General features: G+C 55.5%; 45 protein-coding genes and 1 tRNA gene (2 of these 46 only partly in view). 23 read left to right on the top strand and 23 right to left on the bottom strand.

The genetic code is table 11. From position 1 onward, the window contains the following. The 3 genes from QN062_RS05420 to QN062_RS05430 form a co-directional block, all read left to right on the top strand. On the top strand, positions 1–785 hold the 3' portion of the coding sequence (locus QN062_RS05420; RefSeq protein WP_369340829.1) for an ABC transporter permease. The gene continues 676 nt to the left of window position 1, outside the view; 785 of the gene's 1461 nt are visible here — the last part of the coding sequence; its start codon lies off the left edge, out of view; it ends in the stop codon at positions 783–785. After that, positions 782–2056, top strand: a complete 1275-nt coding sequence (locus QN062_RS05425) for an ATP-binding cassette domain-containing protein (RefSeq protein ID WP_369340830.1) — start codon at positions 782–784, stop codon at positions 2054–2056. Before QN062_RS05420 ends, QN062_RS05425 begins: the two co-directional genes overlap by 4 nt. A 285-nt stretch (positions 2057–2341) precedes the next feature. Then, positions 2342–3229, top strand: coding sequence for a putative RNA methyltransferase (locus QN062_RS05430; protein ID WP_369340831.1), 888 nt, complete (start codon positions 2342–2344; stop codon positions 3227–3229). A gap of 137 nt (positions 3230–3366) precedes the next feature. On the opposite strand, the gene QN062_RS05435 is transcribed toward QN062_RS05430, so the two are convergent. Continuing rightward, positions 3367–4065, bottom strand: coding sequence for a metal-dependent transcriptional regulator (locus QN062_RS05435; RefSeq protein ID WP_369340832.1), 699 nt, complete (start codon positions 4063–4065; stop codon positions 3367–3369). 315 nt (positions 4066–4380) lie between these two features. Between QN062_RS05435 and QN062_RS05440 the strand changes: the two genes are divergently transcribed. Beyond that, positions 4381–5835: an Nramp family divalent metal transporter gene (locus tag QN062_RS05440; RefSeq protein WP_369340833.1), complete on the top strand. Its 1455-nt coding sequence runs from the start codon at positions 4381–4383 to the stop codon at positions 5833–5835. Positions 5836–5955: 120 nt separating this feature from the next. On the opposite strand, the gene QN062_RS05445 is transcribed toward QN062_RS05440, so the two are convergent. The 3 genes from QN062_RS05445 to QN062_RS05455 form a co-directional block, all read right to left on the bottom strand. Then, positions 5956–6714 (bottom strand): CE1759 family FMN reductase, encoded by a 759-nt coding sequence (locus tag QN062_RS05445; RefSeq protein WP_369340834.1) that lies wholly within the window; start codon positions 6712–6714, stop codon positions 5956–5958. A 30-nt stretch (positions 6715–6744) separates the two neighbouring features. Then, the gene (locus tag QN062_RS05450) at positions 6745–8004 is read right to left on the bottom strand and encodes a CE1758 family FMN-dependent luciferase-like monooxygenase (RefSeq protein ID WP_369340835.1); all 1260 of its coding nucleotides are present in this window, start codon (positions 8002–8004) and stop codon (positions 6745–6747) included. A gap of 234 nt (positions 8005–8238) precedes the next feature. Next, positions 8239–8778 carry an NADPH-dependent FMN reductase gene (locus tag QN062_RS05455; protein WP_369340836.1) on the bottom strand — a complete coding sequence of 180 codons (540 nt, stop codon included), beginning with the start codon at positions 8776–8778 and terminating at the stop codon, positions 8239–8241. 103 nt (positions 8779–8881) lie between these two features. Between QN062_RS05455 and QN062_RS05460 the strand changes: the two genes are divergently transcribed. Further along, positions 8882–10009 (top strand): hypothetical protein, encoded by a 1128-nt coding sequence (locus QN062_RS05460; RefSeq protein WP_369340837.1) that lies wholly within the window; start codon positions 8882–8884, stop codon positions 10007–10009. Positions 10010–10213: 204 nt separating this feature from the next. Further along, the gene (locus tag QN062_RS05465) at positions 10214–10846 is read left to right on the top strand and encodes a TetR/AcrR family transcriptional regulator (RefSeq protein WP_369340838.1); all 633 of its coding nucleotides are present in this window, start codon (positions 10214–10216) and stop codon (positions 10844–10846) included. Positions 10847–10944: 98 nt separating this feature from the next. Here the strand turns inward: QN062_RS05465 and QN062_RS05470 are convergent, their stop codons facing one another. After that, positions 10945–11583 (bottom strand): HD domain-containing protein, encoded by a 639-nt coding sequence (locus QN062_RS05470; RefSeq protein WP_369340839.1) that lies wholly within the window; start codon positions 11581–11583, stop codon positions 10945–10947. Positions 11584–11726: 143 nt separating this feature from the next. Between QN062_RS05470 and zwf the strand changes: the two genes are divergently transcribed. From zwf to pgl, 3 genes are read left to right on the top strand one after another with little or no spacing between them, the layout of a single operon-like run. Beyond that, positions 11727–13379, top strand: a complete 1653-nt coding sequence (gene zwf / locus QN062_RS05475) for a glucose-6-phosphate dehydrogenase (protein WP_369340840.1) — start codon at positions 11727–11729, stop codon at positions 13377–13379. Continuing rightward, positions 13376–14308, top strand: a complete 933-nt coding sequence (locus QN062_RS05480; protein WP_369340841.1) for a glucose-6-phosphate dehydrogenase assembly protein OpcA — start codon at positions 13376–13378, stop codon at positions 14306–14308. The genes zwf and QN062_RS05480 overlap by 4 nt, the downstream gene beginning before the upstream one ends. Continuing rightward, positions 14301–15107, top strand: a complete 807-nt coding sequence (pgl, locus tag QN062_RS05485) for a 6-phosphogluconolactonase (protein WP_369340842.1) — start codon at positions 14301–14303, stop codon at positions 15105–15107. Before QN062_RS05480 ends, pgl begins: the two co-directional genes overlap by 8 nt. Before the next feature lie 282 nt (positions 15108–15389). Here pgl and gndA read toward each other — a convergent pair whose 3' ends face one another. From gndA to metG, 5 genes are all read right to left on the bottom strand, one after another. Continuing rightward, a complete protein-coding gene (gndA, locus tag QN062_RS05490) occupies positions 15390–16853 on the bottom strand; it encodes an NADP-dependent phosphogluconate dehydrogenase (protein WP_369340843.1) in 1464 nt (487 codons plus the stop codon). Between the two features lie 165 nt (positions 16854–17018). Continuing rightward, positions 17019–17888: a class II glutamine amidotransferase gene (locus QN062_RS05495; protein WP_369340844.1), complete on the bottom strand. Its 870-nt coding sequence runs from the start codon at positions 17886–17888 to the stop codon at positions 17019–17021. Positions 17889–18086: 198 nt separating this feature from the next. Next, on the bottom strand, positions 18087–20633 hold the full coding sequence (locus tag QN062_RS05500; RefSeq protein ID WP_369340845.1) for a KUP/HAK/KT family potassium transporter: 2547 nt from the start codon (positions 20631–20633) through the stop codon (positions 18087–18089). Positions 20634–20911: 278 nt separating this feature from the next. After that, complete coding sequence (locus QN062_RS05505) at positions 20912–21868, bottom strand: TatD family hydrolase (protein WP_369340846.1); 957 nt, start codon at positions 21866–21868, stop codon at positions 20912–20914. Positions 21869–22240: 372 nt separating this feature from the next. Continuing rightward, positions 22241–24127 carry a methionine--tRNA ligase gene (gene metG / locus QN062_RS05510; RefSeq protein WP_369340847.1) on the bottom strand — a complete coding sequence of 629 codons (1887 nt, stop codon included), beginning with the start codon at positions 24125–24127 and terminating at the stop codon, positions 22241–22243. A gap of 150 nt (positions 24128–24277) precedes the next feature. Here metG and QN062_RS05515 point away from each other — a divergent pair, with 150 nt between their 5' ends. Together QN062_RS05515 and QN062_RS05520 are read left to right on the top strand one after the other, a co-directional pair. Then, positions 24278–25081 carry a hypothetical protein gene (locus QN062_RS05515; protein WP_369340848.1) on the top strand — a complete coding sequence of 268 codons (804 nt, stop codon included), beginning with the start codon at positions 24278–24280 and terminating at the stop codon, positions 25079–25081. After that, entirely contained in the window at positions 25078–25437 is a 360-nt protein-coding gene (locus tag QN062_RS05520) for a hypothetical protein (RefSeq protein WP_369340849.1), read from the top strand. The genes QN062_RS05515 and QN062_RS05520 overlap by 4 nt, the downstream gene beginning before the upstream one ends. Before the next feature lie 72 nt (positions 25438–25509). On the opposite strand, the gene rsmI is transcribed toward QN062_RS05520, so the two are convergent. Further along, complete coding sequence (gene rsmI / locus QN062_RS05525; protein WP_369340850.1) at positions 25510–26523, bottom strand: 16S rRNA (cytidine(1402)-2'-O)-methyltransferase; 1014 nt, start codon at positions 26521–26523, stop codon at positions 25510–25512. Between the two features lie 29 nt (positions 26524–26552). On the opposite strand from rsmI, the gene QN062_RS05530 reads away from it, so the two are divergent. Then, the gene (locus QN062_RS05530; protein ID WP_369340851.1) at positions 26553–28220 is read left to right on the top strand and encodes a dolichyl-phosphate-mannose--protein mannosyltransferase; all 1668 of its coding nucleotides are present in this window, start codon (positions 26553–26555) and stop codon (positions 28218–28220) included. A 129-nt stretch (positions 28221–28349) separates the two neighbouring features. On the opposite strand, the gene QN062_RS05535 is transcribed toward QN062_RS05530, so the two are convergent. After that, a complete protein-coding gene (locus tag QN062_RS05535) occupies positions 28350–29969 on the bottom strand; it encodes an ABC transporter permease (protein WP_369340852.1) in 1620 nt (539 codons plus the stop codon). Continuing rightward, the gene (locus QN062_RS05540; RefSeq protein ID WP_369340853.1) at positions 29956–30927 is read right to left on the bottom strand and encodes an ATP-binding cassette domain-containing protein; all 972 of its coding nucleotides are present in this window, start codon (positions 30925–30927) and stop codon (positions 29956–29958) included. Before QN062_RS05540 ends, QN062_RS05535 begins: the two co-directional genes overlap by 14 nt. 377 nt (positions 30928–31304) lie before the next feature. Here QN062_RS05540 and QN062_RS05545 point away from each other — a divergent pair, with 377 nt between their 5' ends. Continuing rightward, on the top strand, positions 31305–31973 hold the full coding sequence (locus tag QN062_RS05545; protein ID WP_369340854.1) for a VTT domain-containing protein: 669 nt from the start codon (positions 31305–31307) through the stop codon (positions 31971–31973). 221 nt (positions 31974–32194) lie between these two features. Beyond that, positions 32195–32267 (top strand) — tRNA-Ala (locus tag QN062_RS05550). 856 nt (positions 32268–33123) lie between these two features. Here QN062_RS05550 and QN062_RS05555 read toward each other — a convergent pair. Next, on the bottom strand, positions 33124–34011 hold the full coding sequence (locus tag QN062_RS05555; RefSeq protein WP_369340855.1) for a dimethylarginine dimethylaminohydrolase family protein: 888 nt from the start codon (positions 34009–34011) through the stop codon (positions 33124–33126). A gap of 182 nt (positions 34012–34193) precedes the next feature. Here QN062_RS05555 and QN062_RS05560 point away from each other — a divergent pair, with 182 nt between their 5' ends. After that, entirely contained in the window at positions 34194–34799 is a 606-nt protein-coding gene (locus QN062_RS05560; RefSeq protein ID WP_369340856.1) for a TetR/AcrR family transcriptional regulator, read from the top strand. 122 nt (positions 34800–34921) lie between these two features. After that, positions 34922–36154, top strand: a complete 1233-nt coding sequence (locus tag QN062_RS05565) for an MFS transporter (RefSeq protein WP_369340857.1) — start codon at positions 34922–34924, stop codon at positions 36152–36154. Positions 36155–36286: 132 nt separating this feature from the next. Here the strand turns inward: QN062_RS05565 and QN062_RS05570 are convergent, their stop codons facing one another. Then, entirely contained in the window at positions 36287–36772 is a 486-nt protein-coding gene (locus QN062_RS05570; RefSeq protein WP_369340858.1) for a phage tail protein, read from the bottom strand. A 534-nt stretch (positions 36773–37306) separates the two neighbouring features. On the opposite strand from QN062_RS05570, the gene QN062_RS05575 reads away from it, so the two are divergent. Genes QN062_RS05575 through QN062_RS05595 form a run of 5 tightly spaced genes read left to right on the top strand, consistent with a single transcriptional unit; the run spans position 37307 to position 42908 of the window. After that, on the top strand, positions 37307–38587 hold the full coding sequence (locus QN062_RS05575) for a glycoside hydrolase family 125 protein (RefSeq protein ID WP_369340859.1): 1281 nt from the start codon (positions 37307–37309) through the stop codon (positions 38585–38587). Between the two features lie 32 nt (positions 38588–38619). Further along, a complete protein-coding gene (locus QN062_RS05580) occupies positions 38620–39588 on the top strand; it encodes a carbohydrate ABC transporter permease (protein WP_369340860.1) in 969 nt (322 codons plus the stop codon). Further along, entirely contained in the window at positions 39585–40505 is a 921-nt protein-coding gene (locus tag QN062_RS05585) for a carbohydrate ABC transporter permease (RefSeq protein ID WP_369340861.1), read from the top strand. The genes QN062_RS05580 and QN062_RS05585 overlap by 4 nt, the downstream gene beginning before the upstream one ends. A gap of 60 nt (positions 40506–40565) precedes the next feature. Beyond that, the gene (locus QN062_RS05590) at positions 40566–41822 is read left to right on the top strand and encodes an ABC transporter substrate-binding protein (RefSeq protein WP_369340862.1); all 1257 of its coding nucleotides are present in this window, start codon (positions 40566–40568) and stop codon (positions 41820–41822) included. A gap of 33 nt (positions 41823–41855) precedes the next feature. Further along, on the top strand, positions 41856–42908 hold the full coding sequence (locus QN062_RS05595; protein WP_369340863.1) for a glycoside hydrolase family 76 protein: 1053 nt from the start codon (positions 41856–41858) through the stop codon (positions 42906–42908). A gap of 112 nt (positions 42909–43020) precedes the next feature. On the opposite strand, the gene QN062_RS05600 is transcribed toward QN062_RS05595, so the two are convergent. Then, entirely contained in the window at positions 43021–44127 is a 1107-nt protein-coding gene (locus tag QN062_RS05600; protein ID WP_369340864.1) for a GntR family transcriptional regulator, read from the bottom strand. A gap of 364 nt (positions 44128–44491) precedes the next feature. On the opposite strand from QN062_RS05600, the gene QN062_RS05605 reads away from it, so the two are divergent. After that, positions 44492–46057, top strand: a complete 1566-nt coding sequence (locus tag QN062_RS05605) for a hypothetical protein (protein ID WP_369340865.1) — start codon at positions 44492–44494, stop codon at positions 46055–46057. A gap of 46 nt (positions 46058–46103) precedes the next feature. Here the strand turns inward: QN062_RS05605 and QN062_RS05610 are convergent, their stop codons facing one another. Beyond that, positions 46104–47105, bottom strand: a complete 1002-nt coding sequence (locus QN062_RS05610; protein WP_369340866.1) for a helix-turn-helix domain-containing protein — start codon at positions 47103–47105, stop codon at positions 46104–46106. A 165-nt stretch (positions 47106–47270) separates the two neighbouring features. Between QN062_RS05610 and QN062_RS05615 the strand changes: the two genes are divergently transcribed. Continuing rightward, positions 47271–50579: a glycoside hydrolase family 2 TIM barrel-domain containing protein gene (locus QN062_RS05615; protein ID WP_369340867.1), complete on the top strand. Its 3309-nt coding sequence runs from the start codon at positions 47271–47273 to the stop codon at positions 50577–50579. Between the two features lie 180 nt (positions 50580–50759). On the opposite strand, the gene QN062_RS05620 is transcribed toward QN062_RS05615, so the two are convergent. The 6 genes from QN062_RS05620 to QN062_RS05645 all read right to left on the bottom strand — a co-directional run. Further along, the gene (locus QN062_RS05620) at positions 50760–54071 is read right to left on the bottom strand and encodes a GH92 family glycosyl hydrolase (protein WP_369340868.1); all 3312 of its coding nucleotides are present in this window, start codon (positions 54069–54071) and stop codon (positions 50760–50762) included. Between the two features lie 18 nt (positions 54072–54089). Beyond that, positions 54090–54869, bottom strand: coding sequence for an endonuclease/exonuclease/phosphatase family protein (locus tag QN062_RS05625; RefSeq protein ID WP_369340869.1), 780 nt, complete (start codon positions 54867–54869; stop codon positions 54090–54092). A 130-nt stretch (positions 54870–54999) separates the two neighbouring features. Then, positions 55000–55833, bottom strand: a complete 834-nt coding sequence (locus QN062_RS05630; protein WP_369340870.1) for a twin-arginine translocase subunit TatC — start codon at positions 55831–55833, stop codon at positions 55000–55002. 5 nt (positions 55834–55838) lie between these two features. Then, positions 55839–56171 (bottom strand): twin-arginine translocase TatA/TatE family subunit, encoded by a 333-nt coding sequence (locus tag QN062_RS05635; protein WP_369340871.1) that lies wholly within the window; start codon positions 56169–56171, stop codon positions 55839–55841. A gap of 44 nt (positions 56172–56215) precedes the next feature. After that, on the bottom strand, positions 56216–56644 hold the full coding sequence (locus tag QN062_RS05640) for a hypothetical protein (RefSeq protein ID WP_369340872.1): 429 nt from the start codon (positions 56642–56644) through the stop codon (positions 56216–56218). A gap of 39 nt (positions 56645–56683) precedes the next feature. Further along, positions 56684–57671: the 3' portion of an extracellular solute-binding protein gene (locus QN062_RS05645; RefSeq protein WP_369340873.1), read on the bottom strand. It continues 347 nt past the right edge of the window; 988 of the gene's 1335 nt are visible here — the last part of the coding sequence; its start codon lies beyond the right edge, outside the window; it ends in the stop codon at positions 56684–56686.

The following is a 57671-nucleotide window of genomic DNA, read 5'->3' on the forward strand; positions in this document are numbered from 1 at the left end:
ACGCGAACAATGCAATTTATGTCAGTTCATACACCTTCATGGGCAACGGATTCTATTCGGCCACGAAACCCGGAAGCATAGGGCATGTCTTACGAATCGTCTTTGAGCTCTCGAGCCCGAAGGACTACAACACATTCGTGAAGAAGTCCCGTGCAGCAGGGCTGGGGAGCAATTACATCATCAGCTCTCCGACGCTCGCACAGTACCAGGCAAAGGTGGCCCCGCTGACGACCCTGGCAAAGGTGATGAAGGTCACGGTCATTGCGATCGGCGCACTTGGAGCGATCGTTCTTCTGATCTGCCTCATTCTCTCATGGAAGCGTCGCAACGAGGATATTGGCATGCTTGTCGGCATCGGCGTCGGCAGGGCGAGGATTTCCTGGCGCTATTCAGTCGAATTGCTGATGATCACCATCCCAGGAACCATTGTCGGTTTCGGCATCGGCGTCGGACTCAGCTTTGCAATCGCCGGGGTGCTGCCAGCATCCGGCATCGTCCGCGCAACGCCTGACATGACATTGATGAAGTATGTGGCAATCGGCGGCGTCGCATTGTGGGCGCTCTGCATCATCGCAGCGATTGTGCGCGTGGCATCGTTCCGAATGAACACCTTGCTCGGGCCGGCAACCTATGAATCGGTTGCAGATCATGAAGTCGCCGACGGCGAAGACACGGATCATGAGAGCGGAATCGAAGATGACGAGCCGACAGAATCCGAAGACAAGAACAGCGAAGACAATCACGCAGCAACCACGGGGACTCACAAGGAAGGGGTATCCGCATGAAATCCGAAGAAGTTGAAGACGACAATGGTTCATTGAACGATTCACTGGATGAGAAATCGACTGACATCAATGACACTGATATCAGTGACTCCGAGAAGCTTGCCGACGATTCCGTCGGAGAGCCAGTGCAATCCGACGATGGCGAGGAATCGGATGACTCATCCGCAGCCGACGATGGCGAGGAAAACGACGAAGAGGTGAATTTCTCCATCGTATTTGAGGATGATGAAGAGGACGAAGACGCAGACAAGGACGAAGACGAACATTCTCAGGATGCTGATGGCACATCGGCAGAACAGCCAGAAGCCGATTCAGAGAACGATTCAGTCAGCATCTCAGCGGCGTCGAAATCCCTGAATTCGAAAACCGTCTCCAAAACCCCTGAGGAAGCCGAAAAGCCTGCTTCGGATAGGAATGGGCACACGATCGCTGAATCATCTTCAGCGCCGCTCTCCACCCAAGAAAATCGATCCAAGGCACAGACTCAAGCACAGGCGCATACACAGACACACACGAAGCCGAAACCTTCCAGATCGAGAGACCTGTCCGAAGATTCCCTCCATGTCGTGTCACAGAAAATCAACAGACGCATCCGTCATCTTCGGCGAACGCGATTCGAGCAATACCCGATTCTTGCCTTCAACAAGGTCACATACACACTCAGACACGAACGATTCGATCTCTTGAACAAGGTGGATTGGGCCTTCTACAACTCGCGAGTACAGAGTGTGCTGATCCGTTCAGATGACGAACGTCGCGCGGTGGTGGCACTGGGATCTGGCATGAGGACACCGAATCATGGAACGATTACCTTCCATGGCAAGGACATCCAGGAAATGGAACCGAATGAGTTCCGCCGCCATAACATCGGCGTGCTGTTCGAACACTTCAATCTGCGGAGTGAACTGACGGCGAGCGAAAACATCGTGCTGACGATGGATGTTTCGGGTCGCAACTTCCTCAAGCCAATGCCGGTTCTGGCTGCAGAACTGCTCAATCAGGTCCAGTTCCCGGACGACCAGTTCGACACCCCTGTCGGACAGCTCAGTCTGCTGAATCAGCGCAAGGCTCAACTCGCTCGGGCTCTGAGCTGCGATGCCAGCATCATTCTTGCCGACGAACCGACGCTGGGTCTTGATGACGAAGACACGGAAACGATTCTCGATGTGATGCGATTCCTGGCCGACAAGAAATCAAAATGCATGATTATCGTGACCGCCGATGAGGATCTTGCCGCGCAGACCGACGCGATCATCTATACCGATGACTGATCTGCGGCTCTTCGACGCATGTGCCCTGTCAGTCTGGTCAGGTTGTTTCTTGCCAGACTGACAGGGCACATGCGCATTGAAAGGTGATTGCGCTGCAGCGTTTCTCTCCACGTGCCCCCTGCATGAGTTCTGCTCAGAATCAGGGGGCATGCTGCATTCCACAGTCCGTGCATTCCACAGCCCGTGCTTCGCGAGCTCTGCGCTTCAGCCTCGGCATGGCGAGTTCGAGAATTCATGATCGGTTGAAACGCCAACGGAGATGAAAGATTCGCAGAGAAGAGGACAATGATTCACATGAAGCCTTCGATACGGAAATTTCTCGATGCAGCAGGGACATTCCAATGCCCCATATGCGGCGATGCCCTGGCTCCGTCAGGAACAAGTCTGCGATGCTCCCGCAATCATACCTTTGACATCGCTGCAAAAGGCTATGCTTCATTTCTGAATTCTCACCGTGGGCATGACGGTCTGTACAGTCAATCATTCTTCGAAAATCGCAGCCAGGCACTGAGCACTGGACTCTACGACCATATAATCCGCAAGGTTGCCGAGGCAGTCATTCCGTGCATGCATTCGGATGGTTCAGCGTTGCTTGACGTTGGCTGCGGCGATGGGACGCTGACGAAGCAACTGCAGCGACTGGTCAATACAGCAGACGCAGCGGCGCCAGCAGTTCCCGAAGCATCGCTGTATGCCTGTGACATTTCCGCCCCTGCGATTTCGATTGCGGCCCGAGGCGGTGGAAACATCCGATGGTTCATCGCAGATCTGGCTCAGCTGCCACTGTCAAATGGCTCAATGAACGTGATCACCGACATTTTTTCACCCGCGAACTATGGAGAATTCAAACGAGTTCTCGTGCCCGATGGAAGACTGGTGAAAGTCGTGCCGGGAAAGAATCACCTTGTTGAATTGCGAGAGACGATTGCCCATTCCCACCAGGAAAAGCCAGATGTCTATTCCAACGACGACGTGTTCCAGGGGATCGAGCGACACTGCACCATTCGGCAGGTATCAAGCGCAACCGCAACGATTCCTCTCAGTTCCAAGCAGTGGGAACGGTTCCTCGCGATGACTCCGCTCATGTTCCACGTACGTCGGTCCTCAATCGATCTCGCATCGCTGCATGAGCTTACCATCGAGGCTGAAATCGTAGAGGCGACAATGAGATGAGGCCATCACCGACCGCAATCCCAGGCCATTTCTGAACTCCAACGTCACGACCGGCAACGGCCGGCATGGATGCCAACCGTGAGAGCCTGCACCCACGCATCCTCTTCATCTCCTATTCGCCTCCAGCCCGTTGCAGCCTACGAAAGCGCAGTGCCACCTTCGTCATTGAGCCGCGTAACCCTGATGCGCCTTGCCGCCGAAGCGCCGAGTGCGACCTTTGCACCCGATGGCAGAACCAGGGTAACTATGTCGGAATACGGGGTGAACTTGCCTATTGTGGCGCTGCCGTTGATGGAAAGCCCTTGCTGCTGAAGGAAGCGCAATAATTTCGGATCTTCGTCGCTGACTCGTTCGATACGCACCTTCACGCCCTCCGGCGCATCGGTCAGCAGTATGCTGCTGTCCTCTTCCATCTCTCCATTTGGTCCGGGAATCGCATCACCGTGAGGATCCTTCGTCGGACGGCCGAGACTTTCATCAATGCGCTCAATCATGAGATCCGATGCGGCATGTTCCAGCTGATCTGCCTCCTTATGGACTTCATCCCATCGATACCCGAGCTTCTCTACAAGAAAGGTCTCGAGCAGCCTGTGTCTGCGAACCATTTTCAAGGCGTACTGCTCACCTAGCGGCGTCAGGATGATATCTCCATATGGAGCGTGGGTGACCAATCCCTGCGTGGTCAGACGAGCCATCGCCCCGGACACCGTTGACGGCTTCATGCCGGTCTTTCGAGCAAGATCCGTTGGCTGAATCGCCTTGTCGGACCATTCGCGCAGATCCCAAAGCACCTTGAGATAGTCCTGCGAGTTCGTAGATAGCTCTTGAAAAGTCATGCTGTACAGTCTAACCAATGTCGCCGTTTTGATGCTGAAAGGTTCATATCTCAATGCATTCCTTACAATTTCTGCATTGAGACTCCTATGCGCGAAAACCCCTGTGCGAGGTCCTACAGGGAAGCGTCCACGAGCCATCTCCCATCACGATGATCCCGCAGCGAAAGGCATGGTCAGACTTGATTCGTGGATGGTTACGCGAAATCGAAAACTTCGTTAACGGATTGTGTCATCACTCGCATTCCATGCATATCCGTCTATACTTCGAGGGGTAGAACTAAATTGTTTGAGGGCTACGATTCAGGGATGGGGATAATGAGCGACACGTCAGCGGCAACAGAGACTTCTACGAAGGAACGAAGCGGGAAATTGGGCGGTTCCGAATCAAGGATCTTCAGCAGAGGCAAGTTGATTGAGACGGCCAATGGCCTCTCACTCGAAGAGATCAATGCAACGGTAAGCATTCCAAAGGCAAGTCACAGCTTCTGGAAAAGCCTCATTGCATTCTCGGGACCCGGCGCACTGGTTGCCGTCGGGTACATGGATCCAGGAAACTGGATCACGTCTATCGGCGGTGGCGCACAATATGGCTATCTCCTGATGTCAGTGATTCTGCTTTCCAGCCTCATCGCAATGCTGCTGCAATATATGTGCGCAAAGCTTGGCATCGTCGCAGGCCTTGACCTGGCTCAGGCGACGCGTCTTCATACCGGTAGAAAGACGGGAATCGTCCTCTGGATCACCACTGAACTGGCAGTCATGGCAACCGATATCGCAGAGGTGATCGGTGGCGCAATCGCCTTGAACCTGCTTTTCGGCATTCCACTTGCCGTCGGCGTGGTTCTCACCGTGTTCGATGTGCTGCTCCTGCTGCTGCTCATGCAGGTCGGGTTCAGACGCATCGAGGCAATCGTCGTGACCCTGATCCTGGTCATCATGGCCGTCTTCGTCTATGAGGTATGGCTGGCACAGCCGAACGTCGGCGCTGTGTTCGCCGGCTTCATCCCGAACTCACAGATTTTCGGCAATGGTCAGCTCACCATGGCGTTGGGCATCGTGGGCGCAACCGTGATGCCGCACAACCTGTATCTTCACTCATCGATCGTTCAGACACGCAATTACGACCGCAAGGACGATCGGGAGGTCAGCAACGCGCTTCGCTTCGCCACCTGGGACTCGAACATTCAGCTCACGGCAGCGTTCGTCGTGAACTGCCTGCTGCTCGTTCTTGGCGCGGCAATGTTCTTTGGCCATGGTGATGGCCTCGACACATTCACATCCCTCTACAATGCTCTCGGCGACAGCAGACTCGCAGGCCCCGTCGCCAGCGGTGCTCTCAGCACGCTATTCGCAGTCGCGCTGCTCGCATCCGGTCAGAATTCAACGATCACGGGCACGCTCACCGGGCAGATTGTGATGGAGGGCTTCATTCGAATGCGCATTCCAATGTGGCTTCGGCGTGTGGTTACCAGAGTTATTTCGATAATCCCAGTGCTTGTCTGCACCTTCGCGTTCGGTGGGACGGAGTCTGCACTTGACAACCTGCTGATCTATTCCCAGGTGTTCCTCTGCATCGCATTGCCCATCTCCATGGTGCCTCTGGTCTGGTTCACCTCATCAAAGAAAATCATGGGCAGGAAATATGCCAACCCGCTTTGGATGTCGATTCTTGCCTGGATCGTCGTTGCGGTGCTGTCAGGCCTGAACGTCTGGCTGATCGTACAGGACATACAGCAGCTGATTGCATTCCTGCGACCACTTCCGCTGTAACCACTCCTCTGTGACCACCCCTTTGTGATCGCAAAGCAGCGGCGCAGATCAGGTTAGAACTTCTCCCGAACCTGGTCTGCGCCGTTTTTCTTACATCTTCTTCAGAGAGGACATATGTTCCTAGAGGCTCCCACCTGCGGCAAGATGCATCAGCGAACTGCCAAAGTCAAGGCCCTCACTCGCATCGGTTTCATCGGCATTATCATCGACTCTGGCCTTGAAGGTGCGCGTATATTTTCCTCCAACCGAGTCAAGAAGATTCTGGTGGACATCAGCCACGACCAAAGCCGCCAGCTCTGCGGCCACTCGATCCTGATGCGTCGCAAGATCGGCAGATCCCCAGTCACCCGTGGCAGCCATAACACCGGTCGGAACGATCAGCGCACGCATGAATGCGAACAACGATCGCATCGCGGTATCCGGAACCAAGGCATGGCGTTCGCTGCCGCCAGTGGCGACGACGGCCAGGGGAAGCCCAAGCACGATATCGGCATCGGCAATGTCCCAGAACGACTTGAACAGACCAGAATACGTGGCCTTGTATACGGGGCTGGCAACAATAACGGCATCACTGCTCTGAACGGTCTGCAACGCATCCTGCAAGGCAGGAGAAATCTGCAGAGAGACCGAGGCGATTGCGATGTCATTCGAAAGATTCTTCAATTCGATAAGCGCAATGTCGCTGTCTGTGCCATATTCCTTGAGCAATTCGCTTGTCTTGAGCGCAATGCCACGCGCAAGCTCTGTGGTCGTCGACGGATTGCCGACACCGGCACTCACGATGGCAATGCGATGAGCGCGCCGCTCCCTATGGGATGACGGGCCTCCCCGCGATGCCGATGAACTGCCAGACGCTGTTTCCAAAGAACTCTCACTCATGCATTCACTCCCAACGATCCCCCAAAGGTATCAGTACAAACTCGGCATCGTAACCCTTTGATTCGGGTCCGAATCAATATATGGGCTGGTTCCAGTCACATTGTCGCCACGATTATCGTGAGGCTTTGGCTGACGCGCGGGCTTGTCACCATATTTCGCATGAACCATATCATCGTGAGAGGGGGCTGCGACAGCTCGCGGGCTACGCTCTGCGGCGAATTCTTTACGAAGGACGGGGAGAACGTCCTCACCAAGCCTGTCAAGCTGCTCCAAGACCGTGCCTGATGGCAGGCCACCGTGATCGACGAGAAAGAGCTGGCGCGCATAGTCACCGTAGTATTCGCGCTGCTCAAGCACGCGATCGATGATCTGCTGCGGCGATCCGACGAGCAACGGTGTCTCCTCAATCATCGTCTCCAGCGGAGGGCCGCCCTTGTAGACCGGAGAGTTGTTGAAATAAGGGCGATATTCGCGAATGGCATCCTGCGAGTTCCGAGCAATGTAGGTCTGCGCAGCAACCCCGACGATCGCCTGCTCAGCCGTGCCGTGGCCCCAGTGCTGGAAGCGCTGGCGATACAGACGAACGAGCCTGCGGAAGTGTTCCACCGGCCAGAAGATGCCGTTCGCGAAGAATCCATTGCCATAGAAAGCGGCCTGCTCAGCGATTTCGGGAGTGCGAATCGACCCATGCCAGACGAATGGAGGCACGTCATCAAGCGGTCTCGGGATTGATGTGAATCCTTGCAGAGGCGTTCTGAACTTGCCCGACCAATCGACCACATCGTTGTGCCACAGCTCATGGAGCAGATTGTATCCCTCGAGCGCCAAGGGCAGGCTTTGACGAATGTCCTGGCCAAACCACGGGTATACAGGTGCAGTGTTTCCGCGTCCGAGCATGAGGTCTATCCGGCCATCGGCAACATGCTGAAGCAAGGAATACTCCTCGGCTATGCGAACCGGATCGTTCGTCGTTATCAAGGTCGTCGATGTGGAAAGCGTGATCCGCTTCGTTTTCGCAGCTACCGCCGCAAGGAAAGTGGTCGGAGACGATGACCAGAATGGTGGATTGTGGTGCTCGCCGACGGCAAACACGTCGAATCCCGCCTCTTCGACCTTCACTGCCTCCTGCAACGATGCCTGAATGCGCTCCGCCTCGGATGGAACCGAATTGCTCACAGGATCGCGCGTCACATCCGACACAGACATGACACCGAATTGGATTGGGCCTGGTCGGGCCGACGAAGGCTTGCGTTTGTTGGCCTCGATGATCTCTTGAGCGTCCTGCGCCATGATGGCTTCCTTCCTCGAAGTAACACGGTTCTTGAGATATGCAGTCTTTTGTGAATGAAGTTTTGTGAATGAAGAGTCGCCTGCATGACGATATGAGCAAAGGGAGAGTCCCCAAACCTTCGCTTCAGGGCCTCGATGCCCTGCGGTCAGAATCGGGAACGATGGCTGGCGATAACGAGCAGACCCCAACGCCATGTGAGGTTGGCTTGCCCTCGCCAGCCGCGAAAGAGAGCATCAGTTCTTGTGCCTGTCGATGAAGGCGACGAAGGCGTTCACGAAATCAGTCAGGAAGCCTTTCGCGTCGTCGGCCACTGAACCGTCTTCCTTCAGACCGGTCGTTGCGTTGAAATAGACCTCTGGCTGTCCCATGATCTCGGTATTCAGGTAGATCAGAACGTTACGCAGGGCAGCCTGTGCCTGGGTGGTTCCCAAAGCGCCAAGCGAGGCGCCGACGATGGCAGCGGGCTTGCCATTGAACGAATTCTGGCCCCATGGGCGTGAAGCCCAGTCAATCCCATTCTTCAGGACACCGGAAAAGCTTCTGTTGTATTCAGGGGTGACGAAGAGCACACCGTCGGAGCGCTCGATCAGATCCTTCAACGCCTTCGCATCCGCTGGGAAATCGGCCTCGAGGTCTTGGTTGAAAAGAGGAAGGTTCAAGTCGGCCGTTTCGAAGGTGACTCCTGCTGGAGCCAGCTTCTCAATGTTTTCAGCCAGGCTCTTGTTGAAGGAATCTCTGCGTAGCGATCCCACCAGAACTGCGATGCTTGTCATAGTGTCTCCCTTATGGGTGTTGTGAATGGAAAACGGCCCCCTGGCCGCCACACTTCTTCTAAAGATAAATCATTAAAAAATTCCTGATTTATGCTTATAGATTATGAAGGCCTCAGCTGAGAAAATCCATGGTGAACAGGGCGATTCCCCTGCACGCGATTTCCATATAGTGACGGATTTGCAATGGATATGGGAGTCTTTCAAGAGCGGGGAGGAGTTGCTTTCCGGGCAGTGGAATTTCGAGCATGACCTGGGATTGTGGCCTATCCCACATTTGGGAGAGAACGATGCGTTGTGGATAGATCCAGCGAGTCTGGTCGCGAACAATGCGTGGCGCGCGCACGATGGCCAGCCACCGATTCTCCTGCTTGCTCCCCCGGATCGTTGGCTGGATGGATTGAGCCAGCGGCTTCTAGATCGACCTGTCGCGTTTCGGAGTGTGGCCGAAATCCTGGATATGCACAAGCTACCTGAAGCGTTCTCAGAGAGACCATGGGCTCAGCCAGCCGAGGGCAGGATATCGGGATTCAGGGCTGCACGCCGAAGCCTTGCACAGCTGCAGCACGACCTTCTGACTGTGTCCGATCATGGTTCTGGCAGCAGAGCGAGCACCGGCCCAGCACACCGACGGCAGGCACCAGAGGAATCGATCATCAGGCTGGAGGGACACATCACCGACATCACAGAGGAATGGATGGTCGCGGTCGCGGGTGGAGTCGCTCTTGCAGCCAGTCCGTATTGCATTCACCAGGGCAGTCCCGATGGGGCAAGCTCGGAATCCGAAGAGATCGTCACGATTTTCGATCTCTCGGCCACCCGGCAAGTCGCATCCTCGATCGAGGCTGAGGGCATAGCGGGAAAGAGCGGCATGCCGCATTTTGACGAAGGCCATCGCAGCATGGCACTGGGCATTGTTGGAGATGCGCTCACGCAGTCACACGTTCAAGACGACTTTGCTGGAATGATCGATGTCGCCTTTCGCGCAGAACGCCCTCCAGTGATTCTCGAAATCGCTCCACTATGGTGCTCTGGGCCATACGGCTTCTCTTCCACGGAGCAGGCTTCAATCCTGAAGGCCATCGCATCAGGAAGAGTCGGCGCTGCCGAAGAGTCCGGATGCCACGCAGGCGCCGATGAACGAGCCATGCGGAACGAACAGGATGGCACGATGAAGGTGTTTACCGCAGGACCCTGGATGAGGCAACATTATGCCCAACGCTATATTCGTTAGCTTGGTCAGGCATCGTTCACGCGTCACCGCACGACGCAGCTTCCTTCATTTTCAAGGCTTCACGTGCTCTCTAGCCGCCTTGTAAGGATTTGGCCAGTCAATCCGACATTTGTACGTTCAGTACAAACTCGGCCTAAATGGCTATTCTCGATAGAATGAGGAGCTAGGGGATAAATACAAAGCTACAAATACGAGGTGGTATTCATGACCGAAGGATATATCCAGCATCAAAAGAAGCAGGCCGAGAAGATAATCCAGGCTACCGAGGAGCTGTATCTCAAGGGCGGCGTCGACAGCTTCACGATGGGAAACATCGCAGATACCGCGGGAATCACCCGCGCGACCGTATACAACTACTTCACATGCAAGGAAGATATCCTTTGGGCCATCTTCTTCGGGAAGATGGCGGAGCTGCTCACCCGCGTCGAAGAGAAGTTCAAGAAGTCAAAGACGACCTTGGACCGGCTTCACGCATATGCGGAGGCGAATTATGAGTACTATCTCGAAGACAAGACCTTCGCGATCTTCTTTGACCTGTTCCTCACCATCTTCTCCACGGCCAGCGAAAAGCCGAAGAGCTTCTGGGACAATCCATACAATGTCGCGCATTGGCAGCCGGGAAAGACAATCGCGATGTTCAATGAGAACTTCGATGATGGAAGCGTCCGCGCGGGGCTTGATGCGAAGACCACCGTCCCAGCCTTCTACTACGCATTCCTGGGAACGATAAGCTTCGATTTCAAAAATAGAAAGGACCTCGAGAAGATCTACAAGCTCGATCTGAAAGAGGTGCTTCAGATGCAGGTTGACTGGATCCTCTCCGGCATCAAGTCCTGAGCGCAAGCTTGAACTCTCACCGCCGCCATGGCGGCCGAGACACCTGAAATCATCAGCCGCACTGCCCTGAGAGCGCTGCGGCTGATGATATCGGACGTCTATCGACGGATCGGCTGATGATATCGTCTGGCCAGAGCCTCGATGTCAGGCAGAGAGTATTTGGCAACGAGACTTCTCCAACGACGGTAATTCTTTTCCCCAAACTTCGCGGCACGTCTGTCTTGCCTGCCTTCGGCAATGAATGACGATGGAACGGATTTGCTGTTGAACTTGTCCGCGTACATCACCAGTTCCTGTTCATCATTGCGTGGCACATAGTCTTCTGGCGGCAATGGAAGGCCCTCGTCGATCACATCCTGCCGATAGAGCCCGACTCCCGTATGGTTTCTTGCGAACTGAGCGATTTCCTCGCCGAAACCCTCGTGCAGAAGCAGCTCATAGCCAAGAATCCCGTGAAGAATGTATCGGTTGCGGTCGAACTTGAGCGGCTTGCCGTCGGCCCCATCATGCTTGAAGACCTGATACGTGCCGATGTCGTGCAGCCAGGCACCAACAAGCGCCAGCTGCAGGTCAAAGCCGTCATCTTTCCAATGCGCGGTTGACTTCTGAGCCAATTCGAGTGTGATATCCGCCACAATATGACAGTGGGTGTGCACCACACGGTATGCCGCCTCGGAAGGCGCGCATCTATGGTGAATCTCATCGATTGCTTGCTGATTTGGTAATTCTCGGACCATACCTGCATCGTACCCAGCCCCATGTCTAAGACATCTGGCGGCTGTTCGCACGCCACGCTTATACGTCATTTGTGAACTTCAATGCATTTCTTCGAGTTCAGAACGTAGAATCGTCTCGTATGAATAGCGAACTAGGGGGCAATATGGGCAATTCGAGCAGTAACCATGGTTCCACACCCGACACTGAATCCGACAAGCCTGCCGAGCATGCGGCTGAGGCACCGACCACCGCGATTCCATCTGATCGGGCGCAGACGGACAGTCAGCCAGGTGAGCAGTGGAGCAATCCACTGAGAGATCCAAGCGATCTGAGGCTTCCAAGAATCGCCGGGCCATGCTCTCTGGTCATCTTTGGCGTGACCGGCGATCTGTCGAAGAAAAAACTGCTTCCGGCAATCTACGACCTTGCAAACCGCGGCCTGCTTCCCGCAGGATTCGGTCTGATTGGATTCGGGCGGCGTGACTGGTCCGACGAGCAGTTCGGCAACTTCGTCAAGGAGAACATGCAGGCTCATTGCCGGACTCCTTTCAGGGAATCGACATGGCATCATCTCTCCAAGGGCTTCCGCTTCGTCAAGGGCAACTTTGACGATGAGCAGGCCTTCACCAACCTGTCCAAGACGGTGTCGGAACTCGATCGAGATCGTGGAACGATGGGCAACCATGCGTTCTACATGTCGGTGCCGCCCAAGGCGTTCCCCGAAGTATCACGTCAGCTCGCGAAGTCGGGACTTTCCCACTCCACCAAGGGCGCTTGGCGTAGGGTCATCATCGAAAAGCCCTTCGGACATGACCTGAAGAGCGCCAAGGAACTCGACCGCGTCATCTCAAGTGTCTTCGATCCCGATTCGGTGTTCCGCATCGATCACTACCTCGGCAAGGAGACCGTGCAGAACCTGCTTGCCCTTCGCTTCGCGAACATGATGTTCGAGCCAGTCTGGAACGCCAACTATGTAAGCCACGTGCAGATCACGATGGCCGAGGACATCGGCATCGGTGGACGCGCAGGATACTACGATGGCATCGGCGCCGCCCGGGATGTGATTCAGAATCATCTCCTGCAGCTCATGGCGCTCACTGCGATGGAAGAGCCCGTGTCGTTCTCCGCCCAAGATCTGACGTCTGAGAAGACGAAGGTGCTGTCCGCAATCCGAGTGCCCAAGGATCTCGCGAAGTACACGGCGCGCGGCCAGTATGCCGATGGCTGGCAGGGCTCGGAAAAGGTGCTCGGATACCTCAACGAAAAGGGCATTGACAAGGCTTCCACGACGGAGACCTATGCCGCAGTCCGCCTTGACGTCGACACCCGCCGCTGGGCCGGAGTTCCGTTCTACCTTCGGACAGGCAAGCGCCTGGGCAAGCGCGTCACCGAGATAGCACTCGAATTCAAGCACGCACCCCATCTGCCTTTCGAGACCACGGCAACCCGCGAACTCGGTTCGAACGCAATCGTCATCCGCATCCAGCCTGACGAGGGCGTGACCTTGCGGTTCGGCGCAAAGGTTCCTGGAACCGCAATGGAAGTGCGCGACGTGAGCATGGACTTCAGCTATGGCCGCTCATTCACCGAGGCTTCCCCGGAAGCATACGAGCGCTTGATTCTCGATGTTCTGCTTGGCGATCCGCCGCTCTTCCCGACAACCGAGGAAGTCAACCTGTCATGGAACATCCTTGACCCGATCGAGGAATATTGGAGCACCCTCGGTCAGCCGCAACCATATGCCTCAGGCACATGGGGGCCTGCCCAGTCCGATGAAATGCTAGAACGCGATGGAAACCACTGGAGGCTGCCATGATTGTCACACTGTCACAGACCACAACATCTGCCATTTCCTCGAAGATAGACAGTCTGCACACCGAGCGCGGCGAAGTCGCGCTCGGCCGAGTGCTTACGATGCTTATCACGACGGATTCCGAGAATCTCGAAGCCACTCTCGAGACCGCCAACAGCGCAAGCCGCGAGCATCCCTGCCGCGTGATCGCCATCGTCGATGCCGATCGCAACAAGCACGAAAGCTCGCATCTTGATGCACAGGTTCGGTTCGGCGCCGATGCCGGAGCTGGCGAAATCATCGTCCTCAAGCCATACGGAGACCTGACCCGTCACCTCGACACGCTGGTGATTCCCCTGCTGGTTCCGGACGCACCCGTGGTCGCATGGTGGCCTACCCGCGTGCCAGAGGATCCTTCGAAGGATTCACTTGGCGCGATGGCGCGAAATCGCATAACCGATGCCCTGCGCGCACCTAACCCAGAGGCAGCGTTCACCGCGCTTCGCGCGCATTGGTCCCCGCAGGACGTGGATATGTCATGGACTCGTCTCACACGCTGGAGGGCCTTGGCTGCGGCCCTGCTTGACGAACCACCGCACCTCGCCGTCGTCTCTGCACGCGTAACCGGCCAGTCGCATTATCTCCCGGTGGACCTGCTCGCTGCCTGGCTGGCAGTCAGGTTGAACGTTCCAGTCACCCTCGATCAGCAACCGACGGAGCATGCGATCACCGGAATCTATCTGACGCGCGAAGACTCAAGCGTGGTAAGCATTGAGCGCCATAATGACGAGGACCAGGCGATGATCACGCAGGCCGATGAACAATCGCAGGCAATCGCCATGCCCATGCGCACGCTCGACGAATGTCTGAGCGAGGAACTGCGAAGACTCGATCCCGACGAGATTTACGCTGAAGTCATCAACCGTGGCTGGAGCATGATCGACCATGACTGAAGCTGCGAACGCCTCGTTGCGAACGGTCATCCAGTATGCCAGTCCCGAACTGATGCATCGCGCGACTGCTGCAAGGTTTCTGCTTGAGTTGGGCGACCGACTTGCCAGGGGGCCTCGAGTCGATGTCGCCCTTACCGGTGGCACCGATGGCACGGCTGTGCTCAAGGCCATTGCGGAGAGTCCATTGAATGGTGCCGTGGACTGGTCCAGAGTGCATCTGTGGTGGGGTGACGAGCGCTTTGTGCCCGCCGATTCGCCTGACCGCAACGCCAAACAGGCTCGCGACGCATGGTTTGGCAAGCTCCTTGATGATGGCCAGATGCCGGCTTCGCATGTGCACGAGATGCCGGCTGACACGCGTACACGAAGTGAAATCGCGGCTGCAACAGATGAAGAGGACGTTGATCTGCTGAACGGAGCCGCCGCTGCATACGATCAGGAACTGGTCTACGAACTGGGCACCTATCCCAAACTGGATGTCGCGATGTTCGGTGTGGGGCCAGATGGGCACTTTGCCTCACTCTTCCCTGATCTTGCGGAAATTCGCATCGACGATCCGCTCAAACGGGTCGTCGGCATCACCCATTCGCCAAAGCAGCCCCCACTGCGCCTGACGCTGACTTCACCCTTCATTCGCAGCAGCGACAAGGTGTGGCTGCTCGCAGGCTCAGCAGGCAAGGCCGAGGCCGTTGCAAGCGCGCTTTCCGGCGTGAACAACCCGCACGTGCCCAGTTCATTCGCCGCCGGCAAACAAGAAACCCTGTGGCTCATCACCAAGGCGTCCGCGAAACTCCTGTAATTTCGATTTCAATCGTTTCTGGAGATCAGATTCTGAGTTTTGCGGCAATTGGAAAGTATAGACGCTTATTTTTGTTGAATTCACGTGTCGTTTTCAACGTTTTTGACCTTCTATACTTTCCAATTGCCGCAAAACTCAGAATCTCGAAACAGCATTGGAAATTTTGAGATGCAAAACCCCTATTCTGACCACATGCAAGAGCGTGTGTCCAGAATAGGGGTTTGCGTTTACGTACATCTGCTGTCTTTAAGCCACCGATGAACGAAGGCTTTGAATCCTGGCTTATGCCTTGATTTCCTTCTGGTCTCCGGCCCAGAGGGTGTGGAAGGCGCCTGGTTCGTCGACACGGCCATAGGTATGGGCACCGAAGAGATCACGCTGGCCTTGGATCAGTGCTGCAGGCAGACGCTTGGAGCGCAAACCGTCGTAATAGGCCAGGGAGCTTGAGAACACCGGCACTGGAACGCCAGCCTCTGCAGCGGTGGAGACCACGCGACGCCAGGATCCCTGAGCGTTCTCAACGGCCTTCTTGAAGAATGGGTCGAAGAGCAGTGAGCCAAAGCTTTCGCCCGAACCATAGGCATCGGAGATGCGGTTGAGGAACTTGGCTCGAATGATGCAGCCACCACGCCAGATACGGGCGACGGCACCCAGATCGATCGTCCAATCGTATTCCTTGGCGCCCGCCTCAATCTCGGTGAAGCCCTGCGCATAGGCGACAATCTTCGAAGCATAGAGTGCCTCGCGAATATCTTCGATGAAGGCCTTCTTCGCTTCTGCATCGTTGGCGATCCTGGAGAGGAACTCGGTTGGATCAGGCCCTTGCAGCACCTTCTCCTGAGCTTCCTTGCGAAGCCCGGCCTCGGAAGAGAGCCCGCGGGCGAACACTGCCTCGCCGATGCCGGTGACCGGCGTTGCGAGAGAGAGAGCCGTCTGAACCGTCCATGTACCGGTGCCCTTCATGCCAGCCTGATCGGTGACGATGTCAATGAATGGCTTGCCGGTCTTCTCATCGACATGGCTCAGCACCTGAGAGGTGATCTCTATCAGGTAGGAGTTCAAGTCGCCCTTGTTCCACTCAGCGAATACGTCGGCGATCTCCTTCGGTGCCATGCCCAGCCCACGGCGCATCAGGTCGTAGCTTTCCGCGATGACCTGCATATCGGCATATTCGATGCCGTTATGCACCATCTTTACGAAATGGCCAGCGCCGTCGGTGCCGATATGCGTCACGCAGGGCTCGCCTTCGGCAACTGCTGCGATTGATTTCAGAATCGGTCCGAGGGTCTTCCAGGATTCATCGGTGCCGCCAGGCATCATGGAAGGCCCGAGGAGCGCGCCCTCTTCGCCGCCGGAAACGCCGCAGCCCACAAAGTGCAAGCCACGTGCGCGAATTTCCTTTTCGCGACGAATCGTGTCCTTGAAATAGGCGTTGCCTGCATCGACGATGATGTCGCCCTTTTCCATCACATCCGCCAGCTCGTTGATCACCGCATCCGTCGGAGCCCCCGCCTGCACCATGATTATTGCCGTGCGAGGCTTTGCAAGCGAATGAACGAACTCCTCCACGGTCTTCGAAGGAATGAAGCTGCCTTCTGAACCGTGTTCATCCATCAAAGTCTCAGTGCGCGAATAGTGACGGTTAAACACTGCGACGGTGTTGCCGTGGTGAGCGAGATTCCTCGCCAGACTTGCCCCCATAGCAGCGAGTCCAACAACGCCAATGTTTGCCTGTTCCTCTGTCATCGCATCCCCTTTCCTCTGTCAGCAGCGCGCGCGACGCGGCTCAATGCGAAGACACGTCGCAAACCACCGAGCTGCCAAACCTTCGACGAGGCATTCCTTTTCCAGTAATACCGAATCGATTCTATTGCCTTAACTTGACCACAGGCTGGATATTCGCTCGAAACTTCACAGCGAGCGGATTGAATATTCTCCGGTTCTGTTCGATATGGAGATGAGTTCGTTGTTCTGCAGTTCGACCCAGCCATCTTCCGGTCGCTGGGTGAATCCGGACGATGCGACTACAACGCCCACGTGTTCCCCCTGATCGCCCTTGATTTCGCGGTAGCGTATGGCCCTGTAATCAAGCGCATGCCTCTCGACACCGTATTCCCGATATATCTCTGTGATTCGGGGAGGGGTCTCGACTCTTCCCGAAGCCCGCACGCAGACAAGCTGGTCGCGACTTTGGACAAGGCAGTTATAGGATGATTTCGGATAGACCTTGCGAAGCTTTCCGATCGCCTGGCTCACCGCCTGCTCAAGAGAGTATCCCTCGCTGAGTTCCTGCAGAACGACCGAGAAATACATCGCCGTATCGCTTTTCCCACCAGTGCTGAGAAAAAGGTCCCTATCGATCGGAAAGTCGGAATTCTCGACGATGTTGCGGCCTTCGTCGTCGCTGATATCGCCATTATGGCTGAAGGCAAGTCCTCCACTGTAGAAAGGCTGCTGATTCTCCATGATCAATGGGATGTTGGAAGATGCAAGACGCAGATGATATATTGCGCCGCGTGCAGGCTGTGCGGCGAATGCCTCGAAGGCAGAATCAAACTCTGCGGCAACGGTGGAACGATAAAAGCGATTTTCGGTCTCCGGACTCGGCGCTCCGCCATCCTTGCTGAATGGCTCCTCCTGGGTTGCAGCGAGTAGTGCGGTACCCCAGCCATCGTTGTGGATCTTGGAGATCTCCCGAAACTCCACAACCGCCTCATGCCCGAGCACTTCCTCCAGACTGAGATTGCGGCCGTCCGTTGCATACCCTAATAATCTGCACATAATTCGCATTGCACCTAAACGTAAAAGCAGAGTGTCAGATGCAGTGAGCACGAAGCTACATCATGCCCATGGCAGCTGACACTCAGCATAAATGGTCACCGATGCTCTACATTATGCCAGTTCTTTGAGTTGGCTGTGTAAAAGGTCTCACAGCGAAAGATCGCGCAGGCAATATGGGCGGCATCATATCCGGTGCGATCACTCCTTGGGATTATGCCGAACCGTGCTCGAGTGACGGCGCGAGCGCCGCAAGGCAATGCGCTTGAGGCGCGGGACCGGGCGCGTGGAGACGAAGAGCGGCTGGACCTCAACCAGTGGGTTGTATGGCGCCAGCCCGAACCACTTGACGGGAGAACCGGCGACATGCCTGATGGCATACTTCACCTGCAGCGAGATTGCGCCGCGCGTCGTTATCTTCGATTCGGGCATGAGGGCCTTATGCACGAGGACGTACTTGATGGTTCCTATCTGCGGATCCTCGTCCACCTTGGGGTAGAGCGAGGTCTGCTTTGGCAGCTCGCCGTTGTCTATCAGCTCATGCATGATCTGATGCAGATAGGTTGCAACGTTTGGGTCCACCTTGAATCCAAGACGGATCCGGACACGAAACATATGGTTCGTATCGAAGTTCTCAACCGAATATTCGCGGGTGAACGGGTCGTCAGTCGTCTGCACCGACACCGACCACCACGCGCGGGCACGCTTTGGATGATCCGCGAAGATCGAGAAGAATATGTCCGTATCCAGACGTCCCATCTCCGAGTCGGATGTCAGATAGACCAGATTATCCGCGAAGTACGGGATTCTGAAATCCTTGTGCAGCATGTCCAACGCCGGAAGGAATTCCTTTGGATTCATGTGTCTTCGCTGCGAGCGCTCGACTCTCGTCCCCTCGTCCCAGGTGTACATGATGAACAGGCTGGCAATCGTAAGCAGCATGGTGAACCAGCCACCATGCAGGAACTTCGCCATCGATGCAAGGAAGAACAGCGTCTGAATTGCCAGGAACACAACCGTGAATATGATTGCAAGCACATGCCTGTGCTCGAACCAGATATATACGCCTAGGAGCACGGTTGTCGTGATCATGGTGATGGTGAGCGCCAGACCATACGCGGCGGCAATGTGTTCGGAGTCCCTGAACAGCCCCAGAACCACAAGGGTGGCCGTGCACAGTACCAGGTTGACGACCGGAATGTAGAGCTGGCCGCGCGTGCGAGCCGGGTAGCGAACCTGCAGATGCGGCATCCAATTCAGACCGGTGGCTTCGGAAACCATCGTGAAGGCACCCGTGATCAAGGCTTGCGACGCTATGACGCCCGCGGCGACCGAAAGCAGGACCGCAGCGTAGCGCACGCTTGGGTTGAGCATCTGGAAGAACGGGTTGAGATTCGTCAGGCCATGCAACGCCTTGTTGTTCTGGTTTCGCAGCATCCAGGCACCCTGGCCGAAGTAGTTCAGGACGAGGGCGACCTTGATGAACGGCCATGTGGCATATATGTTGCCACGTCCGACATGCCCCATATCCGAATACAGAGCCTCGGCACCGGTCGTTGACAGGAAGACCGTTCCCATGATGGCAAGACCGGCGGCATTGTTGTGGCTGAATAGAAATTGAATGCCATACAACGGATTGAGTGCGGCAAATACCGACCAGTCGTTGCCAAGGTTCACGACCCCGGCAATGGCAAGGAAGCCGAACCAAACCATGACGGTTATGCCGAATACCTTGCCGATGCGTTCAGTGCCTCGCGATTGCACCGAGAAGAGAATCAGAATGACGACAACGGTTATCATAAGAGTGAGATTCTCATTGTCGCCGAACACAGATGTCAGCATCGGCAAGGTTTTCAGACCTTCGACGGCCGAAGAGATGGAAACCGCTGGCGTGAGCACCGAATCCGCGAGGAATGCCGCGCCGCCCAGCATTGCAGGAATGACCAGCCAGCGTGCATGTCGGCGCACGAGGCTGTATAGGGCGAAGATGCCGCCCTCTCCCTTGTTGTCGATGCGCATGGCGATCAGAACGTATTTGACGGTTGTGATAAGCGTGATCGACCAGAACACAAGGGAGAGCATGCCCAGGACTGCAGGGCGGTTCGTGTTCTCGAGACCTCCCTGACCGGCGAGGAATGTCTGCGCCATGTAGAGCGGAGATGTGCCGATATCGCCGTAGACCACGCCGAGAGCGACGATCGCCATGCCAAAGGTGATCTTATCGGGAGACTGTCGCGCGCGGCGCAGCAGTCGGCCGAATGGCCCTCGAGGCTTCTTCGCAAGAAGAGACGCCTCACGCATGGCCTCCTTGCGAGCTCGCTTCATCGCCGCCTTTTCTTCGCGGGTCCTGCCTTGCTTGGAGACCTTGGGGGCCTTGGTGATGCTCTCCGCCGGAAGGATGGATTCAGGAATCACATCATGGGTGACGCTGTCCTCCACCTTTGTCTTCTCTGATGTCCCAGGCTTCCCGGAGATCTCAGACTTCTCTGATGCCCCAGACTTCTCTGATGCCTCATCCTCGACATCCTGCTTTCTGATGATCTGGGTAACTGCGGTGTCTTCGGCGAAATCTCTCGTATTCGAATTTCCGTCCATGGATTCAGTCGACTTGCCGCGCGAACCATGGGAGTCCGAACTATGATTCTCCGAAGCGTTGTCATCGATGCTTTCGGCATGTGAATGGGATCTGTTGATATCCTCGTTCGTGTCGTTGCTCTCAGCAGATGAATCATGCTGTGTTCCAGCCATACACCCTCCAATGGCAGTCGATTGGTAAGGCTGCCTCACGAGTTAATTACGCGTCCGATACACGTTAGCACCTTTCATATCCATACTGAACTTTCACGCTTCAGGTTTTGCGCGAATCGGATTGCCCTGTCCCCTCTGCAGCGATCGACCAAGTCTGGAGCGGCATTCATGCGAATTGGTTGCGGCCTATGAAGGTCCAAGAGAAACCACGCGCGGAAAGGAAGGATGCCGTCTTTTCCATGTCTGAAGGCTTCTCTCCATCCAATCCGGCACTCTTCTCAGATGCCGTATACCGCCCGCGTGGTCCTGCGCGTGGCGCGGGCGACCTCCGCCACGGGCAGGTCGACGGCGTCTGCCATTGCTCCAAGCGTGTAGGGAATCATATATGGGGCGTTGGTGCGGCCGCGGAAGGGCATCGGCGACAGGTACGGGGCATCGGTCTCGACCATCGCATGGTCCAGTCCGACGATTCTGAGCGATTCGCGTATGCCGTCGTTGCCCTTATACGACACCGTTCCCGAAAAGCTCAGATACCAACCGTGGCGCCGGGCAATCTCGGCCATCTCGGCATCGCCCGAATAGGAATGAAACACGGTTCTTTCCGGTGCGCCATCCCTGAGCAAGGTCTCGACCACCTCCTGGTGGGCGTCACGGTCATGAATCTGCATCGGTAGATTCAGCTCCTTGGCAAGGGCTATATGGGCGCGAAAGGCTTCGCGCTGCATGTCGATGGCAGCCTCGCCAGTCCTGAAAAGATCCATCCCGGTCTCCCCTATGGCTACGACCTGTCGGGGGTAGGCCTTGGCAAGCTCGCCGACCTTCGCGAATGCTTCCTCGAAGCTTGCGTCGTGCCAGGGTTGATATTTCACCGGCAATCCGTCCGGGCCAGGGACACCGCGATGCCCGTGAAGTACAGCTTCGTTGGGGTGAATGGCGACTGCAGCATGCACCGAATCTGGATGCTGCAGAGCCATCTCTATTGCCGTCTGCAGATGCGGCAGCTCACAACCGACATCGATGATTCCCTCGACGCCAGAGTCCTTGGCTTTGTTCAGCAGCTCGTCGACAGAGAATACGGGCACATCAGCCTGACCTCGCTCGTGCGCCTGGCGGTTCATTTCGCGCGCAAATGGAACGACGGATGCCACATGCGTATGGTCATCGATGACGGTGGCGTCCTCTGGGAGTGGCTGCGGAGCAGGCGCCCAGCTGCGATTGCGATGATGTTTGCTCATATATCCCATTGTGTGCGAAGTGCCGACCGATGAGGCATCGGCCTCGGCGAACCTTCACCATGCTGGGCATTCAAGCTGGGCGTTCAGACTGGGCATCCATGCCCGGCGTTCCAAGCGGGCCATAAAAAGAAGAAACCCGACGGGGGGAACCGTCGGGATTAGAGAAGAGAGAAGAAGGGATTCAGTTAGGGGATTCGATTGGGAACCTCATCAGCGCTACCATCTGCTGACAATTCATATATAACCAGCCGATCCTTGGTAACATGATGTGCTTTCCTAAAAGTTATCTGAGAATCATGTGTCTGGATTGTGACCAATCTACATTGCAGACAGCAGGCCTTCACCTGCAATCCTGAAGCCGACAGGCAGCCGTCACGCTTCCTGCGTCTTCTCCTTCTCTTTCGCAAGATCCGCCTTGGCCTTGGCCAAGCGCTCAGCCTCCTTCACTCGTCTGGCATCGAGCTCGGACTGGAATCTGTCGAGTTCCTCTTGAACGGCTTCTTTGGGAATCTTCTGGAAAATCGGGGATGGCTTGGAGATGGGCGTCCCATCGACCAAAGGCTCGCGCTTCCAAGGATGCACGTTCACGCCAAGCTTGTATGTGCCGGTTATGATCTGATACTCGAATTCAGGCTTATCCAGGTCATGGACCTGCTCGAGATGCGGCAATGGCGAGAACGTGCCCTTGCCACCCATCGTCTCGAATACCTTCTGAGCGGAATGAGGCAGGAAAGGCGCAAGAAGCACGTTCGCGTCGCTTACGGCCTGAGCCGCCGTGTGAAGAATGCAGGCCACACGGTCTTCATCGTCCTTTATCTTCCAAGGTTCTTCGGCGGAGATATACCTGTTGATTTCACCGACGATGCGCATCGCCTCGCCCAAGGCCGCCTTCTGCCGATGGCGCTCGATCAGATCCCCGACAGTGTCGAAGGCCTTCGCGCTCTCTTCGAGCAATGCGGTGTCTTCGTCGCTGAGTGTCGATTCATCGACCTCTGGGATTGCGCCGAAATGCTTGAACAGCAGATTCGCCACGCGATTGACCAGATTGCCCCAGCTCGAAGCAAGCTCTTCATTGTTATGGCGCACGAACTCGGACCATGTGAAGTCGGCATCCGAAGTTTCAGGACCTGCGATCGATATGTAGTAGCGCACGGCATCCACCTGATACCGTGCAAGAATGTCCTTGACATAGATGACGATGCCCCGCGAAGAGCTGAACTTCTTGCCTTCCATGGAGAGGAACTCGCTTGCCACGACTTCCTGCGGGAGGTTGAGCTTTCCGAACTCTCCGGCTTCGCCACCCTTGGAACCCTCGCCGTTGTATGCCAGCAGCTCGGATGGCCAGATCTGGGAATGGAAGGTGATGTTGTCCTTGCCCATGAAATAGTAGCCGGGCGCATCCTCATCATTCCACCATGCACGCCATGCATCAGGGTCTCCTTGGCGACGCGCCCACTCGATGGAAGCTGAAAGATAGCCGATCACGGCATCGAACCACACATACAGGCGCTTGTTGGGGTTGTCGATCCAGCCATCCACGGGGATGGGAATGCCCCAATCAATGTCGCGGGTTATCGCGCGTGGCTTCACTTCCTTGAACAGGCCGAGTGAGAAGTTGATGACGTTGGTTCTCCAACCCTTGCGGGTTTTCAGCCATGCAAGGTTTGCCTCGGCAAGTGCCGGAAGGTCAAGGAAGAAGTGCTCCGTTTCCTTGAAGATGGGAGTTTCGCCGTTGATCTTGGACACGGGGTCGATCAGTTCATCGGGGTCAAGCTCATTGCCACAGTTATCGCACTGGTCGCCTCGAGCGCCGGACGCCCCGCAGATCGGGCACGTTCCCTCGATGTAGCGGTCTGGTAGCGTGCGCCCTGTCGATGGCGAAATGGCGACCTTCTGCGTCCCTTTATATATGTATCCGTTTTTCAGGCACTGTTCGAACATCTCCTGCACGACATGCTCGTGATTGCCAGTCGTCGTTCTGGTGAACAGGTCGTAGCTCAAACCCAAGTCACACAGGTCCTTCGATATGACACGGCTGTAGCGATCGGCGAGCTCCTGCGCGCTCACGCCCTCGGCCTCCGCCTGAACGAGAATCGGGGTTCCATGCTCGTCTGTGCCGGAAACCATCAGGACGTCATTGCCTTTCATGCGCTCGTAGCGCGCATACACGTCGGACGGCACTCCGAAACCGGCGACATGACCTATATGACGTGGACCATTAGCATACGGCCAAGCGACCGAAACAAGGATATGACTCATAGTCCTTGATTATTGGTGTCGGCGAGGACAGCAGACAACATGTTTCACAGGCTTATCCACAATCCACCGACTGCTGGGCGAATATCCACAACTGCACCTGCTGAGCCGACCCTTGCCACATCGCCCTGAGCTTTCGCGTAGTTTCTTGGCATGAAAGTCATTCAGCAGCGATCATCGCAACATGCCGCAAGCCGAAGGCGGCCCGACACATTCATCGACATCGATTCCCTGCCAGGGCCTCTGAGCATGAGGTATCTGAGCACATTGAGAATCGTTACGAAGATGGATGACCATAGCTGCTTCTCAAATGAGAACCTGCATACCCTCTATGGTCGAGCGTCAATCGCGGCCCGCCTGGTTCCGATCGGCGCCGCAGCATGCACATACCTTGCGCGATGGATATGGTCCGGTGGGAAATTCCCCGGGACCATTGACATAATCTCGAATTCGCATTTTCGCGCCGCCGTCCACGGCCACCTGATCCGTGTGAATAACCGACGAATCGGGGCAGACCATATGGTTCAGATAGGAACCTTGCTGCTCACTTCACCAACGAGAACGGCGTGCGACATCGCATGCAACGAAGACACGAGCGAAAGCTTCAACGAGTCGGTCGAGACCATCAGCAGGATGCTGGAGCTCTATGATGTCGAACCTGAAGAATGCATGGAGCTATTGATCGACAATCAGCGTTGGCCGGGGCATGCGAAAGGCTTGGAAATCATGAGAATGATTGTTTTCCTGTCCGGCTCCCGCACGCTCAGGACACACATGTCGCATGGCAGCGGGAAAGCCCATGTTCCGGAAGATGAAATCGAAGCGGTTTGCCATGATGGACCGCTGAATGAGCATGGATCGGGAACCAATGCTGACGCCGCGCACATGGCGAAACGAATGAACGGCCGAATTCCAAGAAGCGCACCGACCGAGTGTCTGGCTCAGGCAAGGCAATGACCCGACGCGATGCGCACCGAACCGCAAGACACTCGCGGCGCTTCTTCACATCTTTCCGAAAGCCCTGCGAGCAAAGGCTGCTGCCCATTCACCCGAATGCAGGCGATGACTCTGCCTTGCAGGGCAATGCCCTCGATCCGCCCAAGCCTCCGCTTCCCCAGACCGCGTTGACTGCATGCGATCCGGCAACGCCACTCGACGCACTGTGGTCGATTGCGCACGAGCGTCCGGAGCTGCGTCAATGGGTCATCGCAAACACATCGGCGACTCCTGAGCTGCTCGAATACATCGCCCAGGCTGGCGGCCCAAACGTCGCGCGCTGCATGAGAATTCTATTGGATTCGCTGGGCTCCTGATGCTGAATGATGCTGCGCGGCAGTCAGGCGACGATAGGCGACGTTAAGCCCCATTCGAAAGGCAACGCCGCCCTAGGACTTGAGTTCCAGGACTGCGGAATAAATCTGCTTGCGGTTGGGCAGCGAACCATCGGGCAATGGGTGCTCCTGCGCGACGACGGCGATGGCATCCTTTATGCGGATGCCGTCTTCCAAGGCGCGATCAATGGCCAGCACCGCCAAATCCTCCGCCGACAGATTCGAAGGCGCAGCGGCCATCGCCTCATCCTCACTTGCGCCAGCGATGACGAGCACCATCTCACCACGAGGCGGATCGTCAACGATCGACTGCCGAATCTCGCCTATGGTCCCACGCCGTATCTGCTCGTAGTCCTTGGTCAGCTCTCGGCACAACGCCATGCGCCGATTGGGGCCGAAGGCGTCGAGAACGTCAACGATCGAATCTGCGATGCGGTGCAGCGTCTCATAGAAAACGATGGTGCGCTGCTCGGACTGCAACATCCGCAAGTGCTGAACACGTTCGGAATGACGTCTTGGGAGAAAACCTTCATAGCAGAAGCGGTCGGTCGGCAATCCCGAAAGCGCCAAGGCATCAAGAACCGCACTCGGACCTGGAGCGCACGTGACTGGCAGTCCACGCTCAATCGCCCGTCGAACGACCGCCAATCCAGGATCGTTGATCGTCGGCATTCCCGCATCGGAAACGACCAAGACGCATGCTCCGGATTCGACCTGGTCAAGTATGTCGTCAGCCTTGTCGCGCTCGTTGTGGTCATGATATGAGATGACGGTTCCTCCCACATGCAAGCCCAGTCGGTTCGCCAAGTCATACAGCCTGCGGGTGTCCTCGGCAGCAACGAGATCAGCGTGCTCGATAAGCGATTTCAGACGCTGTGAGGCGTCAGATACATTGCCGATGGGAGTTGCGGCCAAAACCAAGGTCCCGCGTGGAACGATCCTCGCCAAATCCCCTTCGGATACCGCTTCTGCAGCGCCTGCGCTGCGTTCATCCTCATCTTCGTATTCGCTTTCCTCTCCCTTCTGGAAGGCTGGGTCTTGTGATAATTGGACATTGGGCGTTTGCATAGTTCCAGTATCCTCTACTCTTAGGATTGATGCGTTTACGAAATAAAAACACTTGGGGACACGCTTCCACAGTGCGGAAGCTTTCATCATTCATGCCTGCCGCTGGATCGCGGGCGTATGCTGCGTATACCTGGGCATTGAGCATACTCATGGCTGTCTTTGGCGGAATACTGCGATTCGCACGCCTTGGATCGCCCCATGCCATCGTCTTCGACGAAACTTACTATGTCAAAGACGCCTGGACGATGCTGATGACCGGCGAACCAAGAAACTGGCCCAAGTCGGTTGGCATCAACAACACGCCCATTGACACCTTGTTCGCCCATGGAGATACGCAGGGCTGGCTGCAATCAGCCGAATACGTGGTGCATCCTCCAATAGGCAAATGGATGATTGCAATCGGCCTGAAATTCTTCGGCGGAGCAGGCGACGCATTCGCATGGCGCTTCTCCACGGCCTTCGTCGGAACGCTTGCGATCCTGGTCCTCTGCAGGGTTGCCCTGCGAATGTTCCATAACCTTCCCATTGCACTTATCGCGGGATTCCTGCTATCAATCGATGGTCTCGGCATCGTCATGAGCCGCACCGCCCTACTCGACAACTTCATCATGATCTTTGTGCTCATGGCCTTCGCATGCCTGCTGATTCACAAGGACAAGGCATATGAGCGGCTCACCGCGGCCTACGCGCAGGACTCCCAGCGTCGGAGTGCAAGATTCATGCCGGTTCTGATCCGTTTCGGCAAGAACCGGGGAAAAACCAGACTGACGCTCGATGCACGGGGACCGTGGATTGCCTTCTCATGGTGGCGTGTCGGCGCGGCCATTCTGCTCGGGCTTGCAACGGGAACCAAATGGTCGGGCATATACTTCTTTGCGGTCTTCTCCGTGATCTCAGTGCTGTGGGATGCGTGGAACCGTCGCGAGGTAGGATACCGCAACTGGTTCTCGCACGGATTCCTGAAGGACGCTCTTCCGACCGCTGGCTTCATGTTGCCGATCTGGGCTGGCACATACCTGGCTTCCTGGACGGGATGGTTCCTGCATTCGGACTCATATCTGCATAATTGGGCCGCGGACAACCCTGGCCAGGGCGTCACCTGGCTGCCGGAGGGTCTGAGATCGTTCGTCGAATACCACAGAGAGATGTGGGACTTCCACACCACTCTCGACACGCCGCACAGCTATATGGCGAACCCGCTCACATGGCCATTGCAGATACGCCCGACCAGCTTCTATTGGGAAAACGTCAACGGAAGCCCGGGACTATGCGCGCTGTCGCCCTCGTCGCAATGCGTCGTTGCCGTGACTTCATTGGGCAATCCGTTGCTATGGTGGCTTGGATCATTGTGCGTCCTGGTCGGAATCGTGATCGCTTGCTTCATCAAGAAAGGCGATTGGAGAATACTGGCCGTTGCGGCTGGCTTCATCGGAGGATGGCTGCCTTGGGCGCAGTATTTGCACCGGACCACCTTCACCTTCTATTCAATAGTGATCTTGCCCTGGATCGTGCTGGCGATCTGCTATGTCGCCAACTGGCTCAGAGAGAACGTCGCCGCGGTCAACTACCGGGTCAGCGTCGGCGCGGTCCTGGTCGTGCTTTCGATCGTCTCTCTGTTCTTCTACCCAATATGGACTGCCATGCCAGTGCCATACGAATTCTGGCTTGCCCATATGTGGCTGCCGAGCTGGATATGACCGGAACAATATAACCGAAGCGATATAACCGAAGCACGGCCGCACAGAACAACGATGGCAGAAGCTCGCGGCCGATAACGGCCACTCACCGAAGCTACGCGAAACGCACCGCGCTTCACGCCATACGCTTCAGCCGAGCACAAGGTCCCGCCTTCGATAGCATTCGATCGCAATCACGCAGAGAACCAGACTGAGACCGGTCATCCAAGAGAACGTCGCCCAATCGACGGTTCCGGCAGGAACGGAATTCACCCAGCCATATGGTGAAAGGCGGCGAGTCCACTTCGGCAGATTCATCAGGTCTGCGAGATATAGGGACATGAATCCATATACTGGGACGATCCATATCACTTTCTGGAAGCGTGGAGCGCACCCTGAAAGCAGTGCAGCCATAGCGCAGACAACCATTACGGCAGGCCAGAAGCCAAGGAATCCACGCATGTATGTGGACAGCGCGATGGGCTGGTCCATTGCCTGATTGCCGACGAGTCCCAAGCCCAGCACTGCGGCTGCAAGGCAGACTGTACCTATGAAAGCTGCGAAGATCAGAAAGACAAGGCTGAGATGCCGACGAGATAGGCGCTTCGCATGAAGCATCTCCAAATACCCCTTGCCTTCGTCAGCGTTGAGACGGAGTATCACCAAAATCGCAGGAATGGAGACCACGACTGCAAAGATGCTCGTCAGCGTACCTGACAGGGACAGCACGATTGCATGAATGCCCGCAGCCTTGGAGGTGCCTGCCAGAAAGTTCCCAAGGACGCCGCTGGATGAAGCCAGATCTCCGACCGTTCCAAAGATCGAGCCATAGCTTGCACCAAGAACGAACATGCCCAGAATCCAAATCACCGCGCTCACCCGCTCCAAGCGGACGAGCAGGCTCATCGGTCCTCGCAGAAGCATGCTCGCAGCGCCCCGCCCAGCCCTCGCTGGAATCAATCCAGCACCAAGATCCTTGACCGAGGCAAGCGGGACCGTGACCAGAAGCATCAGGACGCACACTGCGGCCATCCACAGCACTGGCATCCAGTCATTGCCCACATAGGGCTTGGTAAGCTCGATCCACCCATAGACCGTCCATCGAGTCCACTGTGGACGCTGAACGTCGGTCACCATTCGCAGGACGTAGAGGGCCGCGAGAAGAAGATAGCTCACCATGGTCGTGCCTCGCGCATTGCTGGCGAGCTGAGCGATAAGCAGCGTGAAGGTGCCGAACATCATGCCGAACGCAGCGAGCGAAAGCCCAAAGAGCCAGTCTCCCGAAGCATCCGAACCTGGGACCGAGGCAGCCATGAGGCCGAGGCTTTCAAGGACCCCGGCAATCAGGTTGACGGCTGCAAGTTCAAGGATCGCCGCAAGCAGCGGGCTCTGCCTGCCTGTGGATCGCGACAGAACAAGTTCCACGGTTCCGCGGTCTTCCTGTGCGCGAGTGGCACCGACTGCGATGTGAATGTTCATCATCGCGGAGAACATGCCCATGAAGACGGTCATCTCGCTGCCATAGATCATTGCACTGCGATACGGCTCAGTGCCGAAGAACGGTCCGAACATTGCCACCATCGAAGGGGTCCTCAAGGTTTCGACTATGGCCTTCATGGCGGCTTCGGTGCCATAGAGATCGCCGAACTTGGCCGCCGCCGCAGCGATCACTGCGACGAGACCGACGACCCACAGCGTGATTTTCAGCCAATCATCATGCAGATTGATGCGTAGCAGCTGACCGACATTCGCAAAGCTAGCGCTGCGCATGGTCGTGCGATTCCATGTTTCGTGACTCCGTGGCAGCAGGGCGGCTGTCTGATGAGGAGGGCCCATCGGACGGGGTCTCGTTGTAATACCTCATGAATAGATCTTCCAAGGTCGGCGGCGTGCTTTCGAAGGATGTGATGCCAAGCGGCTGAATCGCGGCTATCAGATTCGCAATCGAGTCGGAGTCGACCGAGAACACGGCCTCATTCTCTGACTTCGCATCGAAGTGCGACACGAATGGCAACGAACCGATGCGATCGAGCGGCTGAGCAGTCCTGGCTCGGATGATGCTGCGGCTGAACTGCCTCATCTCGTCAAGCGTGCCTTCCTCGATGATCTCACCCTTGCGAACGATGCCGATTCGGTCGCATATCCGTTCCACTTCGCTCAGGATATGCGAGGATAGCAGAACACTTTTGCCCGCATCCTTCAAGGCGAGGACATGATTTTCGAAGATGCCGATCATCAACGGATCAAGGCCGCTGGTGGGTTCATCGAAGACATAGAGATCGGCATTGCTTGAGAATGCCGCGACCAGCGCAACCTTCTGCCTATTGCCCTTGGAATATGTTCTCGATTTCTTGGTGGCGTCGAGGTTGAATTCACGAATCAGGTCATCGGTCCTTGAACTGTGGCGTTCGCCATTGAGCCTGAGCAGTGTGTCGATGATCTCTCCCCCGGTGAGATTCGGCCAGAGGAACACGTCTCCGGGAACATATGCGACACGACGATGAATGTCAACGGCATCGTTCCATGCGTCCTGGCCGAAGATCTCAGCTCTTCCTTCGTCCGCCTTCAGCATGCCAAGAAGAATCCGGATGGTGGTTGATTTTCCAGCACCATTGGGACCTATGAAGCCAAATGTCTCTCCTGTGCGAACCGAGAAGCCCACCCTTCTCAGGGCTTGAAATCTGCCGAATTTTTTCCCAAGATTCTCAACCGTTACCACATCAGTCATAGCTCCTCCTATCAGAGCTCTGTGATCCAATGAAACAGCAACTGCAATCGACTCGGAATCGATTCGGATTCAGTATAGTGCTTTTGGTCGGCGTTGCACCCATCTCACGGGTGAGATGATGAGGGAATTTGCAGACTGCGATTTTCAGCATGGCAAGCAACATGATAAGCGAGATTGCAGCCGCTTCCGCATACGCCTCACGGCCTCTGTGATGCATCTACTCTGCTCCCGCGCTCTCCCCCGCTCTCAGGCTGCTTCATGCTCAGCTGGTATTGTGTTATTCGGTTTCGAAAGTTCTACATACGATTCAGCTTGGCTGAAATCGTGATGTGTTGGGAATTCATGCGCGCTGCGCGATGAGCAAGGGGTTTTGCAATATGGCTGTCATCCGTTGGTTTATCGAATTGCTGAAGGATCCCAGAAGCGCGATTGCATCATGGATTGCCCTTGGCCTGGTGCCAACGTATTCGTTCATTTTTCTGATTGTCTTTATCGAGACGGGCATAGTGTTCATGCCTTTCCTGCCAGGTGATTCACTGCTGTTTGCCGCAGGTGTGTTCACACATGATCCGAAGAGTGGCATGACACTCGCTGTGCTTCTTCCAGTGGTGTGGATCGCACCCATTCTTGGCGATCAAAGCAATTTCTTCATCGGGCATTTCTTCGGACGCAAGATCATCGAATCCGGCAAGGTCAAGGCGCTCACACCGGAAAGAATCGCCAAGACAGAGAGCATGATTCAAAAATGGGGTCCGCTTGCCGTCTTTCTTGGCCGTTTCTTCCCCATCATCAGAACCTTCATGCCATTCATCTCAGGAATTTCAGGCATGTCATGGTCACGCTTCACGCCATACAGTGTGCTTGGGGGTCTCGTCTGGTCAAGCCTGTTCACCTTCCTGGGCTACTTCTTTGGCGGCATACCTGCCGTTCAGAAGCATTTTGAGCTGGTCATCATCCTGATTCTCGCAGTCTCCCTCCTGCCCACGGTTATCGGCCTTTTCAAGGCAAGATTTGGGAAGAAGAAGACGGCCTCGCACGCCAAGTGACTATCTGGCAGTCATATCCGATTTGGATTCCACGCAAATTTGGCTGCTGTCAACAACCGCAGCGGCATGAGGGTCTTCTGGCGAATCGCTCTGTGATTCGGCGATTCGATGATTCGGCGATTTGCGCAGGATCACGTGGAATTCTCCTCTCAAATTGCGAAAGAACAGACCCTGCGCTAAAGTGGCATTCGTTGTCTTGCAATGCACGGCAACATCCACTTGGGGCTATAGCTCAGTTGGTAGAGCGCTTCGTTCGCATCGAAGAGGTCGGGAGTTCGACTCTCCCTAGCTCCACAGTTCATTCTGCGTCGCGGTTCATTCCGATTCACGACTCATTCCGATTCACAGCTTGCGAGCTTCTAGCAACCTCGTTCTTATCGAAACCATTGCAATGAGCGCGTACACCATCTGTCGGTCCCGCTCCGAATTCGACTGACAAGTCCACACGATCGCCATGCGTGTCATCGTCCGCATCCAAGATATCTGCAGACAGTCCGGGCCACGTCTGAGAAGCATCGGCAAAGGCACTTCAAACGCCTGGAATACAATTTCTGGGCATTTCGGTCCTCATCGACCTGCTTCACAAGTCGAGATTGCAAGTTTTTGGCACTTCGTTGAGTATATACGGCCGAAAACGGCATGATAGCCACCGCCAGTGCACCAATTCCACTGTTTTGTACTTTCATGAGTGCCAAAAACTTGCAATTCCAACAGAAAACTGACGGTCAGCATGAAAAACCGCGCGTGCAACAGAGCAATCACCGCAATGTGCAGCACACATCAAAAGCATACGAGCCTCTCCGTGCGACCTTGCTCGGTTTCCTCAGGATTTCAAAGCCACATCTGCCGAATCGGCAGCCCAGCACGCGCGAAAATCGATTGTTGCGGTCTCTTCAGAGTGTTGCCAACGAAAACGTTGAAACCACGGTTCGAATTCGGGCATTTTGAGACATGCTGTGGGAAAAGGCCGCACAATTCGGCATCCGGATTTCAATGGCTCACCATCGTGCCTTGAAACCAGATGAAATCGACACCTCGCCCCTCCACACACGACACAGCTCATCACAGGGTACTCGGGGATACGGCAAGGGGCCGGTCTGCCAGACCGACCCCTCATGCAACCTCATGCACCCTTATGCACAGTCAATACCTACTTGACGTTATCCCTGCACAGCGGAAGCGTTGCACAGCGGAAGCCTCCGGGGAACTTCGTGACTTCCGAGAAGTCCAAGGGAACCGGCTCGACGTCGTGCGCCCGAAGCGCATCGGCCAGTCGCCTTGCCCGCGAATCGATGATGATGCGGTCTGGTGCGAGCGCGACTGTGTTGACCATCAGCGAGCGGGCCTCGACGTCGTTGGCCTCGATCAGTTCGAAGCGCGAGGCTATCTGGCTGCGCGAATATGGCGTCAGCGACGATGAATGGATGTATCCGAGCTTCGGCCCCACCATCGTGAACTTCGTGTCGAGATGCACGACTCCGCGGCCTGAGAACTCGATCGGGACTATCTCCCGGTCGATGCCGGCGCGTGAGAAGCATGCCCTCAGCGCGCTGATTCCCTGAAGATTCGTTGCCTCGCTCAGACCGACGAAGACGACGTCGTCGGTCACCATCACATCGCCACCCTCGATATGACCGGACTCGATTCTCTCGACCTTCGAGAACTCGGTGAGATACGGTTCGAGAGCCCTCTGCTCCTTCTTCCTGATTGGATCGCGCGAACGGGACAGGAAGATCGTGTCATCGACCGCAAACGCGATGTCCCTCGGATACAGCTGAATGTCAACGTCCGGCAGCGATGCGAGGGTATGGACCTTGACGCCGGAATCGACCAGGGTCTGCACGAGCTTGTCATGCTGACGTCGCGCGATGTCATGATTGGGCACGCGAACCGTATTGTTCTCGACATATCGAAGGCTTGCCAGATCCGGGTAGCGCAGAGACCCCCAGATCAGGTTCCACCAGTTATATGTCTTGTATGGACCGACTATCGCCTCGTGCAGCTTACCGATATCGCTGGGGTTTGCAATCTGAATCATGATGCTCCTATCGTCCTTCGTTGCCGTCGACGCGAGCCGCAAACCTATTTCGCGGCACAGAACTTTCAACAGGCCCAACCCTAACGGCAACATTGGCCACATGTCCAACATAAACGAATTCCAAAAATGCGTCAAGCTCCGCCGTGCTTGCGCGGTGATACCCGCTCGCTATGCTTGCAAGCATGAGCAAGATCGTCAATCACTCGGCACGCCGACTGGAAATCGTCGACGCGTGTCTCAGGGTGGTATCGAGAGTCGGGCTTTCAGGGGCGACGACACGCGAGATCGCAAAGGAGGCTGGGGTCTCCCATGGGATCATCTCGCATTATTTCAACGGGAAGAACGAAATATTGCGAGCCGCATTGCAACGTTCATACCAGCAGCTTGCCGATCGCATCGACGCGAATCTCAATGGCCTGTCCGGTCTGGAAGCACTGCAACGAGCGGTGTATGACGCTCTTCCAGTCGATGAGGAAGGCCGGATTGGAGAGCAGATCGAGCTTGCATTCTGGGCATATGCAATCGGGAATCCCGAATTGGCAGAGGAGCGCTGGCGCTCATACACCGAGTGGAGACGCGCGCTCGAACTGCTGATCAGAGGCGCGCAGGCCCAGGAACATCTTGCCGGTCCCGATCCATCCCTTGTGGCAGAGACGATCATTTCGGCGCTCGATGGACTCGGCGCGCAGGTCGCGATGTATCCCGATCGCATCCCCGCGGAACGCATGGTCGAGATCATGGATGCCCTGCTTGCCGGTTTCGGCTTCGTTACGACCAAGAACACATGAGGTAAATTCCAGAGACTTTTGAGCAAACTCGCAAGAATGATGATTTATATTGGCCATATGGTCAATATAAATTCGAGCTCAGGCATCGTCACTCAAGCGCTAGGCAGGCGCCAATGATGACGATGGAGAGCACAGTGACGGCTCGGCCTGTCATCGGACGCGCATACTATCCCGCACTCGTGGCCGCCAGCACCAGCATGTGGGCAATCATCCTCGGCCCGGTCCTGAGCACGATTCCCAATCAGGTCGACAGCATCGCACCAGGGAACAAGGTGTTCGGACTCGCTCTCGTAACAGGCATCGCTGGCATCGTCGGCATCGTCACGAATCCACTCATCGGACATCTGAGCGATATCACCAGAACCCGTTTCGGTCGTCGAATCCCATGGTTGGTGGCCGGATTGGCGGTCATCCTTCCCGTATCGATCATCATCGGTCATTCGAAATCGATCGCCGAGCTCGCTCTGTGGTGGACCCTGCTCCAAGTGGGCGCGAACATGCTCATGGCTCCGACATCGGCCACCATACCCGACGTGGTTCCCGAACGGCGCAGAGGCATGGCATCGGCATGCCTGGGAATCGCCGCCGCGGCAGCCCCCGTCCTAGGGACCGGCATTCAGACCCTGGTCTCATCGCCAAGCCTGGTATACATGATTCTTGGCGGGCTGATCTGCCTCGCACAGCTATGCTTCATCGCCACGCTTCGCAATGACCACACCCTCCCACAGGCCCACCCCAGAACGAGAAGACGCATTCGCTGGGAACACCTGATTCCACGCAGCAAGGATTTCTGGCTGGTCTGCGCGCACCGGATTCTTTTCGGCCTCGGGCAGAACATGGCACTCGCCTATCTGTTCTACTATCTTCAGGATGTCATTCACTATGCCGCGCAGCACCCCGGCCAGACAACGGACGACGGAGTGCTGCTGCTGACCGCGATATATGCGCCATGCGTCATCGTCGCCGCCATATTCGCGGGCTCGCTGACTGACAGAACCGGCCGCTTCACCTGGTGTCTGGTGACCGCCACACTCGTATTCGCGGTGGGAGCGGTGCTTGGTGCGGTGACCGCCAGCTGGATTGGGGTAATCGTCCTGGCTGTGCTCACCGGACTGGGGTATGGGGCATATGCGTCCACAAGCATGGCAATGGCAGTCCATCTGCTCCCCGACGGCGAACGCCGAGCCCGCGACCTGAGCCTGATCAACGTCGCCGACCTGAGTGCAATCGCACTGGGACCGATCCTTGCAGCGGCAGGCATCTCCCTATCCGGCTACTCGGCGGTGTTCATAGCCTCAGGAATTCTGGTGGTCGTCAGCGGAGTCATCGTCACAGCCATCAAGGGCGCCCACTGAGCTCACAGCGGTGTCATCGGCGTCCGCAGGCACCGTCATGTCAGTGACGCCACTCTCGATTGCGCCGGTTGGCGACAACCATCTCCGAGCCACCTCATGCTCTCATCTCTCACCTGCAGCGCCCGGCGACCATCAGGCCCTTTCCTCCAGCACGGGATACTCATTCTTGATGACGAAATACGATCCTCGAATGGTTCCGGCCAACTTTGACTTCTGTCTGGCAAACTTGAATCTATCGGCGAGTTCAGCAGGTACCTCCATGCCTTCGCACAGCTTGAAACCGACGGCACGCTTCCCTTCCGGATCCAGCGAATACATGACATTGACCGAAAGCCCGCTCTGATAGAACACATAGGCCATGTTCAGAGACGCAACCTGAAACCGCGAGGTCTGCAATGGCAGCGAAGCAAATTTCAATCCTCGCTCCTCCTCAAGCACATGGTTCACGTATTCCAGCGTCTCTTCGCTCTCCTCTGCGGGTGTGACCGTGAAGCGATGCTGGTACTTATTCCAATAGTATCGAGCCTCGTTCGCCCTGACGCCTGCCAAGGCCTCTGCATATGGCGATGATTCGAGGCCCTCGACCGACACTTGCTTAAAATCAACGATCATTGACATTTCAATCCTCCAACGAAGTCCAGGAACTCCCCCGGCACAGAACTGACCCAACCCGAAGGATTCAAGTCTAAACCGTCACCATCGAATATGGCAACAGCGAACGGCATGCATGCCCCGTCCGATGAAAATCGGCAGACAGCTAGGGATCCCAGCGACGGTGGGCATGCGAGCACCCAGCATCGGACCCGAGCGAACACCCCTCTCCAAGGGCCTGTTCTCTACAATGACCTGTTCTCCATAATGACCTGTTCCCTGCTATGAACTGACTCTCAGAGCATGGCAAAATCAGCGATTCATTCCTCAGATGTCTTCAAAGATACATGAATATTAATAGATATATACATAATATACCTATTAAATTTAAAGCAAATTTCTGAGATAAAAAGCCACAATCCCCATTCTTGAGCAATGGCAAAGCACATAAATCATCAATCCTTATAGTTCATAATTAATGAATATACATAATATTTGGAAGTCACAATAATTTATGATAAATTCATTAAGAATGCAATGGAGCACACAGAAAGTTTGGTCATGATTATGGCTACGTCATTGGGATATATAGAGTCACAGGTATTTCCGCGGGTCCGGAATTCAGTGCCGACACGCGCCGCAGAGATCTTTGAGAACTGCTTCTCGGACACTCTGCAATCGACGGTCACGGTCGATGAAAACGATTCCGCATTCATGGTGACCGGCGACATATCCGCGATGTGGCTTCGCGATTCCACCTGGCAGCTCTATCCATACCTGCGTTTCCTGAACGCCGACAAACACCTGCAACGCCTTGTCGCGCAGGTTTCTCGCAGGCAGCAGGCCTATGTACTGATAGATCCCTACGCCAATGCATTCAATCCCGCGTCAAACGCAGCAGGGCATCAGGATGACCATACGATGATGAGCCCTTGGATATGGGAACGCAAATATGAAGTGGACTCACTATGCGCGCCGATATATCTGGCATACGCCCTATGGTCCAGAACCGGGGAGACCTCTCACCTGCATGATTTCGAGCAAGTGCTGCAGACCATACTGACGGTGTGGAGGATCGAGCAGCATCATGATGCACAATCCACGTATCTCTTCGAACGCGATCACCCTTTCAAACCGTCGGACACGCTGGGAAGAAACGGCAAGGGCCCTGAATCGGGATTCACCGGAATGACATGGAGCGCCTTCCGACCAAGCGACGACGCCACGGCATACGGATATAACATACCCGACAACGCATATGCGGTTCTTGTGCTCAGGCACGCGGCTGCAATCGTCCATGAAGTGCACCATAACGAGGCCCTGCAGCAGCAAGCCCTTGAACTCGCAGATGAGATCGAGCAGGGCATACTGACGCATGGAATCGTCAGCGTGCCAGGCATCGGTGACATCTATGCCTATGAAGTCGACGGACTGGGGAACTCGATCCTGATGGATGACGCCAATCTTCCCAGTCTGCTTTCACTGCCCTTCCTGGGCTGGGACATAGACGATGACACGTACCGCAGGACTCGTGAATACATACTCTCACCATCAAACCCATTCTGGTATGAGGGCGCATGCGCGCAAGGGATCGGCAGCCCGCACACCCCTGAGAACTATGTATGGCCCATAGCCCTGAGCATCCAGGGACTCACCAGCAACGATGCGGGCGAGCGCGAGCAGATACTCAAGACCCTGTCCCAGACAGACGCGGGGACTGGACTCATGCACGAGTCTTTCGACGTCAACGATTCACAAAGCTACACGAGACCTTGGTTCTCGTGGGCAAACGCAATGTTTTGCGAATTCGTGCTGAATTATTCCGGATTCGATGCTGATTGATCAGCTCGATCAGAGAGAAGGGGGAAGTTGGGGTGACTACTACAAACGATCTCGCGCTTGAGATGTCAGAAATCAAGCAGACCCATGTCGATGAGGACAGGGCGCGACACCCGGTAACGGAAAATCCCAAGAATGAATCGGTTCGCAGACAGTCTCGTGCAGCCTGGATGTTTCTGGCGATACCGCTGCTGTTCTTTGCGGTCTTTGTCATCATACCGTTGCTGCTGGCGGTGGGGACGAGCTTCACCGACTATTCAATCGTCTCAGCGCCGCATTGGATCGGTCTAGCGAACTTCCGTGCAGTCTTGAGCGACTCGTTCTTCTGGGTTGCGATGCGAAATACCGTGTACTACACGGCCGTCTATGTGCCGCTCGGCCTGGTGGTCTCATTCGGCACTGCACTGCTGCTGAACAGAAGGACATGGTCGGCAAAGGTGTTCAGAACGCTGTTCTACATTCCCGTCGTCTCGTCGAGCGTGGCCACGGCGACCATCTGGGTGTGGGTGCTGAACAAGGACAAGGGCATGCTCAACATGGTGCTGGGCTGGTTCCATATCAACGGACCAAACTGGCTGAATGATTCTCAATGGGCGATGTTCGCGATAATCCTGATGAGCATCTGGGCTGGATTCGGCGTGAACATGATCATCTTCCTTGGCGGGTTGCAGAGCGTCCCGGTGGATCTCAGGGAGGCCGCGAAGCTTGATGGCGCAAACTGGTGGCAGATAGTCTGGAATGTCGTCATTCCGTCCATTCGACCGACGATGTTCCTGGTGACCATGCAATTGATCATCGGCTCGTTCCAAGTCTTCGATCAGGCGTATCTGCTCACTGGTGGCGGACCGGGGAACGCAACCATCACGATTGTCTATTACATATATAATTCAGGATTCGGTTCGCTGAAGATGGGCTATGCATCAGCCCTGTCATTCGTCCTCTTTGCAATCATCCTTGTCTTTTCGCTCATTAACATGCACTTCACCGATAAGGAGGAATCATGATCGGCAATGACCATTCGACCGCCGTTGCGATGAATCGGACCAATGGACTGACGCCGCGAAGGATGCTGACCGAGCTTTGCTGGTGGGCCGGCGTCATCATCATCAGCATATCGACCGTCTTTCCACTTCTTTGGTCGCTTGCGACATCGCTGAAACCGGCCAATGAAATTCTTCAGAACACGCTCTCGCTCATTCCCATGAGTCCGACCTTGAAGAACTATGCGGCGCTTTTCCAGACCATTCCGTTCGCACGGTATATCTTCAACACGCTTGTCGTGACAATTGGCGGAATTCTCACCAACCTCATCTTTGGCTCTGCGGCGGGGTATGCATTGGCCAAGCTCAAGTTTCGCGGCCGTCATACGGTGTTCCTGGCCTATCTTGCATCGATGATGATCCCTGGAATAGTGACGATGATCCCCACTTTCCTCGTATTGCGTCACATGCCCTTGGTAGGCGGAAATGACATCCTTGGTTCAGGCGGCACCGGTTTCATCAATTCGTATTGGGCGATCATTCTGCCGGGTGGCATCGGCGCGCTTGCTGTGTTCATGATGCGCCAGTTCTTCCTGAGTCTGCCCGATGAGCTCGGCGAAGCGGCGAGGGTGGATGGGGCGAACGAATTCCAGATCTTCTGGAAGGTCTATCTCCCCTTGGTCAAATCTGGCCTGGCAGTGCTTGGCGTCCTGACCTTCCAAGGCGGTTGGAACAACTTCATGTGGCCTCTTATCGTGCTGAACGACCCCAACAAGATGACCATTCAGGTCGGATTGGCGTCATTCAGGGACGATACCTACGGCACGGACTATGGAGCGCTGATGGCAGGCACGGTGGTGACGATGCTTCCGGTGCTCATCGTATTTCTGCTTTGCCAGAAATGGATCATTCAAGGAATAGCGAATACAGGAGGCAAGTAATTCATTCAATCTGTTTCTCAACAATCAAACAATGGAGTTTAGAAGGGGAGGAAGAAGAAGATGTTTACGAAAAAAAGAATAATGCAGGCGGTGACCGTTTCCTTGGCCGCCGGGATGCTCCTTTCAGGATGCTCGGCAGGCTCGTCATCGTCAGGTGGCCGGGAGCAGCTGACGTTCTGGGGACCGTGGAGCGGCGACCAAGTCGCTCAGATCAACCAGATGACCAAGAAATACAATGCCTCGCAGACAAAGTATACGGTCAAGTACACGGCTCAGTCGAGCGCGATGGAGCAGAAGCTTCTCACGAGCATGGCAGCCGGCGACTCCCCCGACGTGGTTCTGTGGGATAGCTTCAACACATCGACCTATGCGCCCAAAGGGGCCTTGCAGCCACTCAACGACCTTATCAAGAAAGACAAGATCGATACGAGCACATACTACCCAGCGGCATTGGACCAGTTGAAATATGACGGAAAGACCTATGGGCTGCCTCTCGTTTCGGATGTGCGCGCATTGGTCTATAACAAGACGATGCTGAAAGATGCCGGAATCACGACATTGCCCACGACATGGGATGAACTGCTTGCAGATGCGAAGAAGATGACGGTCTACAAGAATGGCAAGCTCGAGAAGTCCGGCTTCTCTCTGCAGGGTGTCGGCTTCTTCCAAATGTTCCTATGGCAGGCTGGCGGAGAGTCCGTCAGCAAGGACGGCAAGAAGGCGACATTCAACAGCGCGCAAGGCTTGGAGGTGCTGAACTTCTGGAAGCAGCTGCTCGACAACCACATCTATGAGAATGGCTATGACACCAATACCGACGAATTCTCGGCTGGCAACGTAGCCATGAAGATCGATGCGCCGTGGGACATCCCAACGCTCGACAAAAGTGGTGTGGATTATGGCTTCGCCGAGCTGCCTGCAGGTCCGACGGGCATCAAGGCATCGCAGACCGGCGGATTCGGATTGGTCATTCCAAAGGGCGCCAAGCATGCCGATGGCGCATGGGACTTCATCAAGTGGTTTGCCGCCAACAAGGACAACGAACTTGCATTCTGCAAGATCGCACAGTGGCTTCCCGCCGATACCGAGGTCGCGAAGGATGCCTATTGGAAGAGCGAGAAGTGGACTCCGTTCATCAAGAGCCTCGAATACGCCCGACCGCGCCCGACCATAACCGGATGGTCAGATGCTTCCTCGAAGACTCTCGACCCGGCACTCCAGCAATTCATGGCTGGTCGTCTGACCGCGAAGCAGGCGCTCAATCAGGCCGAATCCCAGATCAATCCACTCTTGGAAAAGGCCGCCGCCAATCAGTAGCAATCCATCGATAAGGGATATGGAAGAATCATCATGAGCAAGACACAATGGGCACTGCGTGCCGATGTACTTCAGAACAGTCTGGACGATTACTTTTCGGCACCGCAGCCCCAATATCTGCATAATCGCTATCCTCATACCAAGGAAGATGACGCGCTGTTCAACTATTGGTGGCTCGCTCATGTGATTGACTGCCGGCTCGATGCGTATCAACGCTCTCATGATGCGCATCGTCTCAGGCAGGCCACGCAGACACATGACAATCTCATCGCGAGGAATCATGGCTCGCTCTTCAATGACTACTTCGATGACATGCTGTGGTTCGCACTGGCCGATCTGAGACTGTATGAAGCGACTTCCCAACGAAGCTATCTGCAGGAGGTCCTTCGACTCTGGGATCACACGATCGAGAACGGATGGAACGACATTCTCGGACCATCGCTGTCCTGGCGAAAGCAACAGCCATATTACAAGAACACTCCGGCCAATGCTCCGCTGTCCATTCTTGGAGCTCGTCTGCATAGGATCACGGGCGAACAGCGCTATCTCGATTATTCACGGGCAGCCTTCGACTGGATAACCGACACGCTGGTTCGTTCGGATGGTTTTGTCGGAGACGGCATCAACAGACACCAGGATCTCGTCAAAGACGATCAATGGAATTTCACGTATAACCAAGGAACATATATTGGCGCTGCCATCGAAATCGCCGACTGCACCAATGACCCAGGCCTTCCCCAGCTGGCCATTCGGACGGCAAAGGTCACGCTGCAGGAATTGGTACGCGATGGAGTCTTCGTCGTGGAAGGGGAGAACGGCGACGAAGGACTGTTCAAAGGCATCTTCTATCGCTATCTAGGCCTGCTCATCGACCATCTCAGTCCGGAATCACATGCCATGCCTGAGCTCATCTCCTTCATCGTTGGCAGCACGGACAGAATGTGGGAACATGCCAGACGCAACTCAGACGGAGCTCTGCTCCTCGGCAACGATTGGAATGCGCCGTCCCAAGGGCAGCAATACTATTCAACGGAGCTCAGCGGCATCATGGCTGCAGAGCTGCGTTCACACGTCGAGACAGACTGACAGAAGAGAAGCCATCCAGGTCAGGCAGCCGCAGCATGGGCCAGCCTGACCTGACCGCCAAGGCAAAAGCGCTCCTTCGACAACGCTTCGATGATTCAGGCCCGCGCCCGAATCATCGATGTTCCAGGGAAATCTCTCGAGTCGACTGGCCAAGCACGAGATGGGTGGGCAGCAGGATCTGCTCAGTGCTTGGCCCTTGCCGTATCTGCCGCAACGTCAGTTGAATCGCGAGCCTGCCAAGTTCCGCCTGCTGCTGCTCGACATGGGTGAAACGGAACAACTGCGAATCAAAGGCATAGCTGTTATGGTCAAAGCATATTACCGAGATATCTTCGGGAATGCGTCTGTGCAGACGCTCAAGGGCCAAGCGGGAAAGCAAGGCGATATTGTATTCCGCCACTATGCACGCCGTGATCTGGGGATGCTCGCTGAAGAAGCGGATGAGCTTCTCGACGTCTTCTTCCTCCTCGGCCTGCGACGAACCGGGAAGAGTGGATTTGAGATTGCCCAGGAAGAGCTCCTCGTCCAGCGAAATGCTTGCACTGGCGTGGGCCAGCTCCCATCCCCTTCGCCTTGAGATATTCGACGATGCATGTCCTCCCGATGAGATGAAGGCGATGTTTCTATGCCCCAGAGAGAATAAATGCGAGGTTGCATCCCTGGATGCCGTGAGATTGTCACTGGATACGGTGGCAATGGGAACATCGTGGAAGACCCTGTCAATGATTGTGACGGGGAACTTCTGAGATATCAGATTAAGGATGCTCGCGGGGATGAATTCGGAATCGCTTGGGAGCAGAATCAAACCATCGACCTTGGCCTGGATCGCCGAATCGATCTCCTGCTCCTCGATCGCATCGCTTCCCGATGACTTTGAAAGCAGGATATGCGCATTGTTCCGAGCCTGTTCCAAGGCCCCTTCAAGGAGAGGAGTTCCAAAGGAGTCTGCAAAACCTGTCATTATCACTGCAATGGTGGGGAGTCGCTCAGGATCGACGAACCCATTCTCTGGGTTTGAACTGATCACCGTGGTGCCGATTCGAGGCTGACGCGTTATGTATCCCTGCTTTCGCAGCAGATCCAATGCCCTTCGGATGGTGATTGCACTGACGTCGTACTGTGCACAGAGTTCCTGAACGGTTGGCAGCTTTGAGTTTTCCGGGTATTTTTTCGAAATTATCGCTTCACGCAATTGATCCGAAACATCCTTGTAGAGCACGTGCACTCCTCACCCATCAATATTCTATATAACTAATATGAATATTCCTATTATACGATATGGAATCCACACTGCACCGGCAGCCAGACAACTGAACCGATCATTCCCGCATCTCTGTTGGCTGCTTCGCTCCTGCCACCCGACATGTGGATGTGATTGGCACGGTTCGAAGCTCTTCATCATCATTATGCCCTCAACCGAGGCATGCAACCGGGATCGCCTTCAGCAGCCATTCCTGATTAGAACAATGATTACAAGAGATATATTAGTATCATATGTATATTCTTAATATATCTATTTTACCAAGCTTCGAGCAGCAGCTTTCGCACATGACTCTCTTCCAATCAACAGACAGGGGAAGCATATGAACGACATCGACTATATGCGAGTCCAGACTCCATCCGGATGGCATGACCTGCAGCAGGACTCCCTCGATGCATGGACCTTCGCAGACATCGACGTCTCGACCGCGCAGGGCCATATCACATTGCGTGCACACGAAACCGGCGTTCTCCGCATCCAGATCGGATGGCACATGTCGTTCCCCGAAGGAACGAGATTCGTTGGCGACAGCTTCGAACGCGACTATGGTGACATCGAATTCACTGGGTTCAATCCCGACAGAATCTATCATTGGTATTGGTGCGCAAGACTCGATGGCGGTCCTGTAAGTTGCTGGGGTGTCGCAATCAGACCACATGCTTGGTGTGCCTGGACGGTTGCCCCTTCCGTGGTCGACCTGTGGATTGACGTCCGCAACGGCGACGATCCGCTGGTGCTGCACGGCCGCGCACTCGATGCCTGCACCCTGGTCATTCACGATTATGACTGCGATGAATTCGAGGCCCTCCGTCGACATTGCGCGGCGATGTCACAGGGAAGCCGTCCGGTCCCGAAAAGAAAGGTGGCTGGCTTCAACGACTGGTATTTCGCCTATGGCCGGAACTGCGCGGATCTGGAATATCGTGCAGCCGATTTCCTCGCCTCGATATGGCCCACCGAAGGCAAGACCCGTCCATGGGTCGTCATCGATGATGGGTGGCAGACGTGCCATGACGAATCATATAACGGCGGCCCTTGGGACAAGGCCAATGCAAGCTTTGGCGACATGGGCGAGGTCGCATCGAGGCTGAGACAGGCTGGAGTGGAAGCTGGCATCTGGTTCCGCCCGCTCCTTACGCGAGACGAGGTCGATCCTGAATGGATTCTGCGCGGCAATCCCGATGGAACCAAGGTTCTTGACATCAGTCACCCGGCAGTTCTCAGGCACGTCAGCGAAGACATCAGAAGGTTCACCGAGTGGGGATTCGCATTGATCAAGCACGACTTCACCACCTACGACATACTTGGCTGCTGGGGAAGCGACATGGATCTGAACTACCAGGCCGCCCCTCTGCACTTCTGGAACAGGAGCAAGACGACCGCAGAGATATTCAACGATTTCTATGCAGCCATCCGCAAGGCTGCAGGTGACGCATTGCTTATGGGGTGCAATACCGTAAGCCATCTGTCAGCCGGCGTATTTGATCTGATGAGAGTCGGGGACGACACCAGCGGCCACGATTTCAATCGCACGAGGCGGACTGGCGTCAACTCTCTTGCGTTCAGAATGCCGCAGAACGACCTTTTCTACCAATGCGATGCAGATTGCGTTGGAATAACCGACGCCATTCCATGGGAGCTGAACCGTCGCTGGCTGAAGCTTCTTGCCGCCAGCGGCACTCCTCTGTTCATATCCTGCAATCCCGATGAATTGGATGCCGGGCAGCGCAACGATATCAAGAGGGCATTCGAACTGGCCTTGAGGGAAGACTCGAAGGCAATGCCGACGGACTGGGCACATTCACCGTATCCGGAGCACTGGAGCACCAGTCATGGCCCGATGGACCTTGAGTGGTACCCGACACCAAGATTCTTTCCCGCCGAATAGCACCGTCCTGAATCGGATACGGGAAGATTCGAATCGCCCCTGGCCCTTACCGCACCGATGCGTCAGGACCAATCCGATGCCCCCATGACGATCGGCCAGCAATGTCCCTGACGCGCGCGCTGCCAGACATCGCCCTGCCAGACATCGCCCTGTTCATGGAGTTTCTATATTGCGAAGGAGACATGCCGACGTGAGAGCGAAACAGACGGCTGAAATAGAGAGGGTTGGCATAGCCGACCATGTCGGCGACTTCACCGATCGAGTAGCTCGTCGTTTCGAGAAGCAGCTTGGCCTCGCGGATTCGAATATCGATAAGGTAGCGCAATGGTGATTTGCCCGAAGCTTCCCGGAAGCTTCGTATGAACCAGCTCACGCTCATGCCATGGTCGTGTGCATAGGCATCGATGTTGATGTCGCTGGGATAATGGCGATGAAAATACGTTATGGCACTCTGAATCTTCCCCGAACGTTCCCTGCCTGACTCTTCGCCAGGCCCAAGACGCTGACGCCTTATCAGCAGGAGCAGCCTTCGGAGGTTCATCTGGACGATGCTCTCAAATCCGAAACCTTGCAGTTGCAGCTCATTGATGGTTTGCGAGAACAGCTGCGCGTACTCCGGCAACTGGCCTACCCGCATGATTCCGCTGCACGGCGATTCCCGGGCACCCCCTGAAGCGCCCCTACCGGCTGCCCCAAACCCGGCTGTCCCAAACCCGGCAGCCTCCAGAAGGCGCGAAGCCTGCGTGCCCGAGAAATGAATCCAATAGACGTCGGTTCGGTCTTCGGCGCCATATTCATAGCGCTGGGGCTCATCAGGGAAGAACACGACCATGCTTCCTGCAGACAGGCGGTGTGGCTCTCCCCTCTTGTAGAAGACGGCTTCGCCGCCGTGCACATACAGCAACTGGAAGTCCTTGCGCCCATAGGGCCGCAAGGTAGAGAATTCATTCCGGGTCACCATTCGGTAATGGCCGCAAGCGCTCACCACAAGGGGAAGGGTCGTCGAGGCAACGTCATTATCCATGGCATACAGATAGCCTGCATACATATCCATTCCACTGGAGGATATGTTCACCACATTGCGGTCAGTATATCTGCTTGAAGTCATTTTGTGCATATAAACACATAATAGCTATGGCATCAGTGCAGAACAACAGGGATAATGATTACGGATTGATGCGCTCATATTCATGTTATTCGAAGGAGAATAATAATGTTCATCCCTGATTATCACGAGAATCCGCATATGCTTCATGTGGGAACAATGCCAAATCGTGCATATTTCATCCCTGCTTCAAGGCAGATGGACACGGTGGGAGAGAAAAGGGTCGACTCTGACCGCTTCACGCTTCTTGACGGGAGATGGCCTTTTCGATATTTCGCGAGCATATATGAACTGTCCGGCGAGATCGAAGCGGCACGGAGCAAGGGCGATCCTGCATTTTGCGACCCTCACTTTGATTGCGGCTCATTGGCGTCACTCGGCTTCAGCGACATCCCCGTGCCAAGCGTGTGGCAGAATCATGGATTCGACCGGCATCAATACACGAATTTCAACTACCCATTCCCCTTCGATCCGCCATACGTGCCATATGACGATCCATGCGGGGCGTATGTACGCCAGTTCGAGCATCATCGAAATGGCGCGGCCCCGAAGACATTCCTCAACTTCGAAGGCGTCGATTCCTGCATGTACGTCTGGCTCAATGGATCGTTTCTCGGCTACTCGCAGGTAAGTCATTCAACGACCGAATTCGACATATCCGAAAGCCTGATCGATGGGATGAACACGCTCGCCGTCGTCGTCCTGAAATGGTGCGACGGCAGCTACATGGAAGATCAGGACAAGTTCCGGACAAGTGGCATCTTCCGCGATGTCTACCTTCTCGATCGCCCTGAGAAGTCCATTCAGGACTACTTTACGAGAACCACGCTCAGCTGGAGCGAAGACAGGCCATCGGCATGCGTCTCGGCACGAATCTCAGCGGAATTCAACTATTTCGACGAACAGACGGCCCCCACTGAAATCAGACTCTTCGATGCGTCGGGCAGACTGGTCGCGAAGACCTTCGCAGAGGCAGTACAAGGCGATTCTGGCGAAACGTCCGACAGCACCTTCGAAACTCAGGCTCGCGCCTCACTGGTCATCTCCAACCCGCATCTATGGAATGCAGAGGACCCATATCTTTACACGATCGTGTATTCAACGCCCGATGAGACGATAACCGACCATATCGGCATTCGCGACATCACCGTCAAGGGCAACGTCGTTGCAGTGAACCACCGTCCGATCACCATTCATGGCGTGAACAGGCACGACAGCGATCCCATCACAGGCCCGGTCATCAGCGAGCGCCAGATCATGCTGGACCTGACACTGATGAAGGCCCACAATGTCAATGGCATTCGCACCAGCCACTATCCGAATGCTCCGCATTTCTATGATCTATACGATCGTCTTGGCTTCTATGTTGTCGCGGAAGCCGACAATGAAAGCCATGGCACCGGTTCAGTCATTGCGCGGGATTCGAACGGTCACACGAGCAGCGCCGGGTGGAACGTACAGAGCATTGCAAACAATCCGGAATATGTGGAGGCGACGGTCGACCGCACACGTCGCAGTGTCGAGCGCGACAAGAACCATCCAAGCATAATCATGTGGTCGATGGGCAATGAATGCGGATACGGCTGCACATTCGAAAGGGCGCTGTCTTGGACGAAGGCATTCGACGATACCCGACTCACTCACTTTGAAAGCGCTCGATACATAGAGGATGGCTCCAGCGCCGACTTCTCCGACCTGGATGTCTACAGCCGAATGTATCCGTCCCTGCACAGCATCGAACGGTATTTCTCAGACGAGGGCCCGGAAAAGGACGAAAGCAACGGCGATGATGGAAATGGCGGTGCCAAGCCATATGTCATGTGTGAATTCTGCCATGCAATGGGCAATGGCCCCGGCGATCTCGAGGACTACTTCTCGCTCATCCAGAAATATGACGGCTTGGTTGGCGGTTTCATCTGGGAATGGTGCGACCATGCGATTGCCGATGGCCTTCTGCCCAATGGCACACAGCGCTATCGGTATGGAGGCGATTCGGGAGAATATCCGAATGATGGCAATTTCTGCATGGACGGCCTCGTATATCCAGATCGTCGGCCTCATACCGGACTCCTGGAGTTCAAGAACGTCTTTCGCCCGGCCAGAGTCAGTGGATTTGACAATGCATCACGATCCCTGACGCTGCATAACTACATGGATTTCACTTCGCTCGACGACTACCTCAGGCTCAGCGTTCAGGTGATGCTCGATGGGCGTCCCGTCGAGGAACCCAAGCAGGTCGATGCGCGTTACCTCAACATCGCCCCTCACGGCGAAGGGATGATTCCCATCGACGATGTCTCGATGCCGGATCAGGGAAAAGTGACGCTCCTCGTAAGGTATTCGCTGTCGAAACCAACCGACGTGCGACAGGAGGGGCAGGAGCTTGGCTTCGATGAGGTTCCGGTCGCCACAGGCAGTTCCAGGAATTCAAGCGTGGCTGGCTTGCTCGATGACTCACGGCTGGCTGCCCATCGCGTGGACAGCACCGAGGATGATAGGTCAATCACGATATGCGGCGATGACTTCACCTACGTTTTCGACAAGCATAGCGGCTTGTTCCGAAGCTTGAACTTCAAGGGCACGGAGCTGCTCGATCGACCCATGGAAGTCAACATATGGCGAGCGCCTACCGACAACGACCAGAACATCAGGCATGAATGGCATCAATCGCAATACGATCGCGCATATGCCAGAACATATGCGGTCAGGATGGAAGCCGTCGGTTCAGGAAATGGCCCAGACCCGATGAATTCGATTCGCATCACCGCGACCATGGCCGTGGTCGCACCAATCGTTCAACCGATCGCCAGCATCGAGACAGTCTGGGTGGTTCGAGCCGATGGCCTTGTCTCGGCCGACATGAAGGTCGACCGTGATCCTGCCTTTCCGTTCCTGCCGCGTTTCGGCATCCGCATGTTCCTCCCCCGCCAGATGGACCGCGTCGCATACTGCGGTCTCGGCCCTAACGAAAGCTATATCGATAAGCATCGTTCCAGCTACCATGGGGTATTCCACGGCACGACGTTGACGATGTATGAGCCTTATATCAAACCTCAGGAAAATGGGAATCATCATGATTGCGACTGGGCCTGCGTAAGCGATCCGACGCTTGCCATGGTATTTCTAGGCGCATATGCTCAAGGATCTTCGCCCGCCAGACGCTCTGGCTTTGATTTTCAAGCTCTTCCCTATACTCAGGAGGAACTGGCCAGAAGCATGCACAACGATGAGCTCGTGCCATCCGATTCAACCGTGGTCTGCATGGACTGCCTTCAAAGCGGCCTGGGATCGAACAGCTGCGGCCCAGAGCTCGCCGAGGCCTATCGTCTGGATGCCAAACACTTTGATTTCACATTCTCCATCAAGCCATCCTCGGTGGAAGATGCAAGCTCAGGGTTGGGAGACATGGACCTATAGCCCTGCGCTCTCCCTATGTGATTCATTCTGCTGAACGCAGCCGCATATCCCCCGCCTTCATGTGTGGGTCCCAGATGCACATGAAGACGGGGATATGCGGCACATCGTGTGGGCACGCCTCGATTGCTGCCTCGTCGATGGACCTTCAGACAGAGATCCCGGGACGGTCAGTTCCCTCCTTCAGCCTTCGAAATACTCGAGCTGACGCAGATCGAGCCTGGCATGGCCCGTCACGCGGAATCTGACGTATGTCGCCGCTTCCGGCTCTGCGATCATAAATGCCCGAGTCTGCTCCTCCCAGCGATATGAGGGATCGTTCTGCTCGTCGATCACCCTCCAGTCAGAGCCATCGTCGCTGACCTCCAACACCCAGCCGAATCCGAGCTGCGCGCCCTCCTCCGCATGGGAGCCGCGAGCAATGGGTGCCTTCCCAAGGCTTACCGTATATAGCCCGACGCTGCGTCTCTCGGTAAATTCGTAGCTCACCCAATCCGACGGGTTCAGAGACAATCCGCCATCGAAGCAGTCATCGAATGCCGATGCGGCAAGGGACTGCGATTCCGAGTCCTTCGGCATGGCACTTTCGCGATGTGACGATTCGAGTGACGTCGAAGCATTGTCAGTCGCATCCTTCGGATCCGTCAGATCGCAGACCACAAGGGGGGAAGTGCCACGACGCGTCAATGAATACAGCGGTGAATAGGCCTGTGAATACGCCGGTGAATCCGACGTGGTTCCCCATGAAGACGGCTCTGGCCCAAGATGCACATCGATGGTGACTCCTTCACGAATCACATCGATGGGCATGCGCAGAGAGTCCCATGCCTTTCCATTGACTTGCACGGACTGAATGTAGACGTTCTCCTCAGACCAGTCGTGGGCTTGAATCGTGGTCTTCACCCCGTTGGGGAAGGCGATCGTGGACCGTGGCACCGACGGGGACGTAATGAGCATCTCTCCACTGGCAGGGGTCAACGGGTAGAGGCCGATGCTGCTGAATACGTACCATGCGGACATCTCCCCGTTGTCCTCGTCGCCCGGATACCCCTGACCGATGGATGATCCGAGGAACAGACGTCGCACGGCTTCCCTGACTATGGCCTGCGTCTTATATGGCGCGGCGGTAAAGGCATACATGTATGCGATATGGTGCGCCGGCTGGTTGGATAGGCCGAACATGCCCATGCGTATGTCGCGAGCCTCGACCATCTCGTGGATGACCCTTCGATAGCTGCCCACGAACTTTGCCGTCTCGGGAGTAGAGAAATAGGCGTCAAGCTTCTTCTCCAACCCGTCGGGCCCACCATAGAGCGACGCGAGACCGTTGCCATCATAGGGAACGGAAAAGGCCATGCCCCAGGCATTCGTTTCCGTGTAGTCGTAGCCCCAGATACGCGGATCGAACTCCTGCGGAAGGCTGCGGAAGTCACCGTCGTCATTCCGCCCCATGAAGAATCCGACATCCTTGTTGAACAGCCGTGGGTATGCCATGGCTCTGTTGCGGAAATACGACGCATTCGACCGATACTCGTCTCGACGCGGATCGTTCGCGTCCGCGTGGGCAAACAACCACTGGGATGCCTGTGCGATGCCGAAATCATTGAGATAATCCTCCAGAGACCACGACATCCCCTCCTCGGTCGAAGTCGATGCATACCCACGGAATATCGCATGTCCATTATCGAATCTGCCGACCTGCATCCTATTGGAAACCGTCGTTGCGTCGCGCAACGACGCATCGTAGGACGATTGGGCATCAAGAAGGTCGACGCCGGAAATCATCGCGTTTGCAATGACGATATCCGCACTTGAACCCACCATGCCTCCGGTGGGCCCTGGCGCGCACCAGCGGTCTATCCACCCACTGGCGCGATAATGATCGACGAAGCCATCCAGCAGGCGGGCTGCCGCCTTTGGTTCAAACAGACAGTAAGCTGGCCATATCGTTCGATAGGTGTCCCAAAAGCCATTGTTCACATATGACAGGCCGTTGCGAAGATCGCATCCGGTATGAACATCCGAGTGATCCCAATCACGGGGGTCGGAAACGTCGGCATAGACCCATTCGGGGGTTTCGTTGCTTCCCGCGTTTTCAGCGGCATTGTTCGGATACATGAACATTCGATACATGCTTGATGCAAAGCTGATCCTGCGCTCATCGTTCGCACCATCGATGGCGACAAGGGAGAGCTTGTCTTCCCACAGCTTCTTGGAACGTTCAACGACATCATCGAATGTCATATCCTCTGGCATCTCAAGCGCCAGAGAATGCAGGGCCTGGTCGAGACTGATGAAAGAAGTCGCGATGCGCAGCACGACTGGTTCCGAAGTGTCGAAGGTGACGACTGCAGAGACATTCTCACGATCAGCGATCACTCCAGACTTCACCGATGCAATCTTCCTATCGCACGATATTGCGAAGAACATTCTTGGAACCGTTGGGTTATCTCCGAATTTGGATTCGTTATATCCAGAAATCTGGAATCGTGGATTTTCGACATCGAACGCGAGAGAGCCCCGTGAGTCGAATTGATCGAGGATCAGCCCCCCACCCGCAGGCATTGAAAAGCGCATCGCAACGACATGGTCCGTGGATGTCATCTCGGCATGCACATGCCGTTCAAGCCTCACGCCATAGTAATAGGGCCGCGCCTGCTCATCTCGATGGCGGAATCCGAGCGCGCGTTCCCCACGCCCACAATGCCCGCTGGCAGCATCGGGCGTCGGCATGACATGCAGCACATTGCGTTCAGAGCCCCAATTGGTTGCCGTATGCGATATCGCAAGCGCCTGCAGCGGCGTGAGGTTATCATCTCGATTGTCGGCATGGTACTTGTATGCCCATGACAGATCATCTGCATCCGTTATGGGAATCCCAAAATTGAAGCCATGCGGAACGGTCACTGCAGGAGCGCAGTTTCCGCGGGAGAAGGAGAGCGACGAGTTCGTTCCGCGCCTTATGTCAATGAGTTCGACCGGATTGTCGCTCAGCTCACGTCCTGGCTCGATCGAGACATCGCTTATCCACCCATGAGGCATCGTGGAGGATCGGCGGCTGCGCCAACAGACAATGTCAGCCTCCACCACCTTTTTCCCTTCAGCGGCAGTGAGTTCGATGCGCTTGTCATTCCACTGGTTCAGACTCAGCACCTTGGACTCATACTGGACATTGGGTTCGATGCCATACCCAGCCTCATCGCAGACCTGCAGCTGCGACAGCCATGATCCATCGTCAAAGAGCAGATCGATGCCGACGGCCGTGGCCTCGAAACCATACCCTGCCTCAGCGTCAGAGTCGAAAACCGGGAAAACCGCATATCGTAGAGTGTCGTGAGATCCGACGATGCGGTCCAGGCTTGCCAGAGGAGTCCTTTGCAGCGCCTCACCCTCAGCGCTGATCTGATATGCGGTATTGTCCACGCTTTCCAACCCTGTGAAGGAATTGGCGGTCGGCGCACCTTCGGGACCTTGAATGCCTGCATTGAATGTCATTGAACCCACCTTTGAATATCAGTTCCCCATTGTCACTGAAACGATTGCCGGAATGTGATCACTCGCCCAGGCACCATTGACCTGGAACGGATATACAGACATCGAATGTACCAGCACGTCTGAAGATACCAGAATCCAATCGATGCGATCCCCACCCTCCACGGGAGCGCGATAATCTACGAAACTGCCATATTCGGGGGAATCGTGACGTTGTGCAATGCTCCACGCGTCCTTGAACCCGAATGGTCCTGCCATCGCCTCGAACTCTGCCGAGCGCCCCGCAGCCTCGTTGAAGTCCCCGCACAAGACAATTGGCAGCCCCTTCGAAGCAGCCTTCAGACGCTCACCGATGAGCTTCATCGATGAGATGCGTGCGAGTTCAGAGACGTTGTCTGTGTGGGTATTGGCAACTATGAACGTGTCTGCTGTCTCCACATCCCTGAGACGTGCCCAGACCGCGATGCGGGTGCAGACATTTCCCCAAGTCGATGAAGCAATGACATCAGGCGTGTCGCTCAGCCAGAATTGATCCCATGCATCAACACGGTATCGACATGAATTGATGAAAATGGCGGAATGCTCGCCTTTGCTCCCTCCTTCCCGACCATAGCCAATCATTTCGTAATCTCTCCCTAGCCCTCGCCTGACCGCGTCTCTCTGATGGAAGAGCAGTTCCTGAGTGCAGAGAATGTCAGGTCTGACGTGGTGGATCAGACGTGTCAGCACTGGCTCACGTCTCCCCCAATTATCAGGGCTGTCTGATGGAGAATCCGCATCCATGCGAATATTCTGGGTCATGATCGTACATCTGCTAGTCACTGTGAGACCTCACTGGTTTGGTTGCTGCACCCTGCGCACAGCTGCATGATTGAAGACGCATGATGCATGCAGGGATATTCTGTTCGTTCGTGTCGATTTCGCAGATCGTCTACTGGACCGATTGCGATTGCGACGATTGTGCGAGATGGAGCTTCGTCATGGCCTTTCTCAGCACGTGCGTGCATGCCGTTATCGGCGTGAGATGGCTGTTCACCAGATATTCTCTGATGGAGCATATCCCAACTGCAAGAAAATACAGCACAAGCAGCAGCAGCGCCTGGATGATCATTGGAATTGGATTCGGCACCGGATTCGCTATCGCAGCGAAGGTGAAGCACGCGACGACCGCCCACCTCCAAGCCTGAAGCATCGAATGCACCTTGAGGGCTCCAGCGAAATTCAACGCCACCAGTATCTCCGGTGTAAGCAGAGACAGCCCGAAGACAAGGATGAGCTTCATGCAGAAGGCGACGAAGGTGTTGGCCTGAAGGAGCATCACCGCATCCTTGGGGACGAATGAATTGAGCGCGGACACGGCCTCTGGAATGGCACGCAATCCGGTATATGCGCCGGCAGCGAAGAGCGCGATGCCGATGATTCCGAATACGGCGACGTATCGCTTCTCGCTGCGCCGCAGCCCAGGGCCTATGAACATGCAGATCTGCAGTATCCACCACGGACTTGAAATCAGGAATCCCAGCTGCAATGCAAGGTTGAACTTGAGGTCAAGCGCCCCGCCGATGGTCTGGAAGTTGAGCTGCGCGCTTCGACCGCCGCTTTCCATAAGCAGTCGTTGAATGTAGGACAGCACCGGATCAAAGAGATACCATCCTGCAACTGTGCCCACGCCGATTCCTGGCAAGGTCCACAGCAGTCGTTTCCGCAGCTCTCTCAGATGCTCGAAGACACCCATGTTTCGCTGCGGATCAGGCTTCTCTTTCACGGTCGTCATTCCCCGAAACTGTCACCTGAAGGAACGCGCTCCTGAGTCATGTTCGTTTCAAGAACGCGCTCCCTTGGTTCCACGTCGATGCGTCTTCGAATCGTCTGAGGCGAGGATGCGGCCGGATCGCCAAGTGGCGGAGATGTCTTCTGCACCGCGGGCGACGGGGCTTGTGTCACTGGAACGGTCGCAGTTTCTTCATCGCCTTGAAGATCCTTCAGCTCATGCTTCAGGATCTTGGCGGACTTGCCAAGCGAATGTGCAAGGTCCGGAAGCTTCGATGCTCCGAAAAGAAGCACCAGAATCAGCAATAGTACAAACAAATGAATGGGTCTCATCTTGTATCCTTCCATGGAAACTATGTTTGTTGTGTTTTGACGTTTCAGGCTTGATTCACGGGATCGCGCTGAGCGCCTTGATTGCCATCATTCGAAGGACCCTGCGAGTCCGCCGGGGAAGATCCCTGCGAAGCTTCCTCGGCGGATTGCGCTGGGTCGACGACGACATTCTTGGATTGCGCATTCGACTTGGCCACCTCATCGACCCACTCAGTCATCTCTTCGCGGACAGCTCGGCGAATGATTTCTCGGGGATCGTAATCATCCAAGTTGAACGTTGGAAGATTCACCTCCGGCATTTCGGCATGTGGCATGTCTCCTTTCGTTTCCTCACGCAGCTTCGCGCTCCAATGCCTGAGGGACTCGACTCCTGACTTGAAGCCCTTCAACGCCTTCACGACGCTGTCAGGCCCGATGACGGCTGCGACCAAGATGAGGAGGACAAGAAATTCGGAACCACTGATACCCAGCACCTCGCATCACCTTCTTTCTGATTCGTGGGATCTCACGATTCATGCCACGCAATATGGATCCAGCTGTGGCTGAACGCGTTTTTGCGCCGTCTCAAGAGCCTGTCTCGGCGTTGCAGAACCCTGCTGAAGCGACGATGTCGCCGCATCCAGCGAATTCCAGAGGAGATTGCCGACTGGTATCGCCGGTCGATGTGAGGAATATGCCAGCGCATCCGCGAAGAAGCTGATGCTTTTCTGATAGGACTTGTCCTCAAGCGCCTTGTGATCGGCCGGAAGGGCGATATATCGCTTCAGGGCTGTGCTCTCACCAGGATCACTGCAGTAATACTTCATGAATTCCCACATCATCTTGGACTTGTTCGCGCCCTTCGGCACACATAGGCCGAAGCCTCCCGACCATGTCTTTGGCTTCTGTCCCTTCTTCTTCACAGGCAGATAGGTCACCCCGTATTTGAGATCCTTGACATATTCCATAACCGTCGACAGGGAAGAGGGAACCATGACCTGCATGGCAAGTCTTCCACTGTTGAACGCGGACTGTGCAGGCGGATGATTCGGCGGTTCATAGGTTGCCGTGAACGTATCGACCTTCTTGTAGTTCAATCGCTTGATCCAGCCTGCAAAGTCGTTGGCGCTTTCGACCAGCTTCGGGTCGAGCAGGGTCACCGAGCATGAGTTGCGATCATAGAATTGCGCACCGTTGTTGTTCGCCCACGTATAGAGACTCCCCTGATCCTCCCATGGAATGAATCCCATGTATGTGTAGTTGCCCTTGGAGTCAGTTCTGGTGAACTGATCGGCTATCTTCCAGACCTCCTCGAAGGTCGGAGCGCCGTTCTTCGGATCGAGCGCACTGATGTCAATGTTCGCCTTTTCCAGAGCCCCCTTGTTATACACAAGCACACGAGAATCGGTGGTAAACGGCAGACCATATAGCTGATTCCTGTAGGTCATCTCGTCGATGGTGAAGTCAAGCCACTGACCGGTGACATCCTTGACCGAATCGGTGTCATATTTCTTGATTATG

Origin of the sequence: Bifidobacterium sp. WK012_4_13 (assembly GCF_041080835.1) — a bacterium.
Classification (GTDB): Bacteria; Actinomycetota; Actinomycetes; order Actinomycetales; family Bifidobacteriaceae; genus Bombiscardovia; species Bombiscardovia fermentum.

Excerpts from the sequence above, each read along its gene's own strand:
- QN062_RS05435 (WP_369340832.1), bottom strand. The coding sequence starts at position 4,065 with ATGACTTTTCAAGAGCTATCTACGAACTCGCAGGACTATCTCAAGGTG.
- QN062_RS05535 (WP_369340852.1), bottom strand. The coding sequence starts at position 29,969 with ATGCGCAGCGCTAGCTTTGCGAATGTCGGTCAGCTGCTACGCATCAAT.
- rsmI (WP_369340850.1), bottom strand. The coding sequence starts at position 26,523 with ATGCAAACGCCCAATGTCCAATTATCACAAGACCCAGCCTTCCAGAAG.
- QN062_RS05555 (WP_369340855.1), bottom strand. The coding sequence starts at position 34,011 with ATGATTCAGATTGCAAACCCCAGCGATATCGGTAAGCTGCACGAGGCG.
- QN062_RS05495 (WP_369340844.1), bottom strand. The coding sequence starts at position 17,888 with ATGTGCAGATTATTAGGGTATGCAACGGACGGCCGCAATCTCAGTCTG.
- QN062_RS05610 (WP_369340866.1), bottom strand. The coding sequence starts at position 47,105 with ATGTATGCAGGCTATCTGTATGCCATGGATAATGACGTTGCCTCGACG.
- QN062_RS05465 (WP_369340838.1), top strand. The coding sequence starts at position 10,214 with ATGACCGAAGGATATATCCAGCATCAAAAGAAGCAGGCCGAGAAGATA.
- QN062_RS05500 (WP_369340845.1), bottom strand. The coding sequence starts at position 20,633 with ATGGCTGGAACACAGCATGATTCATCTGCTGAGAGCAACGACACGAAC.
- QN062_RS05530 (WP_369340851.1), top strand. The coding sequence starts at position 26,553 with ATGCGTTTACGAAATAAAAACACTTGGGGACACGCTTCCACAGTGCGG.
- QN062_RS05620 (WP_369340868.1), bottom strand. The coding sequence starts at position 54,071 with ATGACATTCAATGCAGGCATTCAAGGTCCCGAAGGTGCGCCGACCGCC.
- QN062_RS05570 (WP_369340858.1), bottom strand. The coding sequence starts at position 36,772 with ATGTCAATGATCGTTGATTTTAAGCAAGTGTCGGTCGAGGGCCTCGAA.
- QN062_RS05595 (WP_369340863.1), top strand. The coding sequence starts at position 41,856 with ATGAGCAAGACACAATGGGCACTGCGTGCCGATGTACTTCAGAACAGT.
- QN062_RS05450 (WP_369340835.1), bottom strand. The coding sequence starts at position 8,004 with ATGGCGCAGGACGCTCAAGAGATCATCGAGGCCAACAAACGCAAGCCT.
- QN062_RS05445 (WP_369340834.1), bottom strand. The coding sequence starts at position 6,714 with ATGAGTGAGAGTTCTTTGGAAACAGCGTCTGGCAGTTCATCGGCATCG.
- QN062_RS05470 (WP_369340839.1), bottom strand. The coding sequence starts at position 11,583 with ATGGTCCGAGAATTACCAAATCAGCAAGCAATCGATGAGATTCACCAT.
- QN062_RS05425 (WP_369340830.1), top strand. The coding sequence starts at position 782 with ATGAAATCCGAAGAAGTTGAAGACGACAATGGTTCATTGAACGATTCA.
- QN062_RS05560 (WP_369340856.1), top strand. The coding sequence starts at position 34,194 with ATGAGCAAGATCGTCAATCACTCGGCACGCCGACTGGAAATCGTCGAC.
- QN062_RS05625 (WP_369340869.1), bottom strand. The coding sequence starts at position 54,869 with ATGACCCAGAATATTCGCATGGATGCGGATTCTCCATCAGACAGCCCT.
- metG (WP_369340847.1), bottom strand. The coding sequence starts at position 24,127 with ATGAGTCATATCCTTGTTTCGGTCGCTTGGCCGTATGCTAATGGTCCA.
- zwf (WP_369340840.1), top strand. The coding sequence starts at position 11,727 with ATGGGCAATTCGAGCAGTAACCATGGTTCCACACCCGACACTGAATCC.
- QN062_RS05460 (WP_369340837.1), top strand. The coding sequence starts at position 8,882 with ATGAAGGCCTCAGCTGAGAAAATCCATGGTGAACAGGGCGATTCCCCT.
- QN062_RS05605 (WP_369340865.1), top strand. The coding sequence starts at position 44,492 with ATGAACGACATCGACTATATGCGAGTCCAGACTCCATCCGGATGGCAT.
- QN062_RS05575 (WP_369340859.1), top strand. The coding sequence starts at position 37,307 with ATGATTATGGCTACGTCATTGGGATATATAGAGTCACAGGTATTTCCG.
- QN062_RS05540 (WP_369340853.1), bottom strand. The coding sequence starts at position 30,927 with ATGACTGATGTGGTAACGGTTGAGAATCTTGGGAAAAAATTCGGCAGA.
- QN062_RS05545 (WP_369340854.1), top strand. The coding sequence starts at position 31,305 with ATGGCTGTCATCCGTTGGTTTATCGAATTGCTGAAGGATCCCAGAAGC.
- QN062_RS05455 (WP_369340836.1), bottom strand. The coding sequence starts at position 8,778 with ATGACAAGCATCGCAGTTCTGGTGGGATCGCTACGCAGAGATTCCTTC.
- QN062_RS05515 (WP_369340848.1), top strand. The coding sequence starts at position 24,278 with ATGAAAGTCATTCAGCAGCGATCATCGCAACATGCCGCAAGCCGAAGG.
- QN062_RS05440 (WP_369340833.1), top strand. The coding sequence starts at position 4,381 with ATGAGCGACACGTCAGCGGCAACAGAGACTTCTACGAAGGAACGAAGC.
- QN062_RS05505 (WP_369340846.1), bottom strand. The coding sequence starts at position 21,868 with ATGAGCAAACATCATCGCAATCGCAGCTGGGCGCCTGCTCCGCAGCCA.
- QN062_RS05615 (WP_369340867.1), top strand. The coding sequence starts at position 47,271 with ATGTTCATCCCTGATTATCACGAGAATCCGCATATGCTTCATGTGGGA.
- QN062_RS05565 (WP_369340857.1), top strand. The coding sequence starts at position 34,922 with ATGGAGAGCACAGTGACGGCTCGGCCTGTCATCGGACGCGCATACTAT.
- QN062_RS05585 (WP_369340861.1), top strand. The coding sequence starts at position 39,585 with ATGATCGGCAATGACCATTCGACCGCCGTTGCGATGAATCGGACCAAT.
- QN062_RS05480 (WP_369340841.1), top strand. The coding sequence starts at position 13,376 with ATGATTGTCACACTGTCACAGACCACAACATCTGCCATTTCCTCGAAG.
- QN062_RS05520 (WP_369340849.1), top strand. The coding sequence starts at position 25,078 with ATGACCCGACGCGATGCGCACCGAACCGCAAGACACTCGCGGCGCTTC.
- gndA (WP_369340843.1), bottom strand. The coding sequence starts at position 16,853 with ATGACAGAGGAACAGGCAAACATTGGCGTTGTTGGACTCGCTGCTATG.
- QN062_RS05430 (WP_369340831.1), top strand. The coding sequence starts at position 2,342 with ATGATTCACATGAAGCCTTCGATACGGAAATTTCTCGATGCAGCAGGG.
- pgl (WP_369340842.1), top strand. The coding sequence starts at position 14,301 with ATGACTGAAGCTGCGAACGCCTCGTTGCGAACGGTCATCCAGTATGCC.
- QN062_RS05635 (WP_369340871.1), bottom strand. The coding sequence starts at position 56,171 with ATGAGACCCATTCATTTGTTTGTACTATTGCTGATTCTGGTGCTTCTT.
- QN062_RS05590 (WP_369340862.1), top strand. The coding sequence starts at position 40,566 with ATGTTTACGAAAAAAAGAATAATGCAGGCGGTGACCGTTTCCTTGGCC.